Here is a 47,073-nt window from a genome sequence, read left to right on the forward strand (position 1 = left end):
GAATACATTCACTACTATAATCACGAGCGAATCAAACTAAAACTGAAAGGGCTGAGTCCTGTTCAATACAGAAATCAGCCCTCCTATGTATAACTAACAAACTGTCCAACTTTTTGGGGTCAGTTCACAAGATTTTTCTTGCAGCCCTTTTTTCATCCTACAAAGTCAGCAGAGCCTCAAGACTCGATCTTCAACGTCGACAAATACTCAAGGCCTAGAATCACACGGCTTCCGTACCAAGACAACATTTCCCCATCGACAAGAATCACAGGCTTACCTAAATCTTGCTGAAGATGATCTGCATGCTGCTGATCGAAGCTATAGGGCTCGGTCGATAACAAGACCAAATCGACCTGCGCCAAACTAGGATCGCGCCAATCAAAACTAGGATATCGCTTTTCGTTTGTTTCACTTTGCCAGTGTGTCCAGCCACGCAAAGCTAACATCTGAGCTATGTAGGTGTCACGACTGACGGTCATCCAAGGATCTTTCCAGATACAGTACAACACAGTTTTTCCTGTCGCGATTGGGTGCTGCTCAAACAATGCCAACTTCTCATCCAGTTGCTCACACAGGACTTTAGCCGCTTGTTCTGCCCGAAAAATTTTCCCAAGTAAGTCGAATAACACGAGATTATCGCGGGGATGATTGGGATGTGTGACGATCACGTTTGGAATAAATTTCGCTAATAGATCAACCGTAGGTTTTTCGTTTTCATCGATATTCACTATCAAATGTGTAGGCGCCAAACCACGAATTTTCTCTACATTGACGTCCTTGGTTCCCCCGACCTTGGGTACTGCTTGAACAAGTTGTTTTGGGTGAATGCAAAAGCCTGTGCGACCAACGAGCCATTTCCCAAGTCCGAGCGCAAACAATAACTCAGTGATCGAAGGAACTAAACATACGATACGTGGTGATGCATCTGGGCCAATGACTTGATGCTCGACGCCAATCGCATCGACGACGCCAGTTGCATGGGATAAGGACATGATCACAACTCCAAATGGCGTGACTTTCGCGGCGCTTTCGAGAACGCATAGTCATAAACAAAATTGGGAAGCGCACGCAAAATTTTTGCGACCACGCCCATTTGCCAAGGAATTACTCGGTAGCTCGTCCCTGCGGCAATCGTGGTTATTGCCCGCTTCGCGAACTTTTCGGCAGGCATCAAGAAAGGCATCGCATAGTCATTAACTTGGGTCATGGGTGTATCGATATAACCCGGTGCGATGGTGACAACCCGAATACCACTCGCTTGCAATTCGACCCGCAAAGACTCGCAATAACTAATGACGGCAGCTTTAGAAGCACTGTATGCGCTCGCTCCCGGCAAACCGCGGATGCCAGCGACACTCGCAATACCAACTAATCGACATTGACTTGGCACAGCGTTTTTTCGCATATGTTCAATGAATGGAGTGAAGGTCGCAACGGTCGCCAGCACGTTGGTCTCCATTACCTTCCGGAAAACAGGAAGGTCTGCACTATCTTCGCTTAAGGTGCCAACCGAAATACCAGCACTTGCGATCACAATATGTACTTCGCCACACACGTGTTGAAATTCCATCGCAGCAGCATGTAGCGCCGCATGGTCATTCACATCGAGACAATAAATTTGATGTAGTTGTGACTGCGGCAATCGATCACGCAGGGCAAGTAAGGCATCCTGACGACGCCCAACTAAACCAAGGCGAGCGCCCCTCTTTGCATATTCGATCGCTAATGCGGTACCCAAACCTGATGATGCTCCAGTGATAAATACGTTTTCCATATCCGACTTTCAACTCATCCAAAATTTATTTACATAAAAAAAATCCGCCACAACGACGGATCTTTCTTTTGACTCTGTTTTGACGCGTGCAACACTACGGGTCCAAGTTTACTTCTTCTTCGGGGTTGCTGCTGTACTCGATGTACTCGCGACTGGGTTTTTTTCTTTGTAGACTTTATCCACCAGGTAGTCCATTACGACCAAACCTGGACGTGGGGTTTTATCAGCTGACCTGATCTTTGCTCCGACTTCAAGTGGAGACACAATGTACTTACCATCAATGATCACTGTTGGGATACCATCAATCTGGTATGCACTCTGAGCCTGTTTTACGCTACGCAACTTGCTGTCCATCGCAAACGCGTTCGAATAAATTTCGAAAAATCGTTTCTTGTCTAGACCATTTTTTTCAACAAACTTCATCACTTCAGCGTCTGTCGAGAGACGGTTACGATCAATATGAAAGGCATTAAAAACTTTCAACTGTAACTCATCGACTTTGCCCATTGCTTCTAGCGTGAAATACAATTTTTGTTGCGTGGTGAGCTCGTGCAAATCTGAATGCATACGCTTAACCACAATTCGGTCACCTTGACGTTTGATCCATTCTTCAAAGTACGGCTCGAAAGCATTGCAGCCAGGGCAAAAATAGCCAAAAAATTCAATCACCTCAACTTTTTTTCCTGCGTTGACAGCCTGCGGTTGTGCTGCGAGTCGATATTCAACTCCAGCTTGTGGTACAACCTGAGCATGCACGTTTAAAACAAAAAAACCGATAGCAGCGACCAGCGAACGACGAATTAATTGCATAGTATTCCTAACCAGAAATTCACAGAAAGTAAGTTTATTTTGCTGAGCGAACGATTGCCGCATCAACCCCATTCTCAGACAACTTACTGCGCATTTTGTTCATTGCGTCCGCATGTTCAAACGGGCCAACACGTACGCGATGCAACGTGCCAGTGTCACCGCTTTTCTCTGTGACATGAGCTTCGATACCAACCAGCGCTAACTTCGCACGGGTGCTATCAGCATCAGCAGCATCCTTGAAGGCGCCAATCTGTAAAAAGTAAATGTACTTATCGTCAGCATCTGCTTTCGCTGCAACCGATGCCGGAGTAGCGTCAGTCGCCTTAGAAGCGCTCGTCGCTTTCACTGGCTCTGCTGCCTTGCTCGCAGCAACTTCTTTAGATGCTTGTGCTACCGCGTCTTTATTGCCATACAGCGGCTTATTCGGGTCCTGCATTTGAGTAACGGGAGCGTCCGCTTTCTCCGACTTTCCATTTTTATTCGTGAATGGCGTGGAGGCCTTATTGATCACCAAGGCAACGATAACCGCAATGCTCAATCCAATAACTAATCCAATGATGAATCCTGTCAGGGTGCTACCTAATTGCTGACGCTGTTTATGTGAAATCATACTCATCCTGTGTTTAAAATTTTCAGAACTATTTTTGTGGCTTCAGCACACAACTTTTATTCAAAAACAATTTACATCTGATTTGGCGCAGAGACACCAATCAAACTTAAACCGTTACGCAGTACCTGACGTGTTGCTAATATCAACGCGAGACGTGCCATCTTGGTTGGCACATCATCGACCAATACACGCTCGGCATTGTAATAACTATGCAGTTCACCTGCCAAGTCACGCAAATAAAACGCAACTTGGTGTGGCCCCAATTCATCTAAGGCCTTCTCCAACATTTCTGGGTACTCGGCGAGTTTTTGCAACAACGATGCCTCACGTGGCGCTGTCAACGGTGACAAGTCCACATCTTTCAATGCATCCAATTCTGTTTCTGACTCACTGTATTGAGCCAACATACGGCAAATACGCGCATGTGCATAATGTACGTAATACACAGGATTCTCGTCTGAATTCGCCAACGCGACGTCGATATCGAATACGAATTCAGTATCCGCTTTACGCGAGATCAAGAAGAAGCGCACTGCATCACGGCCTTTGACGACATCACCACCGCCTGACCATTCGATCAGGTCACGTACCGTGACATATGAGCCTGCACGTTTAGAAATTTTGACTTCCTCGCCATTCTTCATGACGGTGACCATCTTATGCAACACATAGTCTGGATAGCCTTGAGGAATACCGACGTTTACAGCTTGCAAACCAGCCCGTACACGCGCGATCGTACCGTGATGGTCACTGCCTTGGACGTTGATTGCTTGGCTGTAACCACGCTGCCATTTGACGATGTGATAGGCAACATCCGGTACGAAATAAGTGTACGTACCATCCGATTTCTTCATCACGCGATCTTTGTCATCGCCATATTCCGTCGTACGCAACCACAAAGCGCCGTCTTGCTCGTAGGTTTTTCCCGCTTTGATCAAGGCCGCAACAGCGGCTTCTACTTTGCCATCTGAATACAACGATGATTCGAGATAATAGTTATCGAACTTCACGCCGAACGCTAATAAATCGATATCCTGTTCGTTACGTAAATAGGTCACAGCAAATTGGCGGATCGATTCAATATCGTCAGCATCGCCACTACCTGTCACAGGCACACCATTGCTCGCAGAAACAGTCTTTTTGTCCAAGAAATCTTGGGCAATTTCAGCAATATATTCACCGTTGTAAGCAGACTCTGGCCATTCTGCATCACCTGGTTTAAAGCCTTTTGCGCGCGCTTGAACTGACAACGCTAAGTTACCAATCTGCACACCGGCATCGTTATAGTAGAACTCGCGTGTGACTGCAAAACCCTGTGCTTCTAACAAAGCAGATAAAGCGTCGCCCAAAGCACCTTGACGACCGTGACCGACGTGTAGCGGGCCAGTTGGATTCGCTGATACAAACTCAACGATCACTTTCTTACCGTCGCCTTTGGTGCCCTTCCCGAATTGCGCTTGTTGCTGCAAAATCGTTTTAACCACCGCTTGTTTCGCGGAGGCAGTGACTCGCAAATTAATGAAGCCAGGTCCTGCCAACTCGGCGCTTGCAATCAACGAATTCTGCTGCACTAACAAAGCATCGACGATGGCTTGAGCTAATTCACGTGGATTCTTCTTGAGTGGCTTCGCAATTTGCATCGCGATATTACAAGCGATATCACCGTGAGTTGGGTCACGTGGGCGCTCCAAGGCAATCACAGGATTAAGTTCAGTACCTGCAATGATTGGCGCAACAGCCAACTTCAGGGCTTCGAGAATGTCTTGTTTTTGCTGAGCTAACATGGCTTTAAATCTGTTCTAAGTTGAGGCACGCTGCATTTGCGCGCCAGCTGTCAATAAAATGATCTGACATTATACCTCTTGCACACTATGAAATTGAGCCTGCCCAACGTCTGCCATCGGTTTTTCACTGCTTTCAGCACCGTCGTCGGGAATCCCTCGCTTTATTCATTCAAAATCGCTGAACTTAGACACATTTCGAGGACTTTAGATACGACAGTAACCCGTACCAGTTTGAAAGTAACAAAAACCCGCAAGAAGCCGCAAAAGCTTGATCACAAACGTGTAGAATGAGCCGCTTTTGCTTCTCATTGGATTGCACATGTGGTTTAAGAATTTACAAGTTTTCCGCCTTCCTGCCCCTTGGAAGGTCGATGTTGAACAATTGAATATGCAATTAGCTTCGCAATCATTTGCGAACGTCGGCTCCAGCGATATGCAGAGTGAAGGCTGGGCCTCGCCGCGCAATAATGATCGTTTAGTGCATAGCGTTAATCAGCAACTCCTACTCCTACTGCAGACTGAGAAGAAATTATTACCTTCTTCGGTCGTCAATCAAGTTGCCAAAGCAAAAGCCAAAGAGTTGGAGGAGCAACAAGGCTTCGCTCCAGGACGTAAAGCAATGAAAGAGCTCAAAGAACGCGTGACAGATGAACTCTTGCCACGCGCTTTCGCGATTACACGCCAAACTTGGGTATGGATAGATCCAGTTAATGGTTGGTTAGTGATTGACAGCTCAAGCCCAAGCAAAGCAGATGAAGTTATCAAGCTGCTTCTAAAATGCGACAAAATTCCACTTGAAAGCCTACGCACCAAGGTCTCACCTGCCACAGCCATGACCGACTGGTTAGCAGGTAACGAGGCACCGAAAGGTTTCACCATCGACCAAGACACTGAGTTGCGCGCCCACACAGAAGACAAAGCGACCGTGCGCTATGTTCGCCATTCCATCGATCCTGATGACGTGCAACGTCATATCGCGTCTGGCAAGCAGTGCACCAAATTAGCAATGACTTGGGACGACAAGATTTCTTTTGTTTTAGCTGAAAACTTAGCAATCAAACGCATCAAGCCGCTCGAAATTTTAAGTGAAGACAAGGAAAGAACAGCAGATGAAGACGAACGCTTCGATGCTGATTTCGTCTTGATGACATCGGAATTGGCGACGATGCTGGACGATATCGTATTTTCGCTGGGCGGTGAATTAGCCGACCCACTGGCCGCATAAACGAAGCGAGTCGTCGATCAAAGCCGGGTTCGCCCGGCTTTTTTTATATCGAAACGCACTCAAACGAAGAAAAAGGCGCCAATTGATAATGAATAGACGAAAAAAAACGCGCCTTAGCGCGTTTTTTCTTACAACTTGGCGGAGCGGACGGGGCTCGAACCCGCGACCCCCGGCGTGACAGGCCGGTATTCTAACCAACTGAACTACCACTCCGTTTTATAAACGTTTTTGTATTTTCACAGCTATTTGATGGTGGGTGCTGAGAGGCTCGAACTCCCGACCTACGCCTTGTAAGGGCGCCGCTCTACCAACTGAGCTAAGCACCCATAATTCATTGCTTAGTTCAAATAACTGTTCGTTTTGTCACCAACGAATACAGAAACAAGATTATAGGAGAGACTTTGGGTTTTGTCTAGGGTCTTGCCCGTTTTTTCTTCAATTTCGATTGCCAAGATTGGAAAATTAGTAATCAATTACGAGTTTTACCCACTGATTATTTCAAGGTTTCCGCTTTCGGGCCATGCACAATTACCACTTCAACCATATCGTTCTTGATGGCAGCCGAGAAATCTTGATCCAAAACCGGCAGCACCACTTCGGCTGGCTGCAGCAAGGAAATCAGTCCATAAGCACGATTACGCCCATTAACTTTGCCGAGATACAAAGCCATATCAGCGAACTGCATCGCTTTTTCCCAATTACATTGCTGCTCAGACACACCAGAGAATGGCAAGGAAATATAACCCGCACTTACCGTCACAGGAATAGTATGGCTTCCCACAACCACTGGCGTTGAACCAATTGAACGCAATACCCGCTCAACCATGGGCGTCAGCTGCGTCGGTCGCGTGCGCGGCGAATAAATCAAGAATTCCTCGCCACCCCAACGCATCGTTTGATCTGAATCGCGCACAGCACTACGCAAGCGTTTGGCCACTTCTACTAAAACGGCGTCACCGGCAGCATGCCCCCACGTATCGTTAATGTGCTTAAAGTGATCGATATCCAAAATCATTAAGCAATCAGGATTTGAACCATCACTCTCTCGCCTATCGTTCTCAATATTATCACCACGCGTTTTCATCAACTCTAAGAACGAACGTCGATTATGCAGGCCAGTGAGGGGATCGCGAACAGAATGGAATTCCAGTTGTTGATTCACTTCCTCCAACTTTGCATTGGTTTGCTTCACCTTGCGATATAACATATAGATGAAGATACCAACGAAAATAGTAACTGTTGCGCCAAGCAAAGTAATGATCTGCTGAAGCCGACCATTTTTTAAATCTGCATCTTTGATCTGGTTTTCGCGTGCCAACAACTCAATTTGTTTTTGGCGCTGATCAGCGTCGAATTGTTCCTGCAAGGTCGCCACTGTTTTTGCTCGATCCGCACGGAAGACTTCATCGCTTAATTTTTGTTGTTCGCGTGTGTATTCGAGTGCCTCCCTATACAATTTTGCGCGTTCCAACATGCGTCCGATCTCGCCCACGGTAGCTTCAATGTCAGCCTTATCACCCATTTCTCGCGAATGCGCCAAAACCGGATTCAAGTACTCCATTGCTTGGTTGATCTTAAATTGACCGCCGAGAGCAAACCCAATATTCGCTTTGGCGTTGTAAATCGCAGGCTCATCATTGATATCTGTTGCTTTCTTCAACGCCTGGCGTGCGACTTGCTCAGCCTTCACAAAATTATGGGTCCGCAAATACAAATCTGCGATATTGCTCAAAGTGAGCGCCTCAAGCCGAGGCAAATTAGCGTCTCTTGATGATTGCAAGGACCGCTCATAAGCGACTAAAGCTTCTGGATATCGTTTTAATTCGGCCAGTGCCATAGCCTGTGTTTGTCTCAAATTCGCACTAATTCGAGGAGAGTTGACTTGTGATGTCAGTGCTAGCGCTTCGCTAACAACCACCAAAGATTTCTCCGGATTCTGCATCGTAAAGTACATCGAGGCAAGCGAATCTAATCGTCGAATTTTTGATAAGGTTCGATGCTGAGTCAGTTGATCAGTGAGTCTCAATGCAGCCAAGTTATGGGCTAGCGCCTGATCGAACTTACTCGCGGAAAGGTAGAGGCCTGTGTAGGCTATTTCCAAGCGGATTGCGTATTCAACCCTTTTGGTGGTTTTCAAGACACGCGCAATTTCATCTAACTTCGCGATTGCGGCTTGCATCTTACCGCTGTCCCGCAACGTGTAGGCATCAGCAATACTCAACAGTGCCAAAGTTTCAAGGTCATTCCTGCGTTGCGCAAGATCCTTAATCTGAGCGACACTAGCATCACTTTGCGCTGTATCGCCCGCGTCTCCGTAGGCATGTGACAGTTCGAATAAAGTGTCAATTCTCAACTGATAATCGACGTCTGCGGGCAACGTCGAATAAAATTCTTTTAACTGTTTAAGTGCGGCTTGATTGTCGCGCTCTAATAAAAGTTGAATTGCTTCTAATCGAGCTGCATCTCCACTTTGATCAGCCAGAGCGAATGGTGCGCAGCTAAGCGCACTCGACAACATGAAACTGAGGAATAAGTGTTTGCCTGTCTTTGACATAGAGTGCCTTTAGTTCACCTGCAAAGGAAGATAACAAAGCCTTCTGATTTTAGAAATTAGCGCTGATTTTTGAGCTCATCTTAGCACTGAGTGGGTCTATTGCAAAAGCATAATTGCGACGCTTTTCACCTCTAAATCAGATTCAAAATGTAGTGTAAGGCTGGATCAAACAGAACTCGCATCAGACAAATAGATTTTTGACATTGGAACGGCACTCTCCATCACGATTTGCAGCGCCAATTCCGGGTCGATTAGCCCCTTACTTGCAAATAAAATCTCTTGTACCGCAACGCCGAACAATACCGGCCAGTCCCCCGGCTTTTGACTGTAGCGCTGAGCGAGTGGAAATAATTGCGGCCATAAATATTGAACGTAACTAATAGGCAATTCTTTGGCTTTGTGGACGGCGGGTATCCTAGGCACCCCAAAACTAGATTGACCCAAGGTGTCAGTGACGTGTCTGAAAATATCATGTAAATCGATCAAGCGCTGCAGTCCAACCTTCTGAGATGCACCAGAACTCAAAGACCAAACCGAATACTTGCTCTCGGCCAAAGGCTTATTGAGCAAATCACCAAAGAAATAACTCACCCCATTTTGTTTACTATTGACGACGATAAATACGTCTTTTTCTAGGCGCCCTTGTTGATGCACAAATTCTTCTCGCACACTGATTTGACAGGCGTAACCGGCAATCGCTCCCAAGGCGCAGAGAAGTGACTCAAGATGAATACCCTTCTCGCTCGACATCGCAGAAAACAACTTTGCAGCGACTTCTTTACCGCCTTTTTTCACGCCAAATAGTGGGTCGGCGCTCTTTGTTTCGACTGCTGCGATGCTCATATCCACAGCTACCGGCGTCCTTGATGGCGCGGCGGCGGGCGTAGACTTCGCTTCATCCTTGCCGGAAGCGAGCTCAACTAAACGTTTTAACCATTGAATTGCCACCTACGGATCCTCTGTTGAACAACGCATCTGCGTCTTTAAGCATTTGGGGAAGTGCTCTCAAAGACCGAATGTAACAGAGAGTACCTACGTCGCAATGGCGACGTGTAGGTCGAGATTGTGCGCACCTAAATTTTACCCGATTCCATTCAGGCTGCCAGCATACCAGCTGGGTCGCCGCTCAGATATAAGGAAAATGCAACAAATTCCCAGCATTCCAGAATATTTCGCACAAAGATCAAGATTGCTCGGTTCTTGCTTTAAAAGCCCATAATTTGCTGCCACCGAAGTTCCAGCAAAGTCCAATACCAGTTGTAATGACCTGCGCATACCAATGCCACCATAACCAATGTTCAACCATCAAGCTCATTAGGCCATAGTTGAGACACCAACCGATCCCTAATACAGTAAAGTATTTACTTGCAGCCTCTAAGTGCGACTTTCCGCTAGAAAAAGTTAAGAAATAATTCAGGATATAGTTGACGACCGAGCCAAGGATATAGCCCACGGCAGAGCCAATGACTGCTGGCGACTTTTGAAAAATGCTGAGCTGCCACATTACAGCACCTTGTATCGTGAGATATTGGACCGCTGTCCCTGATAAACCCACCGCGGCAAATTGAATAAACTGTTTCAAGTGGGGATTCATGATTGGTTATGGCTCTCGCAGGACAAAGACCGAAATTATACTCCTGGCGCTAAACATGCCATTTCATCTTTAATTTATATTTCGTACAAGTGGTGGTGCTCAGTTAGAATCCCATTCACTCTAGCCAACTTGGAAAAGCTATGTCCAACGAAGAACGCATCATTGATCTTGAAATTCGTCTTGCACGTCAAGATGATTTACTCGATACCTTAAATACCCAAGTCTATCAGCAACAAAAGAAAATCGATGAGCTCGAAAAGTTATGCACCGCTCTAGCCGGTCGATTGCGAGAAGTTGCAGTCGCTGCGAATCAAAGACAAATGCCTATCGACGAACGCCCTCCGCATTACTAATATTATGGGGTAGGGAGGTCATCATGCCAGTGTTCTTAAGCCTGTTAGTCGTCGGTTCTAGCTTAGTGAGTTTCGTTTTCTGGTTACGTTATCAACGTAGCCAGCGGGCTGATTTCATCCGGACTTACATGTTCCCACCTGGCCTGCTCGATAAGTTGGCACAACGGCGCCAAGATTTGCATCTGAAAGACCGTCAGCTTGTCGCACGTGCCTTGCGTCAGTATTTTTTGGTCTACCTCAAAAGCGGACTTAAACCCGTTGCGATGCCCTCCCAACTCGTCGATGATTTATGGCACGAATTTATTCTTTACACTAGGCACTACCAACAGTTTTGCAAGCAAGCGTTTGGTCAATATATGCATCACACTCCCGCTGCAGTTTTGAGCGAAAATCGACGCAGCAATGATGCTTTGCGTCGCACATGGTGGTATGCCTGCCTTGAAGAAAATATCAATCCACAGCGAGCCACGCGCCTTCCGCTGTTATTTGCGCTTGATGCCAAATATAATTTGAGTGACGGGTTTTACTACCAAGCAGATTGCAGTGCTCTAAGAGCAAATGGCGATGGTACTGCCTATTGCGGAGGCGATTTTTACAATGGCAGCAGCTCTGATAGTGACTTTAGTTTTCCATTTAGCAGCGACGGCAGTCATCACAATTCTGGCGACAGTAGTATCGATAGCGCTGACGGTTCAGGCTGCAATGGGGGTTGTAGTGGTGGCTGCGGGGGCGATTAAGCAACCCACTTTCCATCTTTGAAAACTTGATGTTCACCCAAGATTACCGCTTCCGTTACCGCGAAAACATCGACATGATATTTTCCATCGCCGCGCTTGAAATTCGGTTTGCCATAAATGCCATGCTTCGCACCTAATGAAAGGTGAATGCCACACATCCTCTCGTATGTGCCGATGTCACGAACCAATCGATCTCGATTGAAAGATCGATTTAATCCGAAACCCAATTCACGTAACCAAACCACCTGTTCATCGGCTTTGATCTTCGCAATTACTTCATCGAACGCAGGGGTCGAATCCAAAACGTCTACGACTTGGCCTTTTTCGATGACTAGAGTAATGGGATGTTCAGGCTTGTTAACGGAAAAGCTAGTATCACCAAACACGAAAATACGCACTTTCCCACTGACGGCCTCTAGATCTTTTGCTTCGGTAAAAACTTCACCGATGGGGAATTGGCCACCCCAATTTTTCATATCTTGATAGTCGCCAATGTTCAATTTAGCATCTTCAAAAGAAGAAGCGAACACCAAATGTGCACCTTCACCACTATCAACGACGCCATGACTTGCAGTGTCGATCTTCTCTTTCAAACGACGCCCTACACCTCGATAATAGTCTTCGTCATAGGCTAACGAATCAATATATAGAAGAGCTTCATCACCAGGCATACGTCCAAGGTGGGGATGCTCAATCACTTTCAGATCTCGCTTAAACAACTCGACACGGATACGGTAAGCATCCATTCGAAAGTTCGTCGTTTGCACCAACACCACTAAATCACCTGCTGAGAGAGGGGCAAGCGTCGCCAGCACCTGCTCTGGCGTATTCGCGTCAAAGTCAATGAATTGGGCATGAGGCAAGACATTTTGATATGCCAAACTCAGCGCATGAGAAAGATCACAACGCTGGTCATACACAACGACCGCTTTCGCGCTTGAATTATGTTGAAAACAAATACGAATGACGTCCTTTAAATGACGGGTGGCGGTTTGTATGGCGTCCGCCGGAAGCGCGGTGAAACCTAATTCGACAGAGTTTGGAATGTTAGACATACGAAAAGCAGAAATGGAGGTGGCATAAACCAAACCTCCATTTTATAGGATACCGCTGATCGCGCCTTATTTCTTCGGCATATTATGATCCATATCATGGCCACCATGACCATCACGCTCCATCATCCCACCATGGCGCATCATTTTTGCCCGGCGATGCATGCGCTTATGCATATCATCGAATGTCTTCTGCTGCTCCGGGCTCAATACCGTATAGAACGCTTTCATTGCGTCGAGATGCTTCTGCATGATGACCATCCGAGCCTTCGAGTGTTCCATTTGCTTTTCCATCATCGCAGGTGCTGACAAACTCGACATCGCTTGATGATCGAGACGCTCACTCATCATTCTTGGCATCCCTTGAGCACCTGCTTCAGTGAATGTTTTCCATGCGCCCTCTTGTTCTGGCGTGATCTTTAACTTATCGTGCATCATCGCATGATGCTTTTCCATACGCTCTTGCATACGTTTTTGCATTTTGTCCGCTCTTTGAGCCTGATCAGGCCCAGCCGCTTTTGCCGGAGCCTGCGCATAGACACTTGAAACTGCAACACCCATAGCCAATAAAGCCAACACCAAACTTGATTTAATCGTCTTCATGATTTCTCTTCCTTTTCTCAGTTTTGATCGTATCCTAGTGAATCATTGTAGAACTTGGACCACTAAGAATGTGCGAACACATGGGACAAATAATGCGCTTATTTGTATTACAGCAAGTGTCAATTGTTTACAGTGCTGTATCGAGGTGTAACTCTAGAGGCGATTCACGGGTCTGATGTTTCGTATTGTTTCAATCAAGGATTATGATAACAAGTCGATACAAAATCGCTGCTCACACAACAGCTAGATCACAGATAATGAAAACATGGAACAGCAAGCTACTATCTTAATCGTTGACGATGACCGTGAAATTCGCACTTTATTAGCGGATTATCTTGAAACCCACGGCTACGCGAGCCAAATTGCGGCCGATGGCACTGCTATGTGGGCGATACTCGACAAACATCCAGTTGACCTTCTGGTGCTCGATTTGAACCTTCCCGGTGAAGATGGCCTCAGCTTGTGCCGCAATTTACGCGCCAAATCGAATTTGCCCGTGATTATGCTCACGGCACGAGGTGAACCTTTAGATCGCATCCTAGGACTAGAAATGGGGGCAGATGATTATCTGCCCAAACCTTTCGAGCCACGTGAACTGTTAGCCCGGATTCGTAGCGTCTTGCGCCGCGCCCAAGCCAATCCTAACCAACATGGTGACAGCGCACCGCAAAAATTACGCTTTGGCGATTGGACTTTGGATTTAGTAGCACGTCATTTGATCAGCCCCGACAATATGGTGATTGCGCTTTCTGGTTCTGAATACCGTCTTCTTAACATTTTCTTAGAACACCCAAATGATGTTCTCAATCGCGATCAATTACTCAATATGACTCAGGGGCGGGATGCAGATCCTTTCGATCGCTCAATCGACATTCAAATCAGTCGCCTACGTCAAAAATTACGGGAAGACGCACGCTCTCCACAAATCATCAAGACCGTTCGCAATGGCGGTTATGTTCTCACTGTCAATGTCAGCGCGGAAGTCTAAGTATGAAATGGCAAAATGATCCCCGCGCATCGCGACTTAACTCTATTTCCACTCGAATTTTTGCAATTCTCATTCTTGGTGTGTTAGCCGCGGCAGCGTTAACCTGGTGGTTCGCTTTTGGCGAACGGCAAACGACACTGAGTCATGAACGCAATAGTTTCCGGATCGAGCGGGTCAAACACACTGAACAATTGATCCGTGCTTTGGAGGCGCTACCGGCAGAAAACCGCAGTGATCTTCTCAAAAGCATGCCACGCTTGGGCCTGCAAATCAGTACAGCTAAACCTGAAAAAAACAACTACGTGCCTAGCGCACCTTATGCTCAAGCGCTCATTGAACGGCTCGAAGAACACTACCGTGTCAACGCACTGAGCCCAAGTGTAGAAAATTGTTTTATGCGCCCTGACAGTGATCGCACAACCGCAGAGCCGTGCGAAGCGCTCTTGATCGAGCTCAAAGACGGCGTCACCTTAAAGCAAAGTATTTCTCCACCTCGTGCGCCGACGCCGCCGATTCAAACCGAAACCCTATACTATCTGGGAATTTTTCTAAGTTGCGTCGCAGGGTTGGCTTTTTTTGTATCACGAATGACGATCAAGCCATTACTAACCTTAGCAAAAGCAGCTACTGAGCTCGGACAAGACATCAATCGTCCTCCCTTAATCGAACGCGGCGCCAGTGAAATTTTGCAGGCGACCCGCGCCTTTAACTCAATGCAAACCCGGATTCGCAACCACATCCAACAAAGAACTCAGATGCTGGCAGCGATCACCCATGATTTGCAAACGCCGTTAACTCGCCTCCGTCTGCGCTTGGAGAAAGTGGGAGACCAAGAGCTACGCGACAAGCTCATCGGCGATCTATCAAGTATGCAGATGATGGTAAAAGAAGGTCTCGATTTAGCTCGAAGTATGGACACTACTGAGGAACTACGTCCACTTGATATTGACTCATTACTTGACAGCATTTGTGCTGATGCCGCCGATGCTGGTCATAATATCGCGTTACTTGGCAAATCAAATGCGACCATCTTAGCGAGACCACAAGCATTAAAACGCTGTCTCAACAATTTGATCGACAATGCGATGAAGTATGGCAATTGTGCTCAAGTTGAAGTCGAGAGATCTGACGACAAAAATCGTGCGACGAATACCAAGTTCATCAAAATATTCATTCGCGATGAAGGACCAGGGATTCCAGAAGACCAATTACTACGAGTCTTTGAACCGTTCTACCGCATTGAGACCTCACGCTCGCGCGAAACTGGAGGGACTGGCTTAGGATTGACGATTGCGCTCAATATCGCCCGTCAACATAATGGCAATTTAGTAGTCAAGAACCGTGCAGGAGGTGGTCTTGAGGCTTGCTTAAGTTTGCCAGTTAAAGCTTAAACAAGCCTTGCTACGACGCGACATCAAACACCGCGATGGTGTTGACGAATACGTTCTCGCCATTCACCGATAGCGGCTAATGCAGCTTGGAATTCACGTTCAATCAAATCGGCCTCATGTGTCGTAATTACACGGTCCATCATTGCTGCGGAGACGGCCTCGGCCGCATTGCCAACTTGGCTCATTACTCGACAGACCGTTTGTGATAAATCGTCATCGGTAAATTCACGAGGTTCAGGTACCAAAAAACCCGCCATACCGTGTCGTGCTAACATCGCATGCAAAGGCAACAAAGCGTCTTTCACACCAGCTTCCTGGCACAAGGCAACAATCTCAGAAACCTCTTCAAAAGAAGGGTAATGCGTTTCGATTCCGGGCGCCAATTTATTTCTTAGTACATTGACTGACATTTTCAGGTCCGATGCTAAGGCTTCAAGTCCGCCGGGATACGCTCGTGCGACTTTGTATAAAGCATCATGCTGATTCATATCGGAGTATCTGCGTGTCATGAAAAATCCTTACTAAGAAAAAGGCCGTCTACGGGCAGGCGCTGCAAATTGTACAGAATTGTTGCCGAATTAACCATCAAATTTATATTTCAATTATGCCCGACTGAGCGCAAGCCTCTGCGTCATTAACTGCAACCAGCGGTCACTGCCATCAACATCGCTTACCACCAATGAAAAATCCGTCACTGTACGCGCAGCGCGCTCAAGAAGTTGAATATCGGCTTCGTGCTGACGTGCAACATGGGGATCTTCCAAAAACAAAATACGACGTATTTTTTTCTCTAGTACCAATTCTGCGATTTGCGCATCTCCACCCATAGGCCCCGACAAAAAGGGTTGTACCCAATAGCGGCCAGCGTCAACACCTTTGATACGTTGCGCCAGCTGATTTAACAATGAACCAGTGGTGCCAGTCGCATAACGATGTTCAAATTGATCAAGAACATGAAAATGCTTCTCAGCGATTTTCAACATTTTCTGTTTCATCGCATCATGCGCAATCAAGGCAATGCTTTCTTTGGCGAGATCGAAACCACGACCTTCACTTAGGTGCGTGGTGGATCCGCTAGTGAGGGCTTCCAACTCCAACCATTCACAAGCACTCGCCAAGGTTGATAAAAATGGCTTACCGTGAATCACACATTGGCGCTTCAATGCAAGAGCCTCAGGAAACACCGACGATGGATCAACTGGATCAATCAAATACACCACTGCGTCGACCGAGTTATGTGGGTCACTATTGACGACGTGCGCAACCAATTTCATTAATCCACCATCACGGCCATAAGGAAAACGAATATGTGGATCGCAAAGTTGACTCAGTCCATGCGAATGAATTGCATCTAAAGTTCTACCCACAACAACCCACTCAGGATTCAGTGCAAGTATCGATTGTTCTCCGCGCTTAAACAATTGCACGAGGGCTGAGCCAGCGGCATCTTGATGCGATCGATTAGCAATCAGGCCGATCCGCAGACGCGGTTTTAAAGGACTCACTAGAGCTTCTGGGTTTGCCATTGTTATGTTCAATCTCCAACGCTAAAAATTATTCTTCATTCACAACTTATCGTGAAAATCACGATGAAACTTTTCACACCAAGACAATAGCTCAACTGCTGGCATAGGATGCGCAAAGTAGTATCCTTGAATTTCATCACACCCCATTAGACGTAATGCATTGAGATTTGCTTCTTGTTCGACACCCTCTGCAACCACCGCCAAACCAAAGTTGTGAGCCAAACTGATAATGCTTTGCACAATTTGTTTATCTTGAGTCGAGTCCATCATTCCTTGCACAAAAACCTTATCGACCTTGAGTTCGTCAATCGGAAAACGACGCAAGTACGCTAAGGAAGAATAGCCCGTTCCAAAGTCGTCGATGGATAGCTTAAAACCCAAACGCTTCAAATCAAACAACAACGCAGTGGTGTGATCAATATCATGAATAAAGGCGCTCTCAGTCACCTCCAAACCTACGGTCGAAGCAGGCAAATTCCACACACTTAATGCTCTCGCCAAGACTTTGGGGAGTTGTTCCATTCCCAAGAGTCTGGCTGATAAATTGACCCAAACGATTACCTGCAAACCTTTACTGCGCCATTGCGCTGCTTCCTGAAAAACCTTATTGACGACCTGCATCGTCAGCTGTTCAATTAGACCAAACTGTTCCGCTGTATCGATCAAAATATTGGTTGGTACAGACTGATGGTGATCAGTTGGCCAGCGGACCAGGGCCTCCACCGATTTCACGCTCTTCGAGCGTAAATCAACCTTAGGTTGATAACGCATTTCCAATGCGTTATTGTCCAGCACTTCTTTCAGCGCTTGCGGTAAATCATCTGGCCCAGAACGCTCACGCTGCTCCACTCGAGCCAGCTCAAAACGCATATTATTTGACTGCGCATTACGTTGAGCCAAATCAGCGATACGGAGCAATTCGGTCGCGGCTTGCGCATGTAAAGGAGCGCAAGCGATGCCAATGCTCGGTTGAAAGAACACAGTTTGCGTTTCGATTCTCAAAGGTGTGTTCAAAGCATTCAGAATTCGATGGCAAGCGAGGACCGCAAGCGCTTCGGAAGACAAATTTGGAAGGAGAAACCAACATTCATTTTCGGTGGCAAAAACGAATCGATCTTTATCACGCAGGCTGGGTTGCAGGCGATCAGAAAAATGTTGCGCAACAATACTCGCATAGTGGGGATTCAGCAGCGTCTGAACTCTATCAGAACGCTGGAGGCTTACGACCAATAGCGCTAGATTTTGTGCATCCGAAACCTCTTGCAATTCCAATTCAAGCAATTGCATAAACTCATTTACCGAAGACACCATGCAACTATCACCGGGCATAAATTTTTCCATCATGTCGCCTTATAGAAATCGTGACACACTAAGCCATAAGCGCCATCCGGAAGGCCACGCATAATACTGATACGCTCTGCATCATCAACTAAGTCCTGCTTGAGTAGATCAAACATGATTGGTTTCTCCAACAGAGTTTTATCACTGCGAGTCAAGAGTAAGACCTTGGGGTCTAGTCTTCGTACTTTATTGTGCTCCAGAACAATCGCAATTTCCCCGGTAGTTAGTTGGATCAAGCTACCGACTGGAAAGATGCCAACAGCCTGCACAAACTCCTCCACCAGAGGCGCATGTAGCTGGCCTTCTGCCATCTTAAATAACTCTTTCATTGCATCAAAGCTCGATAGAGTCTCACTGTAAGTGCGCTCAGAAGTCATCGCGGCAAAACTATCGGCAATCGCGGCCATACGCCCGAAAATACTAATTTCCCCGCCACTCAAGCCACGTGGATAACCACTTCCATCCATTCTTTCATGATGTTCATTAATCCCTAATCGAACATTAAAGCTGAGTGGCTCCTTCGATTCCAACAACTGTATGCTTGCATCAACATGTGTTTGGATTAATTCAGCCTCTTGTTCGGACAATCTCTCCGGCTTACTCAACAAGGCTGGTGGCATTTCCAACTTTCCAACATCAAGTAGTAATCCGATAAAGCCGAGCTCGACCATCTGCTCCTTATTAAAACCAATATGCCGACCTAAGGTCAGCATATAGACAGAGACTTTTAATGCATGTGACACCACCACCGTATTTTCAGATCGCATCCTCAGCAACCACATCATTGCCGAAGGGTTAGCGATCACACTTTCCGACAACAACTGCACGGTAGGCAGAACCTCCTTCAACTCTATCGCTTGCATGTTACGGAGGTCATGCTCGAGTTTGGTAATCAAAGCTCCCGCCTTGGCTACTACCTCGCGAGCACGCACCAGCTCTTCACTCATTGTGGTTTCAACGGGATAATGAAACAAGTGAATTTCTTCAGGAACGTATTCAGGACGATGCTTCTTTTTACGTGGCGAAGTCGATCTATTCCATAAAGATCCATGCCAATGACTTCCACTTTCATTCCAACGCAACCACTTCTCCCACCAACTCATTTCAAGCAATTCGGGTGTACGCTGTTCATTGCCGTGCACGGCCGCGACGAATTTGCGCAAAGAAGCTGAGTTTGACTTTTTGATATGAGTGATCGTTGCTTCAGTAACCTGGTCCAATTCAACTTCTTCTGAACTGCTCACTTCACGCTTAACATGAAGGTTCGCTTTTACCTTCTGCTGTTGTGCATATTTACGGGCCCGATGGTGGCGCAAGCGTCGCGTTGTTGCAAATTCGGAGCGTGTAAATTTACGATGAAGCCATGCCACAACCCGCTCTAGCTGATTTGGCTCGGCATCGTAATGTATTTGGATATGTTGCCCTACCGTCCGACGTTGAGCAGGATCACTAGACTCTGGCGCTTCATGTAAGCGATCAAAAGAAATATCGAGCAAAGCATTGTAATTGCTACGACTAGGGTCAATCACGACCTCTTTCACCAATCCTTGCAAGGTGTGCAGGTCGAGCTCTTCGCTCAGCAGAAAACCTTGCAACAAAAACGGCGATTGCACCCACGGACGGTCCAATTCCGCTACGAACATGCCAAGACGTAATTCATCAATAGAGATACGCAAGGATTCACATAATTGTTGTGAACTATTCGGCACAATGTTCGCTTCTTAATAAAAACAATTGGAAAAGATGGCGGAACGAAGAAAATTCGGTCTGTCTCGAACCACTCAGTGTAAATTAAAGCTGACTAAACATCAGCATCGACAGCACCGTTTATACAAAAAAACCCACATAACGTGGGTTTTTTCTCGCCTTTTTAAACATGTGTATACAAATTCACCGATTAAGGTTGAGCATCCAATGCTGGCAGTACCTGCACTTTAATGCTACTGACTTCATTACCCGCGCGGTACAAGCGATGGTTTGCCTTAATAAAATCTGATTCCTTGGCCTCAAAAATATTCTCCACAAAATTTTGCGGATTTCTATCAATGAAAGGGAACCAAGAAGATTGAATTTGGATCATGATTTTATGGCCACGTTGAAAGGTATGCATCACGTCATTGATGGCAAATTTAACCTTCGTCGGCTGGTTCGGTTCGAAAGCCTTTGGATGCTCGAAACTTTCACGGAAACGAGCTCTGAATGGTTCGCCGCGCACCAAGGTTTGCTGTGCACCACGGTTCGACTCACCAGGTAAAGTATCCATCTTGTTTGGATTCACATCAATCAGTTTCACAACAAAGTCGGCATCGGTACCGGTGGTACTAACGATCAAGTTAGCTTCCAGTGGCCCGGCAAACGTAATATCGCGATCGAGCACTTCCGTTTGATAGGTCAACACATCAGGACGCGTACTCGCAAATCTCTGATCGGCCGCGACATATTGATTACTCCAGCGATTGGTAATTTCCGTCGTATAAGGAACCGGTTTTGCTGGGTCACTAACGTACTCATCAAAAGCGGGCGAGGCGGCAGAGGGCATCTCGAAGCTGAGTTTTCCATTAGCATGGAAGTACAAGGCCTTGTTTTGGGTATTTGCAGGAGGCCATGTGTCGAAATTACGCCAACGATTTGCGCCTGTTTCAAATATCCATGCTTCTGAAAGCGCCGGTTTATCACCACCTTTCAAATGATGCTTGAAGAACGCAAATTCAATTGTTTGATAGTTAAGTGATGTTTTGAATCCAAAATTTGCATCACCAACTTTTTCACCTGTAGTGCTTTGCCAACCGCCATGAACCCATGGTCCAATTACTAAGGTATTGCTGATACCCGGATTATTTTTTTCGATCGCCTTATAGGTTTGCAAAGGTCCATACAAATCTTCAGTGTCATACCAACCACCAACGGTCATGACGGCCGCCTTAATATTTTTCAAATGTGGCAGCAAATTTTTCGCTTGCCAATATGCGTCGTAGTTTGGATGTTGAGTCAACTCATTCCAAAATGGAATAGCGCCTTTGAGGTACTTCGCATTCGCATTTCCAAGTGGGCCGAGTTCTAGAAAAAACTGATAGGCGTCTGGCGTTCCCCAGTCAAAAGCGGGCTCATTATTCACATCGGTAGGCTGTGGCCTCGGTTTGCCAAAACCGCTAAAAAAGCTGAATGCAAGTTGCACATTAAATGCGCCATTTCTATGCATATCATCGCCTCTAAACCAATCAGCAATCGGAGCTTGAGGAGACACCGCTTTCAAAGCGGGATGTGAATCAATCGCCCCTGCTGAAGTATAAAAGCCAGGATAAGAAATACCCCATTGCCCTACTTTGCCGTTGTTGCCTGTAACGTGATTAATCATCCATTCGATGCTATCGAAAGTATCACTACTTTCATCGACGTCAGCCTTACTCGTTTTCTTCGCGATGTGAGGGCGCATATTAACGAACTCACCCTCGGACATATTCTTACCACGCACATCTTGGAAAGCAAAAATAAATCCTTCTTTTTCAAACTCAGCACTCGGTCCAAGACGGGTTTTGTATTTCTCAGCGCCATAAGGTGCGACTGTATATGGGGTGCGCACTAACAAAATTGGATAACGCTTAGTCACACTCGCATCGTTAGGAACATAGATCGAAGTGAACAATAGTTTTCCGTCCCGTGCAGGAATACGATATTCAAATTTGCTATAGTTCTTACGAATGTATTCGGCGCGCTGGGTCGCAGCGTCTTTTTCATCTGCAACGGATATAGCATTCAGCACATTCGTACTGGCGAAGGCGTTTATTGTAGGTAGCGATGTGCCACAAAATGCAATTACTACCGCAAAACTGATGGAGCTCAATTTCATAGGAAGAAATCCTTTAAAGGAAAGTCGGTCGATGCTTACCATGTGAAAAATCTACGCTAATAATGAGTCAAAAAAAGCGCACTCCTTTTTTGACAAAGCGAACAATATAAAGTTCGACTTAATCGTCTGCTGTCGGGTCAAAATCAGGCAATTCAGCATCGACCTGCACGATCGTATCGTAACCCTGAGCCCTTGCTTTTTGTAAGGCATCACTGGCACGGCTCAACACCTTATCAACCGCATCGCCTGGGGCATTTGGAGTCAACCCGGTACTAAAACTAATCTGCAAACCAGGTGCAAGATCAGTCCAGGCATAGGCTTGCATGCGCGCTTTTAAGCGCTTAATCGCAACCAGACTTTGATCTAACCAAGTGGTTGGCATCACGATAGCAAATTCCGTTGCCCCGACGCGGCCAAATGAATCGAGGCTACGCAAAACCGCTCCGGCCTCATTGGTGAGTACTTGCAAAATGCGTTTAGTCACATCTTGACCATATTGCTCCATTATCTCAGGCAAGCGATCCACCCCAATTAATGCCACGGTAAAAGTGTGGCCAGTCCGCTTCGAGCGCTGCAATTCATTGTCGAGTCTCTCAATAAATGTGTTCCGGTTCAAAGCGCCTGTAAGGTGATCGTGAGTCGCCAAAGTTTGCAACTGATTCATCACGGCCTCAAGTTTCGGCAATACGTCATCGCGTATTCCCCCCTCCTTGATCTGAGCAATCGCCTCCAACAATTGCTGCTGCGCGAAGGGTATCGTCTGTTTAGTATTTCTTGCCATATGCATCGCTTTAACGGTAGTGGCGACAAAATTAAGGGAACGCAAACTCATTTACTCGAGCGCGAATTACACCTTTCTCAAAACACTAGGACTACAATAGCTACTTTACCACCTTGCCTACATTCGGCAAGTCTCTATGTCTGCTTAAATGCAAGTCACACCACTCCAACAAATCGAAAGCGGCTTGTTTTCGGGATATAAGATCTGGATGAAACGAGATGATCTCCTTCATCCTATCGTCTCTGGAAACAAGTACCGAAAGTTAAAATACGCATTACCCAAAGAACATAGCAAGGAGATAAGTACAGTAGTCTCTATGGGAGGCCCATGGTCTAATCATTTACATGCACTGGCATATGCGTGTCGAGAATCATCTTTATCCAGCATCGGGCTGGTGCGTGGACTGCGAAAAGACAGTGATCCACTCACTGCCTGCCTACAGGACTGCGTCGAAAATGGTATGCAGTTGCATTTTGTCTCACGCGAGGATTATCGTTTATTACGCGAAATCCCTGACTATTGGCGCAAGTTCATTTCAAATGACTCACCCCAAGTTAAGTGGCTCGCAGAAGGAGGAAAATCTATCGAAGCGATGCGAGGCGTGACCGAAGTTGTTGAAGAAATTCAATTACAACTTGGTCAAGCAGCTGATGTCATCATCTGTCCATGTGGTAGTGGCACAACGATGGCGGGCATCGTTTTGGGGATGAAAGGAAAGGGGCGCGCTATCGGCGTTGCAGCAGTTCAAAATGCGGGCTTCCTGTCTTCGACAATCTTGGAAATGGTGTATCAAGGCGGAACCGGATCTCGTGACAATTTCGAAATCCTCACTGAGTTTGACCACGGCGGTTTTGCCAAAACAAGCCCTGAACTTCTCGACTTTTGCGATCACTTTACCGCAGAGACTCAAATTCCAATTGAGCCCGTCTATACTGGAAAAATGTTGTATGCGGTGGCTGAGCTTTGCAGTCGAAAGTACTTTAATAATATGCACAATATCGTCTTACTACATACTGGCGGACTACAAGGGATACGTGGCTTTTCTTCTCAGCCCTAACACTTGCTAGTAGCGGTGCTCATCGATCAGGTGCTTATTAAAACTATACTTAGTGCCCCCCTCAAGAATATCCACCAATTTCTTAGGGTTCGCCGCCGATATAAACACGTCAGCCACACCGTCTTTAACTCGAAACTTCGTTGCTGGACTCAAAATGCAATTCGGCTTGAGCATAATGTGTCGAATGATGCGAGCTTTTTCGCTGCAAATAAGGAAATGGTTCTCACGTCGAAAATTGGCCAAAGGAATATTGAGCCACCAACCTTCATCGTTCACATAACGCACTAATTGCGAGAACTGTGTATTACGCTCATTCAGCGCATTGCTCTGTAAGGATTCGTTGGCAATCGCGATTGCTTCTGCTTTGTTCATGTTTGATCCTAATACTAGTCCGAATACTACTCACACCACCCATATAGGAAAGCGGATCTATGTCGGACCAAGAAATAAAAAAGGGCGAATTATTCGCCCTTTTTGAAGTTCATGCAATCAATTACTTAGCCCAGTAAGTCAGATACTTATTGCGGAAATCATTCGAAGGATCAAAAGTATCTTTCGGTCCACCGTCATAATTAATATTTTGCAGTGTCACCAGATGCAAAGGCGCATGGTAACCGCTCGGTGCCGCATCAGACATCGCGCGGTTCAACTCATCGATTAACTGCCAGCCGTGCAATGCCAAAGGTTCTGGTACCGTACCCACTTGTAAATCACTCTTGCGAATACGTTTGAACGCCGTTGGAGATCCATCACCGGCGGAAATTCCACGCAATTTATTGGCTTCGACCATGGCTTCGATTTCAGGCTTGTCCATCATATCGAAATACACGTCATTGATCGCAATAATGTGAGTCCATTTATTACCATGACGCTTTACCAAAGATTCGATCAAGCTCGGGAATTTCTTGCGAGATTCAACCAACGGTAAGTCTTCGACACTCAAAATACGGCAAGTTTCACATTGCTTCAGTGTTTCAACAATCGCGCCAGATTTAGTTGCTAAATAAGGATTTGAAGTATCCGTAAACACAACGATCCCCGCTTTGCTATTGGACTCGACGGCACCAAACAAACTTGCCAATTGAGCAGCATCTTTTGGGTCAGAAGTAATATTAGTGAACAAACCTGGCACTGGACCTGCTTTAAAACTAGCATGCCAACCGACGACCGGAACCTTGGCTACAGCGGCGGCGGTTAAGCCCTTAGTTTGGCTGGCCGCATCAACGCCAGCGAGCACAATACCGGCAGGCTTCATTTCAAGTGCTTGGTTCACAACATTAGCACTCTGATTGCAGCGCCCGCGGCAATCAATAGACAACACCTGCCAACCTGCGCCTGCAACAGCTTCTTTCATGCCATTGAACACGCCATATGTTCCTGCATCACTCATATCACCGGCGATAAAAACGATTTTCTTATCACGCTGCAGTTTTGGGCCGGTTGTAGGACCTTCCCATTTCGATTTTAGTGCAGCTGCCTTTGCCACTTTCGCGTTCGCAGCTCCCATGAATTGCACCGAGTTTTGCTGTGCTATAGCGCTACTCATCAAGCTTGATACAAAGACAAAAAATAGTGCGCTTTTACGGTGAAAAATAGTCATAAATCCAAATCAATCAAAGTGAAAGAATAAGCGCTTCTGGAAAACCATACTGCACTGCCCAAAGCGGAAAATCACAAACGCTCAAAGATTATCTTAGAAAGTCGGATAGCGCAAATAAAGCATTGGATAATTGACGGCAATTGTGTATTTTTGTCTGCAACCAAGTGGTGAAAGATACACAGGACAAAAAAGGGCGGACTTTCGAGTCCGCCCAAAGGTGAAACAAAGTGACTGTTATGGCTTGCTAGCCGCCTGATTTTGCACTGCAGCAGATGCAGCTGCTGGTGTCGGGCTTCCCACTGCTGGAGCATTCGCTTGAGCCACACTCGGTGCATTGACTACTGTCGGCTGTGACACTGGGGGACGAGGTGCACTAGTACGAATCACTATCGCACCCAATACCGCTATAACAAAACCAAAGGCCAGCAATCCAAGACCAATTCGCGCGATCGTTTTCATGAGTTTTTCTCCTTAACATAAATTAATGACAACGATCAAGCTGCAAGAGGTGCTCGCAAAATCGACAAATTCCACAGCAAATACTTCTTGAAGCCGATGAACGTTAAGCGAGTCATCATCAAACACAACAACAGCAGGCCTGTACCCAAGGCGAGCAAGGCAGCGCCGAGGAAGAAATGCCAACCATGCATTTGATTCTTAATGGTAATCGTCGATGCTTGATGGTCGAAATGCATCGCACTGTCCTGATCGATTCGCGCCATTTCTACCGCTTCGCGCACACCCTCTTTATCGACAATAATTCCGCGCTCACTCACATCGACCCGAATATTTCTGGCACCAAAATGCTTCACATCGTATCCACGATGATTTTCGGCATGCGAATGGTATGGTCCTTTAAACTGCACTTCAGGGACACCAGACATACTCGCTGCGAGAACTCCCACGCCAGCGAGCCACACCGCCAAAGATCCGATATAGGATGCGAAGAGAAAAACACTATAGGCGAGTGCCGGGACGACCATAATCAAATTGAAAAACATCAATCCAATTAAGGCGATGCAAAGTCCAAACAAGTTACCGATATTAAAGTCTCTTTTGAGTGATTGAAAACGCATACTCGCTCTTGCCTGCGCAGCCACCACTCTCGGATGAGGAAGCTTGTCACAAATATCAGCCTCGGACTTGCCAGTTGCAAGCTCAACCTCGAATTGCTTCAAGGTTTTCTCCAACACCTGTGCTTGCGTCGCGTTGGGTAAGTCTTGCATTTCGTGCTGCAATAGATTGATGTATTCGGTCTTATTCATTTTTTCCTCCATTGAGTTCATTCTGGCTTCAAGCCTAAATCGATGGTGTAACTCTAAATGGAAAGTTAATCTGACAAAATCAAATAGCGACCAATTGCACAAAGTGAGGTACAAAGCGCGAATAATCGCGATAAAGAGGAATGAGTCGAAACGATGATTATGGAATGTGAGCCAACCAAGCTTCCAGCACTGAATTGGCATTCGCTGGTAGGTGCAAGCCCAATTTCGTACGGCGCCACAGTATGTCTTGAGCCTGCGTGGCAAACTCAACTTTACAAAGATACTGAACCTCTACCTCGAATAAACCAGGCAGAATCTCTTCACCTAAGGCGGCGAGACTGTCACATCCTTTAAGCATGACATGAATACGGGCTCCATATAATCGAGCATATCTCGCGATCAAAGTTGGAGGAAGAAAAGCGTAGTATTGGCAAGCTTGAGCTAAAAAACGATCCCAATTTATTACATTTTCATTGTCGGGAGTACCACGAAAAAGATCCCCACCGGGCAGCACTGCACTATCAGTCCAATCGCCGCTTGTATTGTTTAGTAAAGGTGCGATCTGGTTCAAGGCATCTTGCGCCAAACGCCGATAAGTAGTGATCTTGCCACCAAAAACATGCAAGATTGGAGGCCCTTGATTGTCTAAATCAAAACGATAATCGCGAGTAATCGCCTTAGCATCGGTTTGTCCATCATCAACCAATGGCCGCACTCCAGAATAGGACCACAGCACATCACTTGGATCTATTTGGGTCTCAAAATATTGATTACTCAACTCGCATAAATAGCGAACTTCTTCTGCGGAAATTTGCAACTGGTTTGGGTCTGCATGAAATTCAATATCCGTGGTACCGATCAAGGTGTATTCGTGTTCGTAGGGAATCGCAAACACGATACGCCCATCTGGGTGCTGAAAAATATATGCATGAGCATGCTCAAACAGCCGCTTGACGACGATATGACTACCCTTCACCAACTTCAAATGTTTAGGTGCTAAAGATGGGGAGTATTGATGTTGAAGTTCAGCAGCCCACGCGCCACTCGCGTTTACCACTGCTTTTGCTTGCACCCTTAGGTTGACGCTCTTCTGCGCGCCTTGCTGTACCAAAGACGCGGTCCAGACTCCATCAACTCGCTGCAAATCCATACATTTTGTGCGAGTCAAAATTCTGGCTCCATGCTCACGTGCATCGATCGCGTTCAATATGACTAAGCGCGCATCGTCAACCCAAGCATCGGAGTATGCAAAGCCATGCTTGAAAATTTTCTTCAAAGGTCGACCGACTTCGTGTGAATCGAAGTCAATGCTGTGTGAACTTGGGAGCAATGCTCGCGCTGCCAGATGATCATACAAAAATAGGCCGGCTCGCAATAACCATCTCGGGCGCAAGCCTTCGCGATGCGGCATGATGAAGCGTAAAGGAGAGATCAAATGCGGCGCCAAACGCATCAAGACTTCTCGCTCCTTGAGCGCTTTTCGTACTAATTGAAATTCATAGTATTCAAGATAACGCAGTCCGCCATGAATCAGTTTCGATGAGGCGGATGAAGTGTGTGATGCTAAGTCATCTTTCTCACACAAAATCACTCGCAGTCCTCGGCCGGCAGCGTCACGTGCGACACCCACACCATTAATGCCACCGCCGATCACCAACAGGTCACAGTGATCTGATTCGTCTTGAGAATGCATATCAGTCCCGATTCACTTGATGTAACTCAAACACCTTGGCAAATAGACCAAATTCTTAAAAATTAAGTGTATGGTTTTACATAACTTACCTACCCCGAACATCATAATCGACCTATCAGGGTTTTCACTTATTTTTCGCTTTTCACAACGTTTACGAACGATATAAACTAATTTTTCAATTCCTGACAAATTTCGATTGTCATTTACGGGCAAAGTTGATAGTTTATTAGGCGAGAGCGTAAATATATGAGGAATTAGCAGCACACATTAGTAACATAACGACAATCACAAAAAGGAGACTTTATGAGCACCGCAACAGTTGCATCTGAAGGAATGACCAAAGAGGAACGGAAAGTCATTTTCGCCTCGTCACTCGGTACCGTTTTTGAATGGTACGATTTTTATCTCTACGGCACGCTCGCTGCCATCATCGGTAAGAAATTTTTTACCGCACTCGATCCAAACTCACAGATGATTTTCTCACTGCTCGCTTTCGCAGCAGGCTTTATCGTTCGTCCGTTTGGCGCGTTAGTGTTCGGACGTCTAGGTGACATGATTGGTCGTAAGTACACCTTCTTGGTCACGATTGTGATCATGGGCGGCTCGACAGCGATTGTTGGTTGTTTGCCTGGCTATGAAGTCATCGGTATTGCGGCCCCTGTGCTGTTAATCATTTTGCGTATGTTGCAAGGTTTGGCACTTGGTGGTGAATATGGCGGTGCTGCAACCTACGTAGCGGAACACTCTCCACGCGGAAAACGTGGCTTGTTCACATCTTGGATTCAAACAACCGCGACCTTGGGTTTGTTCTTGTCCTTGCTGGTGATTTTGGGTGCACGTACAGCGGTTGGCGAAGAAGCATTTGCTGACTGGGGCTGGCGTATCCCATTCCTGGTTTCTATTATCTTGTTAGCGATCTCAGTCTGGATTCGTATGTCCATGAATGAATCTCCAGCATTCGCGAAAATGAAATCAGAAGGTAAAGTCTCTAAAGCGCCATTGACCGAATCTTTCGGTAAATGGAGCAATTTGAAGATCGTTATCTTGGCATTGGTTGGTTTGACAGCAGGTCAAGCGGTCGTGTGGTACACAGGTCAGTTCTATGCGCTGTTCTTCCTGACTAACACACTGAAAGTTGATAACGCTACCGCGAATTTGATGATCGCGGCGTCTTTGATTATCGGCACACCGTTCTTCGTGGTATTCGGTGCGTTGTCAGATAAGATCGGTCGCAAACCTATTATTATGGCTGGCTGTTTGATCGCGGCTTTGACTTACTTCCCACTGTTCAAAGCATTGACTGAAGCAGCAAACCCAGCTTTGGCCGCAGCACAAACTGCGAACAAGATTGTGGTGACTGCAGACCCATCTGAATGTTCATTCCAGTTCAACCCAACTGGCACCAAAAAATTCACTAGCTCCTGTGATATTGCAAAACAGGTGTTGGCGGCTAACTCAGCTAGCTATGAGACAGTCGATGGTAAAGGTCCTGCAACAATCGCAATTGGTAGCACTACGATCGAGTCTTATGCTGCAACAGGCTTGGCCAAAGCAGATGCCACAGCAAAAGATGCAGCCTTCAAGAAAACCGTTGTTGACGCTTTACGTGCAGCGGGTTACCCAGCGAAAGCTGATCCTGCTAAGCTCAATAAGCCAATGGTCATCTTGATTCTGTCGATCTTGGTCGTCTACGTCACGATGGTGTATGGTCCAATTGCAGCGATGCTGGTTGAAATGTTCCCAACTCGTATTCGCTACACATCCATGTCCTTGCCATATCACATCGGTAACGGCTGGTTCGGTGGTTTATTACCTGCGACCGGTGTCGCGATCGTTGCGCAAACCGGTAACATGTATAACGGTTTGTGGTATCCAATTATCGTTGCTAGCATTACTTTTGTTATCGGCATGCTGTTCGTCAAAGAGACAAAAGATATCGATATCTACGAAAACGATTGATTTCCAAGCACAATCAGTTCGAAAAGCCCACTTCGGTGGGCTTTTTTTATGGGACAGCTTAAAGCTAAGTAAAAATCCATATTTCCATTTTCTGTTTTTGTAGTAAAAATGCTTATGAAAAATTAAATGCTGTTGGCAAAAAAAGGACTAATATCTAGTGTATGGATCACAGCTTTTGCAATATCGGCCAACCCTACTTTGCAGGAAAACAAAATGGCAACGATCTACTACGACAAAACAGAAAAAGGCCGCGAGGAAATTAGCAGTCGAAAATATCAACTGCCTTCTAAGCTTAGGCCACTCTTAGTCATGATTGATGGAAAACACGGCAGCGAAGAGCTACTCAAACGATTAGCTGCGCTTGGCCTCAACCAAGAGAATTTGAACGAACTGCTACGCTTAGAGTTCATCGCACCAGTTGCAGTACCCAGCCAAGCCGCTGCAACCGAGGCACACAAAGACCATCTCTCAGCCACGCCACAGTCCGTTACAGTGGCTAAAACGGCCCCTATCGAGCTAACTGACGACAAGCCGTCTACCCCTGCTGAGAAAATCGCTACTATCCGTCAATTTTTTACAGAAACGATTAAGGGAAACTTGGGTCTTCGAGGATTTACTCTGCAACTCAAGGTTGAGCGAGCAGATACATTAGAAGATTTTATTAGTTTGAGCGAAGACTACGTTGAAGCACTATACAAAGCAAAGGGACAACAAATTGCGCGCAATCTTGAAGCTCGTCTTAAAGAACTTATCGAGAATGCGCGCTAATGCCTGTGAGGCCTTAATTGGCTTGCATAAACTCCCAGTATAACTTTCGAGCAAGCGTCGCCATTTCGCCGATTGGCATTTCGTGATTTTCATACTTCGTACATGGAATCACTTTGCCATAATTCCCCGTATTAAAAATCTCTACAGCTGACTGCAGCTCTTGGGGGCGCACTGTGCGCTCCACTACGTCCACACCAGCAGTGCCCAAAAGCTGTATGACTCGCGCCCGCGTAATTCCCGATAAGAAGCAGCCATTTGCAATTGGTGTTACCACTCGACCATCAGCATCAACGAAAAACAAATTTGCAGTGGCGAATTCAGCGACATTTCCAAGTGGATCGCAAACAACCGCGTTATCGAAACCACGTTGCTTCGCTGCGACTAATGCACGCGTCGTGTTCGGGTACAAACACGAGGCTTTAGCATTGGTTGGAGCCATACTTGGAGAGGGGCGATGTAGTGTGGAGAGACAGGCTGAGAACCCCTCAAACTTTGGAACCGGTGCATCAAACAGCGTTAAAGCGAAACCTGAACGCGTAGGCACCAAGAGCCCTTCCAGTCCAAAAATCAATGGGCGAATATAAAGCTCAGCGTCGACTGGAAAGCGAGCTACACCCTCGCGGCACAGGGCATCGAGTTCATCAATCCCATATTCACAAGTCAAGCCCAATTCATTGGCACTACGTAAGGCGCGTTCCAGATGCAAGCGTAAGTCTGGCAAGTGACCTCGTATCGCCCTCGCTCCATCGAAAATGGACGAGCCAAGCCAGACACTATGATCCATCGCTCCCATGATGGGAGCATTACCTTCACGCCATTGTCCATCGATATATGTCAAATACATACTTCTTCCTTAGAAATACCCTAAAAAAAAACCCGCCACTTACCGTGACGGGTTTCACACATTGCTAAGTGAAACTATTCCAACTTCCAAACAAAGTCGACTTTTGCCCATACTTGGTCAGGCTTGCCGTCTTTTGTCCCAGGTTTGAATTTGCACAAACTTAATGCAGTCAATGCGGCTTTATCAAGACTCTTAGAGCCGCTCGATTTTTCAACTTTGGAGTCAACCACTTTTCCATCTGGACTTACCAAAAAACCCATCGATACGGTTCCAGTTTCTTCATTCATCAAAGCTGCTTTTGGATACTTTGGAGGATCGCAAGATTTGCTGTCAATTACTGGAGAGACCTCGGCAGCGAGACTCGTACTCGATACTACCAACAAGGCGCAAGACACGATCGCAGAAATTTTAGAATTCATAAACAAACTCGCTGTTATTGGTTAAGGAAAAAGCAGACACAGACCTTCAAAACTTCCAGACAAAATCAACTTTCGTCCACATTTGCTCAACTTTACCATCTTTCGAACCAGGTTTAAACTTACATAGACTTAAGGCTGCTAGCGCTGCTTTGTCCAAACTTTTCGAGCCACTTGTGCTTTCAATTTTAGAGTCAACCACTTTTCCATCAACGCTGACCAAAAACCCCAAAGTTACAGTTCCAGTTTCTTCATTCATCAATGACGCTTTAGGATATTTAGGTGCTTCACACGACTTATTGTCCATCACTGGTTGATTTACTGCAGCTACCGCGTTACCTAAGCTAGAAAATGCTAACACTACACTTGCTACAAGAATTCGAATCTGCATAAGTCTCACCTTCTCAGTCAAATACGTCGTCGGTATTAAAATTCTTCCCAATCGTCATCACTTGCTTTCGCTGGACTCGCTTTCTTCGGTGCAGGTTTAGCGGAAGGTAATGATTTCACAGAGGATTTCACTTGCGGTTTTGCCGCTTGGGGCGCAGGTTTTGCAGCGGCACTTTGTCTCGGTGCGAACATACTTTGTTCACCCACATTCAATTTAAAGATACTGACGACTTTCGCCAACTCACCCGCTTGATCTTGTAGACTCTGCGCGGCGGCTGCAGCTTCCTCCACCAATGCTGCATTTTGCTGAGTCATGCCATCCATTTCGATAATCGCTAAATTGACGGCTTCGATACCAGTACTTTGTTCTTGGCTAGCAGCGCTAATTTCAGCAATGATGTCAGTGACGTGACGCACACTCGACACAACCTCATCAATCGTTGCGCCAGCTTGGCCAACCAACTTACTGCCGATCTCCACTTTCTCGACTGAGTCACCGATCAAGGTCTTAATTTCCTTAGCCGCAGCAGCACTACGTTGTGCCAAGCTACGGACTTCAGATGCAACCACCGCAAAACCACGACCTTGCTCACCTGCACGCGCAGCTTCAACTGCAGCATTCAACGCGAGAATATTTGTTTGGAATGCGATGCCGTCAATCACACTAATAATGTCGACAATTTTCTTCGCAGATTCATTGATCGAACTCATCGTATCAACAACTTCAGCAACGACCACACCACCTTGACGTGCGACGTCAGAAGCGGATGCTGCTAACTTATTCGCTTCACGTGCATTGTCTGCATTTTGCTTCACGGTAGTCGTCAATTCTTTCATCGACGCAGTCGTCTTCTCGAGAGAACTTGCCTGTTGCTCCGTACGAGAAGACAAGTCCAAGTTTCCAGATGCAATTTCACGCGAAGCTGTTGCGATTGTGTCTGTGCCGACGCGAACTTGTCCAACGATATTGACCAAGCTATCACGCATCGTTTTCATTTCATGAATCAAACTATCGTTGTCACCATTTTCGCTATCAATCACGCCAGACAAATCACCAGACGCAATCTTGCTTGCGATTTCAGCGGCATAATCCGGCTCACCACCCAATTGCTTCAACAGACTACGCGTAATAAAGATTGCTGCCACTATTCCCAAAACGAGTGCAGCGCAACCCAAGATCAACAGTAAATTTCTTGCGTAACTGAACGCAGACTTAGCTTCATCTGCGACCGCTACCGACTGCTTGTCACCATGCGTCACCATCTCATCCAACACGTTCAACCAAGCATCCTGCACAGGGCGAATTTTCTTGATCAAAGAAATTGTTGCCATTTCCTGATTATTGGCTAAGCCCAAGTCTTTGGCTAAATTAGGCAAGGGCTCCGCTGCTTTTTCCTTCTCTTTCAGTTTGACTAAAAGATCTTTTTCTTCCTTGCTGAAATTTGGATCCTTCTTCAAGGAGTCCAATAACTTCCCCTCAAGTTCAGAGTAATCTTTCGATTGTTTCTCAATCTTCTTGAGGTCCTTGGCCATGTCATCCAAGTCGGTCAAAAGAGTCAAATTACGTAATGAAACTTGGCGGTCATAAACGATAGCGCGCATGTCCAAAATCATGCGACCCTGCTTGTTGCTGACGTTGACGATGTTTTCCAGTCTGTCCTGAATGAGCGACATGCCTGAAATGCCTAGTGCTGTCACCGCGATCAGCAAAACGAAGACCAGTGCGAAACCGAGCCCGAGGCGCTTACCCACTTTCATTGTAGTTAAGTTCATGTTATTTCAGCCAAGTTAGGAGTTAAATTACTCGATTTGAATCGGCGAATTTCCGTCAAAGCGAGCGTACAAGTCATGAGAACTTATAGGTTTAAAAGTGTATTCTCAGTATAAAAGGAGGCAACTTGCCACCTTAAACAAGTCGACTACTTGATTAGAATATACTCCATTTTTGCCTGTTGGCAAGTCACCAAGTGGCAAAAAACCACTGCAATTAAAGCTTTGGCATCAAAAATTGAACAAAACCAACATTTCCGAGTGGCAATTATGCAACGTGTAAAATTACCTTGCTTTTTTGCTTTTGACGTGTAAATCGGTATCTTCGGAATTGTCTTAAATTGCAACGACTAATTTGTAGCAAATTCTTGGCTACGCATCGCGACTAGTAATTCTTGAATTAATTTCGGATCATAAGTGCGCAAAATCTTTTTCGTAGCTACTTGCAGAAGGCCGATATTGGTCTTGAGGATTTCTTGTTTAATCTCAGGCAAGATGGCAGCTGGCATCGACAACTCCCGAAATCCCATTGCCACCAAAAGACGCGTCAACTTAATGTCGCCCGCCATACCGCCGCAAATAGCGACGGGTATTCCCGCACGATCAGCTGCGGTGACTGTCATATCGAGTAACTGCAAAATCGCAGGATGTGTATCGTTATAGAGGTGAGCGACCTCATGATCGGCACGATCAATCGCCAAGGTATATTGAATGAGATCGTTGGTCCCGATCGATAAAAAATCGAGCTTTTTCACAAACATTGGAAGACTCAAGGCCGCTGCAGGAACTTCAATCATCGCACCAACCTTAACGCCATCATCGAAGGCGATACCATCGGTTAGAAGTTCTTGCTTTGCCTGCGCAATCATCGCAAGGGATTGTTCAATTTCGAACGCGTGCGCTAACATTGGAATCAAAATATGCACGTTGCCGAAAGCAGATGCACGCAAAATCGCTCTTAATTGCGTCAAGAATATCTGGGGTTCCTTTAAGCAGTATCGAATCGCACGCAGACCTAAGGCTGGGTTCAGAATATTGTGTTCGCTGCTATCGAGGGGCTTGTCCGCACCAACATCCAAGGTGCGAATAGTCACAGGTCGACCTTTCATTGCCTGCACTGCTTTTTTATAGGCCTCGAATTGCTCTTCCTCGGTAGGTAATTGCAATTCGCTTCCAGTGCGCCCCATAAACAAAAATTCCGATCGGAACAATCCTACACCGCTGGCGCCCACCTCCATAGCTGCGACCGCATCTTCAGGTAACTCAATGTTGGCCAACAGTTGAATTTCGATTCCATCCAAAGTGATCGCTGGCGTTTTCTTTAGCTTCGATAGTTTCTTGCGCTCTTTGATCAGCAACGCTTGTCGATCACGATATTGGGCGATCAACAGCGGCGACGGTGCCACAATAACGACGCCAGCGTCACTATCAATAATCAACCAATCATCTTGCTCAATGAGCTGAGAAGCATTGCCGAGGCCGACCACAGCCGGAATACCTAAGCTGCGAGAAACAATAGCGGTGTGCGAATTTGGCCCGCCTTCGTCGGTCACAAATCCCGTAAAGGCGACATCACGAAACTGCATCATGTCAGCTGGTGAAATATCTCTCGCGACGACGATCATGTTGGCGTTCTGCTCATCGACACCGAGCGCACGCGGCAATTGATGTGCGGTACCCGTGAGCACCTTTAACACACGCTCAGCGACTTGTTGGATATCGGCCTTGCGTTCACGCAGGTATTCGTCCTCAATTTCATCAAATTGGGCAGATAGAGCATCAACCTGTGTGACAAGCGCCCATTCGGCGTTGTAGTGGCGAGTGCGTATGATGTCCAAGGGTGCCTCGGACAACATTGGGTCAGACAAAATTAAGACGTGAACATCAAGGAAGGCACCAAGCTCGGTCGGTGCATCGGTCGGCAAGTCAGACCAGAGCGATTGTAGATCGAGTTGGACTTGAGCGATGGCACTCTGTAGGCGAGAGACTTCCGCTTCGACTTGTTCTTGTGCGATCAAATAATGCTGCACATCCATCGCCGCGGGACGCAGAAGGTGCGCGCGTCCGATAGTAATGCCGCGAGAAACTGGAATGCCTTGTAAAGTAAATGACGCCACTTAATCTCCCACAGATGCTTATACGCTGACTAGCGTTTGATTAAATCTTAGCTGCAAACTTGCATACAAAAGCACAGCAGTACTATTCACCCTCGCCAAATTTGTCGTTGATCAAGGCGGAAATGGCATCAAAGCAGGCTTGCTCATCTTCACCATTCGTTTCCAGCAAAATCTTACTTCCTTTGCCCGCAGCCAGCATCATGACGCCCATAATCGACTTTCCATTGACGCGACGATTGTTGCGGGTAAGCCAAACTTCACTCTTAAATTTACCACCAAGCTGAGTCAATTTAGCCGAAGCACGTGCATGCAAACCTAACTTATTGATGATCTCGATTTCTTGTTGAATCATGTTAGCTATCCTGGAAAAATATATTCTTAGATTATTAGGTTTGGCCAATGCGAATTCGGTTATCGACACGCATCGCACCGTTCTGACCACCTGCCAATGCCATTTCGACTACCACGTCGAGAGTGTCTTGACGGTAGGTGATCGCGCGTAACAACATCGGCAAACTAATACCCGCAATAACAGCAACTTCCGATGGGTCGGCAAGTTGACGGCAGCAATTGGCAGGAGTGCCGCCGGTAATATCTGTCAAAATCAAAACACCAGAACCATCGTTCAATCGCGCAATCGCCTCTCGCGCCAGTTGGTTCACTTCATCTAGATTTTGATCAGCGATAACATCGATCGCCTCCAAGCGCTCGGGTTGTCCGCGAAATACATGACTCGCCGCTTGAATAAACGCGCTACCAAGCGGTGCATGTGTCATTAAGAGTAAACCTACCATTTTGCTATCCTGAATCGCGGCCACACTCATTCTGGCTCGTCGATCACTGCGATCAATAATGTAAATATTTGTTTAGGCAGCAATAGCGAGTTCCAGAGCATCGATGAACATGGCTGCCACATCAAATCCTTTTTGCTGCGTAATCTCTTGGAAGCAGGTCGGACTCGTGACGTTCACTTCGGTCAGACAACTGCCAATCACGTCTAATCCTACCAGCAACAAGCCGCGTTGGTATAGTATTGGCGCTAAAGATTCAGCAATTTCTCTATCACGCGCACTCAATTCCTGCGCAACACCAACACCACCTGCAGCCAAATTCCCACGTACCTCGCCATTTTGTGGAATTCGCGCCAACGCAAATGGCACGACTTTGCCGCCAATCAGGAGAATTCGTTTGTCGCCATGAACGATCTCAGGAATATATTTTTGCACCATGATCGTGCTCACACCGTTCACGGTGAGCGTTTCAATCACCGATCCGAGATTCATACCATCTTCACGAATTCGGAAAATACCAGCACCACCCATTCCATCGAGCGGTTTCAAAATAATGTCGCGGTGCTCAGCAAAAAATTCACGAATTCTTTGCTCATCACGTGTCACCAAAGTGGGGGTGGTGAATTGTGAGAACTGCGCGATACTGAGTTTTTCATTATGGTCACGAATGGCAGATGGTTTATTGAAAACTCTAGCACCATGCTTTTCAGCCAAATCTAGCAAATAAGTGGCGTAGATGTATTCCATATCAAATGGTGGATCTTTACGCTGAATTACTGCATCAAACTCAGACAAAACGACATCGGCCGCTGGCGATAACCGATACCAACGGTCTGCTTCGCCTGTCAACGTAAGCTCACAAACTTTCGCTCGCACTTGGCCTGAGATCAGAGCCATATCTTGCGGCCCAAAAGCAAAAAATTGATGTCCGCGACGACTTGCCTCGCGCATCATCGCAAAAGTTGAGTCTTTATAGATTTTGAATCCATCAAGAGGATCAGTGATAAAAGCAATTTTCATATTTTCTCGCATTCGTGAGAGTGATTAACAATTGACTCTCATACGCACTACGCCTTAATAAATTTCAGGATGTGGATCAGTCTTTTCTAACTCCAACGATGCTGCCAATAAGGCTAAACGCGCGACGACACCATACATGTAGAATCGATTCGGCGCGGCAGTACCAGGTTTCGCACGCATATCCGGCACGGCATGTTGCTGAGCGAAAGCGAGTGGAACGAATTCCATTCCTGGAGCATTCAAATTTTCATCGACACCGCGATCTTGATGCACACGGTAGAACCCGCCAACCACGTAGCGGTCTATCATATACACCACAGGTTCCGCTACCGACTCACCAATTTGTTCGAAGGTATACACACCCTCTTGCACAATAAAATCTCGCACCGCACGACCATCTTTGACGACGGTCATTTTATTCTTTTGTTTGGCGTTGAGATCACGCACTTCGCGCGAGTCACGGACTGTCATAATACCCATACCGCATGTGCCGGCATCGGCTTTCACGATCACGAAAGGCTTTTCCTTGATGCCGTACTCTTTGTATTTCTTGCGAATCTTCGCGAGTATGGTATCAACAGTCGCCATCAGTGCGTCGAGCCCTGTCCCCTCATCAAAGTTAACGTCAGTACACTTTGCATGGAAAGGATTCAACATCCAAGGATCAATCTCAACCATCTTCGAAAACTTCTTCACTACCTCATCATAGCAATCGAAGTGGTTTGTTTTACGACGCATCGCCCATCCGGCATGAAGAGGCGGCAACAAAGTTTGTTCGTGAATTTCTTCCAAAATAGAAGGAATGCTTTGAGACAAGTCGTTATTCAAGAGAATAGTACAGGGATCGAAGTTTTTGAGACCGAGTCGGCGTCCATTGGCGGAGCGTTGCAATGGTTCGAGCACCAAGTCGCTACCATCAGGCAATACGATGGTGGTTGCCGTCTTTAGGTTCTCATCGAGGCTACCAAGGCGAACATTCAAACCAGTCTGACGATAAATTTGCATTTGACGCGCAATATTCTGCCAATACGTCATATTGCATGGATTACCCTCGGGAATTAACAACAAATTACGCGCATCGGGACAATATTTTTCAATTGCAGCCATTGAGGCTTGCACGGCCAATGGCAATACTTCAGACGAAAGATGATTGAAGCCGCCCGGAAAAAGATTGGTATCAACTGGTGCCAATTTGAAACCTGAATTACGCATGTCGACAGAACAATAAAACGGTGGCGTATGCTCCTGCCACTCAAGTCGGAACCATCGCTCAATCGAAGGTGTCGCCTCCAATATTTTCTTTTCAAACTCAAGCAGAGGACCGTTAAACGCGGTCGCAAGATGCGGAACCATAATTACCTTTTATCTACCAAAATGTGTATGTGACTTAGCTTCAATTACAAGCATCGTAATCTTATCAACTTGGGGCATAAAGGAGTTTCTCAAGTGCGATTATCCTTACTGCATGCAAGTGTATAGATTCATAAGAAAACTTTAGAAATTTACGCTGATTTACCTAGCAAATCGAAATGTTCAACCACTGGCGCACTCGCGAAGAACGGTCCAACTATTGTCCGCCATGCGACGAAGGCATCGGACTGGCGAAAATCGACCGTGTGATTTTCCAATGTATCCCAAAAGATCATCAATACATAACGTTCAGGCGACTCAATTCCTTTATTCACTTTGTAGCCACGGAATCCTTTAGCATGCGCAATCACTTCAGTCAGCCCCTTAATGATGGCTGCATCGAAGGCATCTTGTTGTCCAGCGTGGATACGAATATCGGCTAATTCGAGAATCATGGTGTTCCAACCTTTTTATTTTGTTAACGATAAACGAAAGTGATTATATTAAGTCACGATCGCATAGCTCTTTCTTAATGTATGAATAAAAAACCGGTGCAGCAACAACGCCTGGCAATCCGAACAAGGTTTCCATGACTAAGATTGCTGTCAACAATTCCCATGCTTTTGCATTCACTTGAGAACCAATAATACGAGCATTCAGGAAGTACTCTAATTTATGAATGATCACCATAAAACTCAAAGACACGGCCGCCATTTGTAGGGAGTGCGACAAACTCACAATCACGATCACCGTATTGGAGATGATATTACCGACTACGGGGATCAAGCCTGCAACAAATGTAATTGCAATCATACTTTTCACCAGCGGCAGGTGCACGCCCGCCGTTGGCAAGATCACCGCTAAAAAAATACCCGTGAAAATGGTATTGATCAAAGAGATCCGAACCTGCGCAAACACCACGCGATGAAACATTTCCGCCAAATTGACCACACGTTGATGTAATGCAGCGGCGAAAGGCCGATAGCGATGTGTGCTTGTAGCGTCCTGCAAAGCCACCATGCTACCAATGATCATACCGAGCAGCAGATGCACAATGATATGCCCAGCTTCTTGTCCCACCACCTTCGCCTCTCCTGCGTGATCGCGCAGAGCATCGATCATAATGCGTTTAAGTCCATCTACGTCCTCAGGAATATTACTACTTATCCAAAGTGGCAATTGCTGACGCGACGCCTCTATCATATCAGCGAGCTTTTGTAGAAGGCTTTGCAAATTTCCAGCATCGCTACGCAGAAAGGCGAACACCCCCCATATAGCGAAACTCAAAGCGACGATCACCATGGTTGAAAGGAAGCCGACAGCAATTAACCGCGATTGCTGATTACTAAAGCGCCGCTGTATGGTGGGCACCAATAAACGAACTAAGGAATACAAAATCAAGCCAGAAAACAGAGTCACCAAAAGTCCGGACTTTAAAATGACAAACAATGCAATTGCTGCAATCAGGTAAGAGGCCAAATCAACCCGAGATATTGTTTTTACTTGTGCCATATCGCTCCTTAAACGGCAAAAATGGTTTTCTAATCGATGTGCGGTCGCAAGCGCGATAGGTCGACCAGAACAAAGGTGGCGCCAAAACATCAGTTTTCAAACATCGAAAACATTGTTTTGATCAATTTAACTGCCCGTATGCTAGCTGCAAATGATCAAGAATACATCGTTCTACCTGAAATAGGCGGGCTCAAGTTAATCAAACACCCGCCTAAGGTCGTCGAAAAAAGACAAAGTCCGTCGAGATTGATTCGAAATAGTGTTGGTTTATAGTATGATCTTGGCTCTTAGCCAATAAATTTTGGCGACCCTCACCTAAGTTCAGAACTACATTCACGCACCATTGGACCTATGAGAAAATCATTTAAGCAATATCATTTGTTGATTTGGATTTCTTTGATCTTGGTCCTCGGCTTTGTAGCAGTATTGACGACTAGCTATTATGTATCTCGCGAAACCTTACAACGAGGTTTATCTGAAAATACACTGCCCATCACCGGCGATAATGTGTACTCAGAAATTCAAAAAGATATTTTGCGCCCAGTTTTTGTTTCCGCACAAATGGCAAATGATACCTTTGTGCGTGATTGGGTTATCGATGGCGAACAAGATGTCGCTCAAATTTCTAAGTATCTAAAAGAAATTAAATCAAAAAATAACGCAATCTCCAGTTTCTTTGTTAGCGACATCACGAAGAACTATTACTACCCAGATGGTCTACTCAAAACCATCAAAGACAGTGAGCCTCGCGATCAATGGTTTTTTCGCGTCAAGAATTTGAAGGCGCAATACGAAACCAATGTCGACGCCGACATGGCGAACCGCGACAACATGACCATTTTTACCAACTATCGTGTGGTCAATTACGAAGGTAAGTTTATCGGGGCGGTTGGCATAGGTTTGACGCTCGACACGATGAAACATCTGATCGACAGCTATCAGACACGCTTTCAACGTAATATCTACTTCGTGGATAAAAAAGGGAATGTCGTATTAAGCGGCAGTAGCTTCGCCCACAAGAAAACCAATTTAGAAAATATCCCTGGCATCAAAGTTCTCGCGAAACAAATTTTAGCAAATGCAAAAAACGACTCCCTTCATCTTGAGTATGCTGATGGCGCCGAGAGCGTCTATGTGAATTCGCGCTTTATCCCAGAACTCGGTTGGCATCTCTTAGTTGAACAAAATTTTGATGGCGAGTTGAAGCCTCTGCACCGCCTATTAATGGTCAACGCAGCAATTGGCTTAGGGATTACCTTTACTGTATTGATCATCGTCTTATTATCAATTCGTCGCTACCAAAAGCGAATTGAGAAATCAGCAGCAACTGATCCTTTAACCAAACTGCTGAATCGCCAAGCATTTGATTTCGTATTTCAACAAGCAATACTCGATAGTGAACGTTCACGACAACCGCTGTGTGTCGCGCTAATGGACATCGATCACTTCAAAAAAATCAACGATAAACACGGACATCTTTTAGGTGACCATGTCTTACGTGAAATCGCTGCCATTTCAAAACGGTCTTTACGTGAAAGCGATGTGATCTGCCGTTGGGGTGGAGAAGAATTCTTGCTACTACTGAAAAACTGCTCCCTCGAAAAAGCGACCTCTATCGCAGAAAATCTGCGTGCGACCATTGCTGGCAATGATTTTTCACGCACCACGGATCTCGCAAAAGGTAAACTCTCATTGACGGTCAGTATGGGTGTCGCTGAATACAAATCCAATGAATCTGAAGATAGCATGTTCGAACGCGCTGACGTTGCGCTGTATCAGGCAAAAGAGAATGGGCGTAACAGCGTCTACTTCTCCGAATAAATCCTTAGTGTCGTTTAACTCGATTCGCCACAGCTTTTGTCGGGTCAATAAACGCTTGATACAAACTTGCGGCCTGTTGATCCCATAAAGCCAAATCGGCCAACTGTTTTTCCACAGTCTCAAGATCACCGCGCTTGATTGGCCCGGTTAAGGCATCTTCGGTGCTGCTGCTAAAGACATTCTCCAACGTTTTCTTCGCTAATGGCTGTGCTAAAGCGACTGCCATTTCTGGTGAAAGACCAGCTGCTTGATATGTTTTTAGTGCGATGTCCATCAATGTCACCAAATAATTACTGGCAAACACCGACGCGGCGTGATAACGCAATTTATGTTCAGTTTCAAGCATGAAGGTGCGTGCACCGATTGCCTCAAAGGCGGGAACCAAAATCGCTAAAGCTTCAGCATCGCCTTCTACTCCGCAATAGGTGTCCACAAAATCGGCCACAACCACTTCAGGTGAAGCAAAGCTTCGTACAGGATGGAAGGAAGCTACATAGTGCCCAGCGTCTCGCAGCGGCTGGAGGATCGAAGAAGACTTCGATCCACTGCAATGAAAGACGATGCTACGTGGCTTAAGCATGTCCTTTACTAATAACAAGTTCGATATAGTCGCGATATCGTCATCGGCCACGGTAAGCATGCAAACGTCGGCGCTCGCAAGTTCAAGCAGATTGTGAACTGCCTTACCAGAACCAATAAAATGAGATGCGTGCTGTGCTGTGGCTGCGGTGCGCGTGAAAACAGAAGCAATTTGAAATTGATCAGCGCTGTGAAACAGCCGTGCCAAAGTTTGGCCAACGCGCCCGGCACCAATGACGTTGAGAGTCAACATAGCGAACTAAGTCAATGAAAAGAGCATTTTACGACGCTTCTGAAGTAATTCGTTGTATTCGCTATGTTTTTATAATTTAACGAGATTCCTTGATGATACGACCCGAGCTGCGTTGGATTGGGCGCGCATTCATCGGATACAAGCGACCAAAAATCGCTAACTGGTCTGCTGATATTTCCATAGGCTGTTTAAGTACCAACCACAATACACCCTCACTACAAGGTGGAGTCGTGAGTGAGCCCATATAAGTGTAGTAGTCCCGTTTGGCTGGCAGTAGCTTGGAAAGATCGATATTGCTCAAGGCTTTTACTGGATCATTTTTCTCTAACGGAAGATTATTCCAAACTAATTGGATAATCTCTTGCGATTGCCCCGCCTCTAAAAGCACCGCCACAACGGCTAGCTTACCTTCACGATCTTTGTGTACAAGATGAGCGACCATATCGAAGCCCTTACCATTGATTCGCTCCTCAGATGGTCTATGGAAATGGAATTGCAGTAACTCGTAGCTCTTGCCAGAAACATTAATGTAATTACCCGAGCTTAAGTTTACTTGAATCGTGTGACCATTATCGACCACTGTGAATTGCACAGGTTTGTAATCAAAGTTGATACCATCGAGCTCAACTTTTATACCGTCACGTATATCGATAGGTGACTGCCGCTCACCAAGATCACACTTGGTGTTTGCCGGATTCATTTTTCCCCAATTTAAAGGGCCTGATTCCCCTTCGTAACTCCAATGCGGAGCTTCGTGTGCGGATTCAGATTTCTTGGCTTTGGAGTTAGCTTCAGCGCTGCGTGGTGCCAAACTGTAGGGGCGAACAATCGGTGGGGCCCCAACGACTCTTCCGCGAGTTTCCTTATCTTTGCGTATCACCGCTAATTTCTCAGCGATCTTCGCGGCAAGCTCATCGGCAGCAGCGGCCTCTTTCAAGCGCGCCGCTTCGGCCGCTTTGCTATCTTTAGAGTCTTTACTGTCTTTGCCTTCTTTAGATGACTTACTGTCTTTCGAGTCTTTTGTATCCTTAGACGATTTTGACTCTTCTTTGGCAGAAGCCTCTTCTTTAGCCGATGCAGATTTAATAGGCTTTGTTGGAGGATCATTCGCAAGAGCTGCTGATCCTGTGAATAAAAGTGCAAGTAAAAAGAATGGCGCGCGCATAGTCATAGCCTCAAAGGATGATATGTGCTTTACGGCAATTTTGAAGAAAAACTTGAACGTTTATGTCAGTTCTTTTCTCGCTTCGAGTTTGGCCCATATTGCTAATTTCTGTGGCTCCGTCGCTCGACTCCACATCGCGATCTCATCCAAACTACGCCAACATCCCTGACAAAGCTTGGTCAAGTGATCGATCTTGCAGACCTTGGTGCAGGGAGAAAGAACTAGTCCGGTGTCTGGACAAATTTTCTGTTGTGTCATCGAATGGCCTGCTCTCTGATTATAGATGCATATCTTGCTGCCGCCTCACCTGCGACATAGCCGGTGGCCAAACAAGCGCTGAGTAGGTATCCACCGGTCGGAGCCTCCCAATCCAACATTTCGCCAGCACAAAACATACCTGGTAGCTTTTTTAACATCAAATCTTCATTCAGTGAATCAAAACAGACACCGCCAGCACTACTAATTGCTTCGTCAATGGGACGCGGAGAGATGATTTTCAATGGTAGCCTTTTGATTGCCGCAGCCAAACTTGGGATGTCCTGCATGACTTCTTTCGGGAGACACTCTTGTATTAATCCGTTGTGTACCGGATGAAGGCCAAGCTTACTCCGTAGATGGCTAGATAAGGAACGCGCGCCTCTAGGGGTCGCCAATTCGCGCAGTACACGCTCATCATCTTTGTCCGGTAACAAATCCAAGAATACAGTCGCGCTTCCATCGCGTTCGATCAGGTCTCGAATATACGAGGACATGGCGTATACCAAACTGCCTTCAATACCCGTCTCACTCATCACAAACTGACCGATCCGGCTTCGGCTTTCTCCTGTGATATCTTCCAAGCTCATTCCAACTTTCATCAAAGGCGAACCCGCAAATTTTTGCTGGAAATACAAACTCCAATCAAGATTGAATCCGCAGTTACTTGGTACAAAGCTTCTCAGGTTGACTCCGTGTTCCTGAAATTGAGAAAGCCACCTGCCGTCAGAACCAAGGCGAGCCCAACTTGCACCACCCATTGCAAAGATCACGATATCCGCGTTCTTCTCAATTTCGCCCACTAGAGTTTGGAAATGATGCCCCTTGCTTCCGAAGCTTAACCACTTATGACGCATATGAAATCGGACGCCGGCTTCGCGCAAACGATGCAACCATGCGCGCAGCAATGGCGCAGCCTTCATATCCACTGGAAAGACGCGACCGGAGCTACCAACAAATGTTTCAATTCCTAGATTAGATGCCCACTCGCGAATATGTTGAGGAGTAAATGCATTTAACGCTCTTGCTAGGTCTTGTTGGCGATTGAAATAGCGCAGCTGAAATAGAGGAAATTCCTCCGCGTGAGTGATATTCATGCCGCCTTTACCGGCGAGCAGAAATTTTCTACCAGCAGATGGCATAGCATCATAGACATCAACCTCAAGATCAGCGAGCGCAAGACGTTCGGCCGCCATTAGGCCGGCGGGCCCAGCACCGATAACTATCGCTCGCAGTTTAGAAGACCGAGGTTTGTCCATCATTTTCCGTGGGAAATCTTGAGATGAATCGGGTTGCGCATTATAACTTAATGCCTTAACACAGCTAGTTCACGCCAATTGGGTTGACGATATTTTCGGTAAGCGCAAAGCAAAAGCCCCTGATTCGCTGGAATCAGGGGCTTTCTGGGATAAGAGCCTGACGATGACCTACTTTCACACTGGTTGCAGCACTATCATCGGCGCAAAGTCGTTTCACTG

Annotated in this window: 46 protein-coding genes and 2 tRNA genes; 10 read left to right on the forward strand and 38 right to left on the reverse strand. The window is 46.3% G+C overall.

The genetic code is table 11. The annotated features are described in order from the left end of the window. A partial coding sequence (locus H8K36_RS18370) for an IS3 family transposase (protein WP_186916919.1) occupies positions 1-93 on the forward strand: 93 nt, incomplete at its 5' end. 83 nt (positions 94-176) lie between these two features. Here H8K36_RS18370 and H8K36_RS18375 read toward each other — a convergent pair. The 5 genes from H8K36_RS18375 to argS all read right to left on the reverse strand — a co-directional run bounded on the left by H8K36_RS18375 (position 177) and on the right by argS (position 4,978). Further along, on the reverse strand, positions 177-992 hold the full coding sequence (locus H8K36_RS18375) for a helical backbone metal receptor (RefSeq protein ID WP_186917987.1): 816 nt from the start codon (positions 990-992) through the stop codon (positions 177-179). Positions 993-994: 2 nt separating this feature from the next. Then, positions 995-1,774, reverse strand: coding sequence for an SDR family oxidoreductase (locus H8K36_RS18380; protein ID WP_186917988.1), 780 nt, complete (start codon positions 1,772-1,774; stop codon positions 995-997). A gap of 108 nt (positions 1,775-1,882) precedes the next feature. Beyond that, the gene (locus H8K36_RS18385) at positions 1,883-2,584 is read right to left on the reverse strand and encodes a thiol:disulfide interchange protein DsbA/DsbL (protein WP_186917989.1); all 702 of its coding nucleotides are present in this window, start codon (positions 2,582-2,584) and stop codon (positions 1,883-1,885) included. Between the two features lie 34 nt (positions 2,585-2,618). After that, positions 2,619-3,194 carry an SPOR domain-containing protein gene (locus H8K36_RS18390; protein WP_329604244.1) on the reverse strand — a complete coding sequence of 192 codons (576 nt, stop codon included), beginning with the start codon at positions 3,192-3,194 and terminating at the stop codon, positions 2,619-2,621. Between the two features lie 71 nt (positions 3,195-3,265). Then, positions 3,266-4,978, reverse strand: a complete 1,713-nt coding sequence (gene argS / locus H8K36_RS18395) for an arginine--tRNA ligase (protein ID WP_186917991.1) — start codon at positions 4,976-4,978, stop codon at positions 3,266-3,268. 319 nt (positions 4,979-5,297) lie between these two features. On the opposite strand from argS, the gene H8K36_RS18400 reads away from it, so the two are divergent. Continuing rightward, positions 5,298-6,203: a recombination-associated protein RdgC gene (locus tag H8K36_RS18400; protein ID WP_186917992.1), complete on the forward strand. Its 906-nt coding sequence runs from the start codon at positions 5,298-5,300 to the stop codon at positions 6,201-6,203. Positions 6,204-6,339: 136 nt separating this feature from the next. Here the strand turns inward: H8K36_RS18400 and H8K36_RS18405 are convergent. The 5 genes from H8K36_RS18405 to H8K36_RS18425 form a co-directional block, all read right to left on the reverse strand. Beyond that, a tRNA-Asp gene (locus H8K36_RS18405) sits at positions 6,340-6,416 on the reverse strand. 37 nt (positions 6,417-6,453) lie between these two features. Beyond that, positions 6,454-6,529: transfer RNA gene (locus tag H8K36_RS18410), tRNA-Val, on the reverse strand. A gap of 167 nt (positions 6,530-6,696) precedes the next feature. Next, on the reverse strand, positions 6,697-8,757 hold the full coding sequence (locus tag H8K36_RS18415) for a tetratricopeptide repeat-containing diguanylate cyclase (protein ID WP_186917993.1): 2,061 nt from the start codon (positions 8,755-8,757) through the stop codon (positions 6,697-6,699). Positions 8,758-8,922: 165 nt separating this feature from the next. Further along, a complete protein-coding gene (locus H8K36_RS18420) occupies positions 8,923-9,705 on the reverse strand; it encodes a hypothetical protein (RefSeq protein ID WP_186917994.1) in 783 nt (260 codons plus the stop codon). A 235-nt stretch (positions 9,706-9,940) separates the two neighbouring features. Next, positions 9,941-10,351: a GtrA family protein gene (locus tag H8K36_RS18425; protein ID WP_186917995.1), complete on the reverse strand. Its 411-nt coding sequence runs from the start codon at positions 10,349-10,351 to the stop codon at positions 9,941-9,943. Positions 10,352-10,491: 140 nt separating this feature from the next. On the opposite strand from H8K36_RS18425, the gene H8K36_RS18430 reads away from it, so the two are divergent. Beyond that, positions 10,492-10,704 carry a SlyX family protein gene (locus H8K36_RS18430; RefSeq protein ID WP_186917996.1) on the forward strand — a complete coding sequence of 71 codons (213 nt, stop codon included), beginning with the start codon at positions 10,492-10,494 and terminating at the stop codon, positions 10,702-10,704. A gap of 23 nt (positions 10,705-10,727) precedes the next feature. Then, complete coding sequence (locus H8K36_RS18435; protein WP_186917997.1) at positions 10,728-11,441, forward strand: glycine-rich domain-containing protein; 714 nt, start codon at positions 10,728-10,730, stop codon at positions 11,439-11,441. Here H8K36_RS18435 and H8K36_RS18440 read toward each other — a convergent pair. Together H8K36_RS18440 and H8K36_RS18445 are read right to left on the reverse strand one after the other, a co-directional pair. Further along, positions 11,438-12,496 carry a M29 family metallopeptidase gene (locus H8K36_RS18440; RefSeq protein ID WP_186917998.1) on the reverse strand — a complete coding sequence of 353 codons (1,059 nt, stop codon included), beginning with the start codon at positions 12,494-12,496 and terminating at the stop codon, positions 11,438-11,440. The genes H8K36_RS18435 and H8K36_RS18440 overlap by 4 nt on opposite strands. Before the next feature lie 66 nt (positions 12,497-12,562). After that, positions 12,563-13,096 (reverse strand): Spy/CpxP family protein refolding chaperone, encoded by a 534-nt coding sequence (locus H8K36_RS18445; protein WP_186917999.1) that lies wholly within the window; start codon positions 13,094-13,096, stop codon positions 12,563-12,565. A 265-nt stretch (positions 13,097-13,361) separates the two neighbouring features. On the opposite strand from H8K36_RS18445, the gene H8K36_RS18450 reads away from it, so the two are divergent. Next, positions 13,362-14,084, forward strand: coding sequence for a response regulator (locus H8K36_RS18450; RefSeq protein ID WP_186918000.1), 723 nt, complete (start codon positions 13,362-13,364; stop codon positions 14,082-14,084). 2 nt (positions 14,085-14,086) lie between these two features. Continuing rightward, the gene (locus H8K36_RS18455) at positions 14,087-15,475 is read left to right on the forward strand and encodes an ATP-binding protein (RefSeq protein WP_186918001.1); all 1,389 of its coding nucleotides are present in this window, start codon (positions 14,087-14,089) and stop codon (positions 15,473-15,475) included. A gap of 23 nt (positions 15,476-15,498) precedes the next feature. On the opposite strand, the gene H8K36_RS18460 is transcribed toward H8K36_RS18455, so the two are convergent. The 6 genes from H8K36_RS18460 to H8K36_RS18485 form a co-directional block, all read right to left on the reverse strand. Next, entirely contained in the window at positions 15,499-15,984 is a 486-nt protein-coding gene (locus tag H8K36_RS18460) for a phage regulatory CII family protein (RefSeq protein WP_186918002.1), read from the reverse strand. Between the two features lie 93 nt (positions 15,985-16,077). Next, positions 16,078-17,001 (reverse strand): methylglyoxal synthase, encoded by a 924-nt coding sequence (locus H8K36_RS18465; RefSeq protein WP_222611279.1) that lies wholly within the window; start codon positions 16,999-17,001, stop codon positions 16,078-16,080. A 39-nt stretch (positions 17,002-17,040) separates the two neighbouring features. Continuing rightward, positions 17,041-18,330, reverse strand: a complete 1,290-nt coding sequence (locus tag H8K36_RS18470) for a putative bifunctional diguanylate cyclase/phosphodiesterase (protein ID WP_186918003.1) — start codon at positions 18,328-18,330, stop codon at positions 17,041-17,043. Between the two features lie 11 nt (positions 18,331-18,341). Next, complete coding sequence (locus H8K36_RS18475) at positions 18,342-20,051, reverse strand: HD-GYP domain-containing protein (RefSeq protein WP_186918004.1); 1,710 nt, start codon at positions 20,049-20,051, stop codon at positions 18,342-18,344. Between the two features lie 188 nt (positions 20,052-20,239). Further along, complete coding sequence (locus H8K36_RS18480; RefSeq protein WP_186918005.1) at positions 20,240-22,189, reverse strand: CocE/NonD family hydrolase; 1,950 nt, start codon at positions 22,187-22,189, stop codon at positions 20,240-20,242. A gap of 118 nt (positions 22,190-22,307) precedes the next feature. After that, positions 22,308-23,021 carry a GGDEF domain-containing protein gene (locus tag H8K36_RS18485; protein ID WP_186918006.1) on the reverse strand — a complete coding sequence of 238 codons (714 nt, stop codon included), beginning with the start codon at positions 23,019-23,021 and terminating at the stop codon, positions 22,308-22,310. Between the two features lie 97 nt (positions 23,022-23,118). Between H8K36_RS18485 and H8K36_RS18490 the strand changes: the two genes are divergently transcribed. Then, positions 23,119-24,027, forward strand: a complete 909-nt coding sequence (locus tag H8K36_RS18490) for a 1-aminocyclopropane-1-carboxylate deaminase/D-cysteine desulfhydrase (protein ID WP_186918007.1) — start codon at positions 23,119-23,121, stop codon at positions 24,025-24,027. A gap of 6 nt (positions 24,028-24,033) precedes the next feature. On the opposite strand, the gene H8K36_RS18495 is transcribed toward H8K36_RS18490, so the two are convergent. The 5 genes from H8K36_RS18495 to glpD form a co-directional block, all read right to left on the reverse strand. After that, the gene (locus H8K36_RS18495; RefSeq protein WP_186918008.1) at positions 24,034-24,399 is read right to left on the reverse strand and encodes a hypothetical protein; all 366 of its coding nucleotides are present in this window, start codon (positions 24,397-24,399) and stop codon (positions 24,034-24,036) included. Between the two features lie 121 nt (positions 24,400-24,520). Beyond that, on the reverse strand, positions 24,521-25,573 hold the full coding sequence (locus tag H8K36_RS18500) for a substrate-binding domain-containing protein (protein WP_186918009.1): 1,053 nt from the start codon (positions 25,571-25,573) through the stop codon (positions 24,521-24,523). 288 nt (positions 25,574-25,861) lie between these two features. Continuing rightward, entirely contained in the window at positions 25,862-26,086 is a 225-nt protein-coding gene (locus tag H8K36_RS18505) for a hypothetical protein (protein WP_186918010.1), read from the reverse strand. A gap of 35 nt (positions 26,087-26,121) precedes the next feature. After that, the gene (locus H8K36_RS18510) at positions 26,122-26,892 is read right to left on the reverse strand and encodes a DUF1700 domain-containing protein (RefSeq protein WP_186918011.1); all 771 of its coding nucleotides are present in this window, start codon (positions 26,890-26,892) and stop codon (positions 26,122-26,124) included. 157 nt (positions 26,893-27,049) lie between these two features. After that, a complete protein-coding gene (gene glpD, locus H8K36_RS18515) occupies positions 27,050-28,585 on the reverse strand; it encodes a glycerol-3-phosphate dehydrogenase (protein WP_186918012.1) in 1,536 nt (511 codons plus the stop codon). A 303-nt stretch (positions 28,586-28,888) separates the two neighbouring features. Here glpD and H8K36_RS18520 point away from each other — a divergent pair, with 303 nt between their 5' ends. Together H8K36_RS18520 and H8K36_RS18525 are read left to right on the forward strand one after the other, a co-directional pair. After that, positions 28,889-30,544 carry an MFS transporter gene (locus H8K36_RS18520; protein ID WP_186918013.1) on the forward strand — a complete coding sequence of 552 codons (1,656 nt, stop codon included), beginning with the start codon at positions 28,889-28,891 and terminating at the stop codon, positions 30,542-30,544. Between the two features lie 213 nt (positions 30,545-30,757). After that, complete coding sequence (locus H8K36_RS18525) at positions 30,758-31,312, forward strand: hypothetical protein (protein WP_186918014.1); 555 nt, start codon at positions 30,758-30,760, stop codon at positions 31,310-31,312. A gap of 13 nt (positions 31,313-31,325) precedes the next feature. On the opposite strand, the gene H8K36_RS18530 is transcribed toward H8K36_RS18525, so the two are convergent. From H8K36_RS18530 to H8K36_RS18580, 11 genes are all read right to left on the reverse strand, one after another. Then, positions 31,326-32,156: a branched-chain amino acid aminotransferase gene (locus H8K36_RS18530; protein WP_186918015.1), complete on the reverse strand. Its 831-nt coding sequence runs from the start codon at positions 32,154-32,156 to the stop codon at positions 31,326-31,328. A gap of 74 nt (positions 32,157-32,230) precedes the next feature. Further along, positions 32,231-32,575, reverse strand: coding sequence for an energy transducer TonB (locus H8K36_RS18535; protein ID WP_186918016.1), 345 nt, complete (start codon positions 32,573-32,575; stop codon positions 32,231-32,233). Between the two features lie 46 nt (positions 32,576-32,621). After that, positions 32,622-32,963 carry an energy transducer TonB gene (locus H8K36_RS18540; RefSeq protein WP_186918017.1) on the reverse strand — a complete coding sequence of 114 codons (342 nt, stop codon included), beginning with the start codon at positions 32,961-32,963 and terminating at the stop codon, positions 32,622-32,624. 35 nt (positions 32,964-32,998) lie between these two features. Next, positions 32,999-34,735 (reverse strand): methyl-accepting chemotaxis protein, encoded by a 1,737-nt coding sequence (locus H8K36_RS18545; protein ID WP_230404813.1) that lies wholly within the window; start codon positions 34,733-34,735, stop codon positions 32,999-33,001. A 347-nt stretch (positions 34,736-35,082) separates the two neighbouring features. Continuing rightward, complete coding sequence (ptsP, locus tag H8K36_RS18550; protein WP_186918018.1) at positions 35,083-36,849, reverse strand: phosphoenolpyruvate--protein phosphotransferase; 1,767 nt, start codon at positions 36,847-36,849, stop codon at positions 35,083-35,085. Positions 36,850-36,931: 82 nt separating this feature from the next. Then, positions 36,932-37,201: an HPr family phosphocarrier protein gene (locus H8K36_RS18555; RefSeq protein WP_186918019.1), complete on the reverse strand. Its 270-nt coding sequence runs from the start codon at positions 37,199-37,201 to the stop codon at positions 36,932-36,934. 34 nt (positions 37,202-37,235) lie between these two features. Beyond that, entirely contained in the window at positions 37,236-37,643 is a 408-nt protein-coding gene (locus H8K36_RS18560; protein ID WP_186918020.1) for a PTS sugar transporter subunit IIA, read from the reverse strand. 72 nt (positions 37,644-37,715) lie between these two features. Next, complete coding sequence (gene gshB, locus H8K36_RS18565) at positions 37,716-38,660, reverse strand: glutathione synthase (protein ID WP_186918021.1); 945 nt, start codon at positions 38,658-38,660, stop codon at positions 37,716-37,718. A 54-nt stretch (positions 38,661-38,714) separates the two neighbouring features. Further along, entirely contained in the window at positions 38,715-40,013 is a 1,299-nt protein-coding gene (gene gshA / locus H8K36_RS18570; RefSeq protein WP_186918022.1) for a glutamate--cysteine ligase, read from the reverse strand. A gap of 149 nt (positions 40,014-40,162) precedes the next feature. Beyond that, positions 40,163-40,465: an antibiotic biosynthesis monooxygenase family protein gene (locus H8K36_RS18575; RefSeq protein ID WP_186918023.1), complete on the reverse strand. Its 303-nt coding sequence runs from the start codon at positions 40,463-40,465 to the stop codon at positions 40,163-40,165. A 43-nt stretch (positions 40,466-40,508) separates the two neighbouring features. Next, positions 40,509-41,522, reverse strand: a complete 1,014-nt coding sequence (locus H8K36_RS18580) for an AI-2E family transporter (protein WP_186918024.1) — start codon at positions 41,520-41,522, stop codon at positions 40,509-40,511. A gap of 351 nt (positions 41,523-41,873) precedes the next feature. On the opposite strand from H8K36_RS18580, the gene H8K36_RS18585 reads away from it, so the two are divergent. Next, complete coding sequence (locus tag H8K36_RS18585; protein ID WP_186918025.1) at positions 41,874-43,343, forward strand: sensor domain-containing diguanylate cyclase; 1,470 nt, start codon at positions 41,874-41,876, stop codon at positions 43,341-43,343. A gap of 4 nt (positions 43,344-43,347) precedes the next feature. Here the strand turns inward: H8K36_RS18585 and H8K36_RS18590 are convergent, their stop codons facing one another. The 4 genes from H8K36_RS18590 to H8K36_RS18605 all read right to left on the reverse strand — a co-directional run bounded on the left by H8K36_RS18590 (position 43,348) and on the right by H8K36_RS18605 (position 46,857). Continuing rightward, complete coding sequence (locus H8K36_RS18590) at positions 43,348-44,175, reverse strand: Rossmann-like and DUF2520 domain-containing protein (RefSeq protein ID WP_186918026.1); 828 nt, start codon at positions 44,173-44,175, stop codon at positions 43,348-43,350. A 76-nt stretch (positions 44,176-44,251) separates the two neighbouring features. Further along, positions 44,252-45,340 carry a carbonic anhydrase gene (locus H8K36_RS18595; protein ID WP_186918027.1) on the reverse strand — a complete coding sequence of 363 codons (1,089 nt, stop codon included), beginning with the start codon at positions 45,338-45,340 and terminating at the stop codon, positions 44,252-44,254. A 60-nt stretch (positions 45,341-45,400) separates the two neighbouring features. Continuing rightward, the gene (locus H8K36_RS18600; RefSeq protein ID WP_186918028.1) at positions 45,401-45,598 is read right to left on the reverse strand and encodes a DUF1289 domain-containing protein; all 198 of its coding nucleotides are present in this window, start codon (positions 45,596-45,598) and stop codon (positions 45,401-45,403) included. Beyond that, a complete protein-coding gene (locus tag H8K36_RS18605) occupies positions 45,595-46,857 on the reverse strand; it encodes a TIGR03862 family flavoprotein (protein ID WP_186918029.1) in 1,263 nt (420 codons plus the stop codon). The genes H8K36_RS18600 and H8K36_RS18605 overlap by 4 nt, the downstream gene beginning before the upstream one ends. Positions 46,858-47,073 lie beyond the last annotated feature (216 nt).

This window comes from Affinundibacterium nitidum (genome assembly GCF_014284155.1).
Lineage (GTDB): Bacteria > Pseudomonadota > Gammaproteobacteria > Burkholderiales > Burkholderiaceae_D > Undibacterium > Undibacterium nitidum.

Excerpts from the sequence above, each read along its gene's own strand:
- H8K36_RS18375 (WP_186917987.1), bottom strand. The coding sequence starts at position 992 with ATGTCCTTATCCCATGCAACTGGCGTCGTCGATGCGATTGGCGTCGAG.
- H8K36_RS18380 (WP_186917988.1), bottom strand. The coding sequence starts at position 1,774 with ATGGAAAACGTATTTATCACTGGAGCATCATCAGGTTTGGGTACCGCA.
- H8K36_RS18385 (WP_186917989.1), bottom strand. The coding sequence starts at position 2,584 with ATGCAATTAATTCGTCGTTCGCTGGTCGCTGCTATCGGTTTTTTTGTT.
- H8K36_RS18390 (WP_329604244.1), bottom strand. The coding sequence starts at position 3,194 with ATGATTTCACATAAACAGCGTCAGCAATTAGGTAGCACCCTGACAGGA.
- argS (WP_186917991.1), bottom strand. The coding sequence starts at position 4,978 with ATGTTAGCTCAGCAAAAACAAGACATTCTCGAAGCCCTGAAGTTGGCT.
- H8K36_RS18400 (WP_186917992.1), top strand. The coding sequence starts at position 5,298 with ATGTGGTTTAAGAATTTACAAGTTTTCCGCCTTCCTGCCCCTTGGAAG.
- H8K36_RS18415 (WP_186917993.1), bottom strand. The coding sequence starts at position 8,757 with ATGTCAAAGACAGGCAAACACTTATTCCTCAGTTTCATGTTGTCGAGT.
- H8K36_RS18425 (WP_186917995.1), bottom strand. The coding sequence starts at position 10,351 with ATGAATCCCCACTTGAAACAGTTTATTCAATTTGCCGCGGTGGGTTTA.
- H8K36_RS18430 (WP_186917996.1), top strand. The coding sequence starts at position 10,492 with ATGTCCAACGAAGAACGCATCATTGATCTTGAAATTCGTCTTGCACGT.
- H8K36_RS18435 (WP_186917997.1), top strand. The coding sequence starts at position 10,728 with ATGCCAGTGTTCTTAAGCCTGTTAGTCGTCGGTTCTAGCTTAGTGAGT.
- H8K36_RS18440 (WP_186917998.1), bottom strand. The coding sequence starts at position 12,496 with ATGTCTAACATTCCAAACTCTGTCGAATTAGGTTTCACCGCGCTTCCG.
- H8K36_RS18445 (WP_186917999.1), bottom strand. The coding sequence starts at position 13,096 with ATGAAGACGATTAAATCAAGTTTGGTGTTGGCTTTATTGGCTATGGGT.
- H8K36_RS18450 (WP_186918000.1), top strand. The coding sequence starts at position 13,362 with ATGGAACAGCAAGCTACTATCTTAATCGTTGACGATGACCGTGAAATT.
- H8K36_RS18455 (WP_186918001.1), top strand. The coding sequence starts at position 14,087 with ATGAAATGGCAAAATGATCCCCGCGCATCGCGACTTAACTCTATTTCC.
- H8K36_RS18460 (WP_186918002.1), bottom strand. The coding sequence starts at position 15,984 with ATGACACGCAGATACTCCGATATGAATCAGCATGATGCTTTATACAAA.
- H8K36_RS18465 (WP_222611279.1), bottom strand. The coding sequence starts at position 17,001 with ATGGCAAACCCAGAAGCTCTAGTGAGTCCTTTAAAACCGCGTCTGCGG.
- H8K36_RS18470 (WP_186918003.1), bottom strand. The coding sequence starts at position 18,330 with ATGCCCGGTGATAGTTGCATGGTGTCTTCGGTAAATGAGTTTATGCAA.
- H8K36_RS18480 (WP_186918005.1), bottom strand. The coding sequence starts at position 22,189 with ATGAAATTGAGCTCCATCAGTTTTGCGGTAGTAATTGCATTTTGTGGC.
- H8K36_RS18485 (WP_186918006.1), bottom strand. The coding sequence starts at position 23,021 with ATGAGTTTGCGTTCCCTTAATTTTGTCGCCACTACCGTTAAAGCGATG.
- H8K36_RS18490 (WP_186918007.1), top strand. The coding sequence starts at position 23,119 with ATGCAAGTCACACCACTCCAACAAATCGAAAGCGGCTTGTTTTCGGGA.
- H8K36_RS18495 (WP_186918008.1), bottom strand. The coding sequence starts at position 24,399 with ATGAACAAAGCAGAAGCAATCGCGATTGCCAACGAATCCTTACAGAGC.
- H8K36_RS18500 (WP_186918009.1), bottom strand. The coding sequence starts at position 25,573 with ATGAGTAGCGCTATAGCACAGCAAAACTCGGTGCAATTCATGGGAGCT.
- H8K36_RS18505 (WP_186918010.1), bottom strand. The coding sequence starts at position 26,086 with ATGAAAACGATCGCGCGAATTGGTCTTGGATTGCTGGCCTTTGGTTTT.
- H8K36_RS18510 (WP_186918011.1), bottom strand. The coding sequence starts at position 26,892 with ATGAATAAGACCGAATACATCAATCTATTGCAGCACGAAATGCAAGAC.
- glpD (WP_186918012.1), bottom strand. The coding sequence starts at position 28,585 with ATGCATTCTCAAGACGAATCAGATCACTGTGACCTGTTGGTGATCGGC.
- H8K36_RS18520 (WP_186918013.1), top strand. The coding sequence starts at position 28,889 with ATGAGCACCGCAACAGTTGCATCTGAAGGAATGACCAAAGAGGAACGG.
- H8K36_RS18525 (WP_186918014.1), top strand. The coding sequence starts at position 30,758 with ATGGCAACGATCTACTACGACAAAACAGAAAAAGGCCGCGAGGAAATT.
- H8K36_RS18530 (WP_186918015.1), bottom strand. The coding sequence starts at position 32,156 with ATGTATTTGACATATATCGATGGACAATGGCGTGAAGGTAATGCTCCC.
- H8K36_RS18535 (WP_186918016.1), bottom strand. The coding sequence starts at position 32,575 with ATGAATTCTAAAATTTCTGCGATCGTGTCTTGCGCCTTGTTGGTAGTA.
- H8K36_RS18540 (WP_186918017.1), bottom strand. The coding sequence starts at position 32,963 with ATGCAGATTCGAATTCTTGTAGCAAGTGTAGTGTTAGCATTTTCTAGC.
- H8K36_RS18545 (WP_230404813.1), bottom strand. The coding sequence starts at position 34,735 with ATGAACTTAACTACAATGAAAGTGGGTAAGCGCCTCGGGCTCGGTTTC.
- H8K36_RS18555 (WP_186918019.1), bottom strand. The coding sequence starts at position 37,201 with ATGATTCAACAAGAAATCGAGATCATCAATAAGTTAGGTTTGCATGCA.
- H8K36_RS18560 (WP_186918020.1), bottom strand. The coding sequence starts at position 37,643 with ATGGTAGGTTTACTCTTAATGACACATGCACCGCTTGGTAGCGCGTTT.
- gshB (WP_186918021.1), bottom strand. The coding sequence starts at position 38,660 with ATGAAAATTGCTTTTATCACTGATCCTCTTGATGGATTCAAAATCTAT.
- gshA (WP_186918022.1), bottom strand. The coding sequence starts at position 40,013 with ATGGTTCCGCATCTTGCGACCGCGTTTAACGGTCCTCTGCTTGAGTTT.
- H8K36_RS18575 (WP_186918023.1), bottom strand. The coding sequence starts at position 40,465 with ATGATTCTCGAATTAGCCGATATTCGTATCCACGCTGGACAACAAGAT.
- H8K36_RS18580 (WP_186918024.1), bottom strand. The coding sequence starts at position 41,522 with ATGGCACAAGTAAAAACAATATCTCGGGTTGATTTGGCCTCTTACCTG.
- H8K36_RS18585 (WP_186918025.1), top strand. The coding sequence starts at position 41,874 with ATGAGAAAATCATTTAAGCAATATCATTTGTTGATTTGGATTTCTTTG.
- H8K36_RS18590 (WP_186918026.1), bottom strand. The coding sequence starts at position 44,175 with ATGTTGACTCTCAACGTCATTGGTGCCGGGCGCGTTGGCCAAACTTTG.
- H8K36_RS18595 (WP_186918027.1), bottom strand. The coding sequence starts at position 45,340 with ATGCGCGCGCCATTCTTTTTACTTGCACTTTTATTCACAGGATCAGCA.
- H8K36_RS18600 (WP_186918028.1), bottom strand. The coding sequence starts at position 45,598 with ATGACACAACAGAAAATTTGTCCAGACACCGGACTAGTTCTTTCTCCC.
- H8K36_RS18605 (WP_186918029.1), bottom strand. The coding sequence starts at position 46,857 with ATGATGGACAAACCTCGGTCTTCTAAACTGCGAGCGATAGTTATCGGT.